The sequence below is a fragment of the Parabacteroides sp. 20_3 genome (assembly GCF_964238835.1).
Classification (GTDB): Bacteria; Bacteroidota; Bacteroidia; order Bacteroidales; family Tannerellaceae; genus Parabacteroides; species Parabacteroides distasonis.
The window spans coordinates 1-57671 of record NZ_CAXSNO010000011.1 but is presented as its reverse complement, the minus strand read 5'-3'; the positions used below and the strand labels follow the sequence as shown (position 1 = coordinate 57671).

General features: G+C 44.4%; 38 protein-coding genes and 1 tRNA gene (1 of these 39 running past the window's edge). 21 read left to right on the top strand and 18 right to left on the bottom strand.

Annotated elements, in window-relative coordinates; all coding sequences use genetic code 11:
• Window positions 1-825, top strand: partial view of a YfhO family protein gene (locus ACESPU_RS19700; RefSeq protein ID WP_057326728.1) — the 3' end only. Its footprint begins 1680 nt before the window's first position; the window shows 825 of its 2505 coding nt (coding positions 1681-2505); its start codon lies off the left edge, out of view; its stop codon occupies window positions 823-825.
• Window positions 826-868: 43 nt separating this feature from the next.
• On the opposite strand, the gene ACESPU_RS19695 is transcribed toward ACESPU_RS19700, so the two are convergent.
• The 7 genes from ACESPU_RS19695 to rpsO form a co-directional block, all read right to left on the bottom strand.
• The gene (locus tag ACESPU_RS19695) at window positions 869-1996 is read right to left on the bottom strand and encodes a glycosyltransferase (protein ID WP_005864127.1); all 1128 of its coding nucleotides are present in this window, start codon (window positions 1994-1996) and stop codon (window positions 869-871) included.
• 102 nt (window positions 1997-2098) lie between these two features.
• Window positions 2099-3517, bottom strand: coding sequence for an adenosylhomocysteinase (gene ahcY, locus ACESPU_RS19690; RefSeq protein WP_011966979.1), 1419 nt, complete (start codon window positions 3515-3517; stop codon window positions 2099-2101).
• 162 nt (window positions 3518-3679) lie between these two features.
• The gene (locus ACESPU_RS19685) at window positions 3680-4435 is read right to left on the bottom strand and encodes a glucose 1-dehydrogenase (RefSeq protein ID WP_009018690.1); all 756 of its coding nucleotides are present in this window, start codon (window positions 4433-4435) and stop codon (window positions 3680-3682) included.
• Window positions 4436-4547: 112 nt separating this feature from the next.
• Window positions 4548-5366 carry an AraC family transcriptional regulator gene (locus ACESPU_RS19680; RefSeq protein ID WP_009018689.1) on the bottom strand — a complete coding sequence of 273 codons (819 nt, stop codon included), beginning with the start codon at window positions 5364-5366 and terminating at the stop codon, window positions 4548-4550.
• A 93-nt stretch (window positions 5367-5459) separates the two neighbouring features.
• Window positions 5460-7109, bottom strand: a complete 1650-nt coding sequence (locus ACESPU_RS19675; RefSeq protein WP_158532919.1) for an AMP-binding protein — start codon at window positions 7107-7109, stop codon at window positions 5460-5462.
• 12 nt (window positions 7110-7121) lie between these two features.
• On the bottom strand, window positions 7122-7703 hold the full coding sequence (locus ACESPU_RS19670) for a helix-turn-helix domain-containing protein (RefSeq protein WP_036613898.1): 582 nt from the start codon (window positions 7701-7703) through the stop codon (window positions 7122-7124).
• 159 nt (window positions 7704-7862) lie between these two features.
• Window positions 7863-8132 carry a 30S ribosomal protein S15 gene (gene rpsO / locus ACESPU_RS19665; RefSeq protein ID WP_005864132.1) on the bottom strand — a complete coding sequence of 90 codons (270 nt, stop codon included), beginning with the start codon at window positions 8130-8132 and terminating at the stop codon, window positions 7863-7865.
• 170 nt (window positions 8133-8302) lie between these two features.
• Between rpsO and typA the strand changes: the two genes are divergently transcribed.
• Window positions 8303-10099, top strand: a complete 1797-nt coding sequence (gene typA / locus ACESPU_RS19660; protein ID WP_122369621.1) for a translational GTPase TypA — start codon at window positions 8303-8305, stop codon at window positions 10097-10099.
• A 101-nt stretch (window positions 10100-10200) separates the two neighbouring features.
• Here the strand turns inward: typA and ACESPU_RS19655 are convergent, their stop codons facing one another.
• The 3 genes from ACESPU_RS19655 to ACESPU_RS19645 form a co-directional block, all read right to left on the bottom strand.
• Complete coding sequence (locus ACESPU_RS19655; protein ID WP_195205655.1) at window positions 10201-11949, bottom strand: LruC domain-containing protein; 1749 nt, start codon at window positions 11947-11949, stop codon at window positions 10201-10203.
• Between the two features lie 209 nt (window positions 11950-12158).
• Window positions 12159-13850, bottom strand: a complete 1692-nt coding sequence (locus ACESPU_RS19650; RefSeq protein WP_005864135.1) for a hypothetical protein — start codon at window positions 13848-13850, stop codon at window positions 12159-12161.
• 265 nt (window positions 13851-14115) lie between these two features.
• On the bottom strand, window positions 14116-16365 hold the full coding sequence (locus tag ACESPU_RS19645; protein WP_158532917.1) for a trypsin-like peptidase domain-containing protein: 2250 nt from the start codon (window positions 16363-16365) through the stop codon (window positions 14116-14118).
• A 125-nt stretch (window positions 16366-16490) separates the two neighbouring features.
• Between ACESPU_RS19645 and ACESPU_RS19640 the strand changes: the two genes are divergently transcribed.
• A complete protein-coding gene (locus ACESPU_RS19640) occupies window positions 16491-18119 on the top strand; it encodes a fumarate hydratase (protein ID WP_005860810.1) in 1629 nt (542 codons plus the stop codon).
• A 90-nt stretch (window positions 18120-18209) separates the two neighbouring features.
• Here ACESPU_RS19640 and ACESPU_RS19635 read toward each other — a convergent pair whose 3' ends face one another.
• Entirely contained in the window at window positions 18210-18368 is a 159-nt protein-coding gene (locus ACESPU_RS19635; RefSeq protein ID WP_008778786.1) for a hypothetical protein, read from the bottom strand.
• Between the two features lie 260 nt (window positions 18369-18628).
• Between ACESPU_RS19635 and ACESPU_RS19630 the strand changes: the two genes are divergently transcribed.
• The 3 genes from ACESPU_RS19630 (at window position 18629) to ACESPU_RS19620 (ending at window position 21455) form a co-directional block, all read left to right on the top strand.
• Window positions 18629-20320 (top strand): tetratricopeptide repeat protein, encoded by a 1692-nt coding sequence (locus ACESPU_RS19630; RefSeq protein WP_373133606.1) that lies wholly within the window; start codon window positions 18629-18631, stop codon window positions 20318-20320.
• 112 nt (window positions 20321-20432) lie between these two features.
• On the top strand, window positions 20433-20783 hold the full coding sequence (locus ACESPU_RS19625) for a DUF3244 domain-containing protein (RefSeq protein WP_005864139.1): 351 nt from the start codon (window positions 20433-20435) through the stop codon (window positions 20781-20783).
• 75 nt (window positions 20784-20858) lie between these two features.
• Complete coding sequence (locus ACESPU_RS19620; RefSeq protein ID WP_005864140.1) at window positions 20859-21455, top strand: hypothetical protein; 597 nt, start codon at window positions 20859-20861, stop codon at window positions 21453-21455.
• Between the two features lie 896 nt (window positions 21456-22351).
• Here ACESPU_RS19620 and pnp read toward each other — a convergent pair.
• Window positions 22352-24592 (bottom strand): polyribonucleotide nucleotidyltransferase, encoded by a 2241-nt coding sequence (gene pnp, locus ACESPU_RS19615; protein ID WP_005864142.1) that lies wholly within the window; start codon window positions 24590-24592, stop codon window positions 22352-22354.
• A 203-nt stretch (window positions 24593-24795) separates the two neighbouring features.
• Between pnp and ACESPU_RS19610 the strand changes: the two genes are divergently transcribed.
• The 3 genes from ACESPU_RS19610 to ACESPU_RS19600 all read left to right on the top strand — a co-directional run bounded on the left by ACESPU_RS19610 (window position 24796) and on the right by ACESPU_RS19600 (window position 27031).
• Entirely contained in the window at window positions 24796-25953 is a 1158-nt protein-coding gene (locus tag ACESPU_RS19610) for a TlpA disulfide reductase family protein (protein WP_005864144.1), read from the top strand.
• A 197-nt stretch (window positions 25954-26150) separates the two neighbouring features.
• A complete protein-coding gene (greA, locus tag ACESPU_RS19605; RefSeq protein ID WP_005860822.1) occupies window positions 26151-26621 on the top strand; it encodes a transcription elongation factor GreA in 471 nt (156 codons plus the stop codon).
• 14 nt (window positions 26622-26635) lie between these two features.
• Window positions 26636-27031 (top strand): HIT family protein, encoded by a 396-nt coding sequence (locus ACESPU_RS19600; RefSeq protein ID WP_005860824.1) that lies wholly within the window; start codon window positions 26636-26638, stop codon window positions 27029-27031.
• A 241-nt stretch (window positions 27032-27272) separates the two neighbouring features.
• Here the strand turns inward: ACESPU_RS19600 and ACESPU_RS19595 are convergent, their stop codons facing one another.
• Both ACESPU_RS19595 and ACESPU_RS19590 read right to left on the bottom strand, forming a co-directional pair.
• Window positions 27273-28385, bottom strand: coding sequence for a PspC domain-containing protein (locus ACESPU_RS19595; RefSeq protein WP_270215156.1), 1113 nt, complete (start codon window positions 28383-28385; stop codon window positions 27273-27275).
• Between the two features lie 12 nt (window positions 28386-28397).
• Complete coding sequence (locus ACESPU_RS19590; RefSeq protein ID WP_005860828.1) at window positions 28398-28724, bottom strand: PadR family transcriptional regulator; 327 nt, start codon at window positions 28722-28724, stop codon at window positions 28398-28400.
• A gap of 187 nt (window positions 28725-28911) precedes the next feature.
• Here ACESPU_RS19590 and ACESPU_RS19585 point away from each other — a divergent pair, with 187 nt between their 5' ends.
• The 3 genes from ACESPU_RS19585 (at window position 28912) to ACESPU_RS19575 (ending at window position 32056) form a co-directional block, all read left to right on the top strand.
• Complete coding sequence (locus ACESPU_RS19585) at window positions 28912-30717, top strand: long-chain fatty acid--CoA ligase (protein WP_005864149.1); 1806 nt, start codon at window positions 28912-28914, stop codon at window positions 30715-30717.
• 62 nt (window positions 30718-30779) lie between these two features.
• A protein-coding gene (gene prfB, locus ACESPU_RS19580; protein WP_158533060.1) for a peptide chain release factor 2 occupies window positions 30780-31905 on the top strand; the annotation gives its coding sequence in 2 pieces (ribosomal slippage) (window positions 30780-30842 and window positions 30844-31905; 1125 coding nt in all).
• Between the two features lie 77 nt (window positions 31906-31982).
• Window positions 31983-32056: transfer RNA gene (locus ACESPU_RS19575), tRNA-Ile, on the top strand.
• Between the two features lie 109 nt (window positions 32057-32165).
• Here ACESPU_RS19575 and ACESPU_RS19570 read toward each other — a convergent pair.
• The gene (locus ACESPU_RS19570) at window positions 32166-33311 is read right to left on the bottom strand and encodes a DUF6051 family protein (RefSeq protein WP_022192278.1); all 1146 of its coding nucleotides are present in this window, start codon (window positions 33309-33311) and stop codon (window positions 32166-32168) included.
• 179 nt (window positions 33312-33490) lie between these two features.
• Here ACESPU_RS19570 and ACESPU_RS19565 point away from each other — a divergent pair, with 179 nt between their 5' ends.
• A complete protein-coding gene (locus ACESPU_RS19565; protein ID WP_005860837.1) occupies window positions 33491-34333 on the top strand; it encodes a LytTR family DNA-binding domain-containing protein in 843 nt (280 codons plus the stop codon).
• Window positions 34334-34337: 4 nt separating this feature from the next.
• Here ACESPU_RS19565 and ACESPU_RS19560 read toward each other — a convergent pair whose 3' ends face one another.
• The gene (locus tag ACESPU_RS19560; protein ID WP_158533061.1) at window positions 34338-38285 is read right to left on the bottom strand and encodes a hybrid sensor histidine kinase/response regulator transcription factor; all 3948 of its coding nucleotides are present in this window, start codon (window positions 38283-38285) and stop codon (window positions 34338-34340) included.
• A gap of 257 nt (window positions 38286-38542) precedes the next feature.
• Here ACESPU_RS19560 and ACESPU_RS19555 point away from each other — a divergent pair, with 257 nt between their 5' ends.
• From ACESPU_RS19555 to ACESPU_RS19520, 8 genes are all read left to right on the top strand, one after another.
• The gene (locus ACESPU_RS19555) at window positions 38543-39631 is read left to right on the top strand and encodes a Gfo/Idh/MocA family protein (RefSeq protein WP_008774382.1); all 1089 of its coding nucleotides are present in this window, start codon (window positions 38543-38545) and stop codon (window positions 39629-39631) included.
• Window positions 39632-39796: 165 nt separating this feature from the next.
• Window positions 39797-40564, top strand: a complete 768-nt coding sequence (locus ACESPU_RS19550) for a DUF1080 domain-containing protein (RefSeq protein ID WP_005860843.1) — start codon at window positions 39797-39799, stop codon at window positions 40562-40564.
• Window positions 40565-40590: 26 nt separating this feature from the next.
• Window positions 40591-41931 carry a Gfo/Idh/MocA family oxidoreductase gene (locus tag ACESPU_RS19545; protein ID WP_057326718.1) on the top strand — a complete coding sequence of 447 codons (1341 nt, stop codon included), beginning with the start codon at window positions 40591-40593 and terminating at the stop codon, window positions 41929-41931.
• 142 nt (window positions 41932-42073) lie between these two features.
• Window positions 42074-45037: a TonB-dependent receptor gene (locus tag ACESPU_RS19540; RefSeq protein ID WP_121773572.1), complete on the top strand. Its 2964-nt coding sequence runs from the start codon at window positions 42074-42076 to the stop codon at window positions 45035-45037.
• A 24-nt stretch (window positions 45038-45061) separates the two neighbouring features.
• Window positions 45062-46633 (top strand): RagB/SusD family nutrient uptake outer membrane protein, encoded by a 1572-nt coding sequence (locus ACESPU_RS19535; RefSeq protein WP_158533059.1) that lies wholly within the window; start codon window positions 45062-45064, stop codon window positions 46631-46633.
• A 13-nt stretch (window positions 46634-46646) separates the two neighbouring features.
• Window positions 46647-48329, top strand: coding sequence for a carboxylesterase/lipase family protein (locus ACESPU_RS19530; RefSeq protein ID WP_022192271.1), 1683 nt, complete (start codon window positions 46647-46649; stop codon window positions 48327-48329).
• 17 nt (window positions 48330-48346) lie between these two features.
• Window positions 48347-49321 (top strand): sugar phosphate isomerase/epimerase, encoded by a 975-nt coding sequence (locus tag ACESPU_RS19525; protein ID WP_036614602.1) that lies wholly within the window; start codon window positions 48347-48349, stop codon window positions 49319-49321.
• Window positions 49322-49592: 271 nt separating this feature from the next.
• Window positions 49593-52424 carry an ATP-binding protein gene (locus ACESPU_RS19520; RefSeq protein WP_373133604.1) on the top strand — a complete coding sequence of 944 codons (2832 nt, stop codon included), beginning with the start codon at window positions 49593-49595 and terminating at the stop codon, window positions 52422-52424.
• Between the two features lie 85 nt (window positions 52425-52509).
• Here ACESPU_RS19520 and ACESPU_RS19515 read toward each other — a convergent pair whose 3' ends face one another.
• Window positions 52510-54570, bottom strand: a complete 2061-nt coding sequence (locus tag ACESPU_RS19515; RefSeq protein WP_005864201.1) for an alpha-L-fucosidase — start codon at window positions 54568-54570, stop codon at window positions 52510-52512.
• Between the two features lie 54 nt (window positions 54571-54624).
• A complete protein-coding gene (locus ACESPU_RS19510; RefSeq protein ID WP_258989704.1) occupies window positions 54625-56973 on the bottom strand; it encodes an ABC transporter permease in 2349 nt (782 codons plus the stop codon).
• Between the last annotated feature and the right edge of the window lie 698 nt (window positions 56974-57671).

Below are 57671 nucleotides of genomic sequence, written 5' to 3'. Positions count from 1 at the left end.
GAGGTATATAAAGAGACGGTAGCCGATCAAGAAATCATGAAGGATAAGGACCTTTCTTATCGTGTCTTGAATTTGAATAATCCTTTCTTGGAGACAACGACCTCGTACTATCACCATTCCGTCGGTGGTTATTACGCCGCGAAGCTGAGACGGTACCAAGAACTGATCGACCACCGTCTGCAAGGAGAGCTTAACTCGGTTATCGGGGCTTTCCAGAAAGCGCAGACCGCGGAGGATTTGATGGAGGCGTTCGCTGCTTGCCCGTCCTTGAATATGCTAAATACACGTTATATTATCTATAATCCGGAGCAACCGCCTTTGAGGAATCCGTTTGCTTTCGGCAACGCTTGGTTTGTGGATAAAGTGGAGGTCGTGGAGAATGCGGATGCGGAAATAGCGGCGTTGAATACGATTAATCCGTTAACGACGGCGGTTGTCGATAAACGTTTCGCTGACGAGGTGAAAGGTTTCACGCCTCAATTGGACTCTACCGCTACGATAACATTGGATAGTTATCGCCCTAATAAGTTAGTTTATACGACGAAGACGAATTCTGAGCAATTAGCGGTATTCTCTGAGATCTATTATCAACCGGGATGGGAGGCTACGATTGATGGGAAGCCCGCTTCTCATTTCCGGGCGGATTGGATATTAAGGGCTATGTTAGTTCCTGCGGGAGAGCATCAGATCGTATTTGAGTTTAGACCGCAAGGTTATATTACGGCGGCTTATATTACTTCTTTTAGTTCGTTGATTATCCTGTTGTTATTGATTGGTGCGGTAGGATATTCGATTTGGAAAGCTAGAAAGCAAAAAGAGATATAAATTCCGGTTGGTTGTAGATACGGGGCACGCCCCGTATCTACAACTAGATGAAACCGCTATTGATAAAATCGAGCAGTTTTCTCGTTAGGGTTTCCCACGAGAGGGCTGCTTTTTCTTTGGATATGTTCGCAGGGATGGTGGCTTGCTGTGAGGGGGTGAAAAGTTCCTCGATACCTTGGGCGAGGGCCGTTGCGGATATCTCAGGCACTACGATGCCTGTACCCGGCTTTTCGATGCTGTTCTTGAAATCGCCTACGGGAGTACTTAACATAGGTAAATCGTAATTGTAGGCTACGGATACGACACCGCTTTGAGTGGCGGAGCGATAGGGGAGTACCAAGGCATCCGCCGCTGAGAAATAAATGGGGATTTCCTCGTCGCTGATATATTCACAGTGGACGAATATACGTTCTTTTGCCGGAGATGCATCGATCAGAGCCTGATACTTCTCGAAACTACCGTAACATTCGCCGGCTATAATGAGATGGTAATCCTCGTTAAGCTGTCCCATCGCTTCTATCAGCAGATCTAATCCTTTATAATCCCGTATCAGTCCAAAGAATAGAAGATTCTTTTTGGACGGATGGATTCCTAATTTCCGGCACGCCTCGTTCTTGTTGATCTTACTCCCGAAATGATTGTAAAGCGGGTGTGGGTTCTGGATATATTTAGCGCCCGGGTAAAGTTTCCGCAAATCATACCGCACGTTATCGCTCATCACGATAAAGCCATGGCATTGCTTGAAAAGTAACGAAGCTAAAGGCTTGTCGAAGAAACGCGGCTCATGGGGAATCGCATTGTGGATAAGGGTGATTACCTTACAATGCTTTTTCATCCGATTCGCTACGTGGGCGTATCCGGGAACGAAAAAGGACATCCAGTAAGAGATAATCAGTACGTCCGGCGCATAGGAACGAATGGCGTTTACGGTACTGAAATAACTAACCGGGTTGACGCTATCTAATACTCGCACGCTCTCGATTTCGATCGCACGGTCTCCCGCTTCTACGTATTGAGTCTTGCCGGGAAATAAGATATCCGGATAAAGACGTTTGAAGTTGAAAGCCTTTACTTCATGACCTTCCTTTACTAATTCCGTATAAAGCATCCCGCTGAATTGGGCGATACCGCCACGATAGGGATAAATAGGGGAGAGAATAGCGAAACGCATGGTAATTGAAAATTAAGAATTGAAAATTGAAAATTAAGAATCGAGAACTACAGGAGCTGCCCTCCCTTCATTATCAATTCTCAACTTTCAATCTTCAATTAATTAGTATCTGTAATGATCAGCCTTGTACGGTCCTTCTACCGGTACGCCGATATAATCAGCTTGCTTTTGTGATAATGTAGATAATTTCACGCCGATACGTTCCAAGTGTAGGCGGGCAACTTCCTCATCCAAACGTTTCGGCAAACGATATACGCCTACCTCATAGGCCATTTGCCATAAATCCATCTGGGCAAGAACTTGGTTCGTAAATGAGTTGCTCATTACGAATGACGGGTGTCCCGTAGCGCAACCTAAGTTTACCAAGCGTCCCTCTGCCAATAAGAAGATGGAGTTTCCGTTCGGGAACGTATATTTGTCCACTTGAGGCTTGATATTCGTGTGCTTGATATTCGGATAGTTGACAAGCTTATCCACCTGTATCTCGTTGTCGAAGTGACCGATGTTACATACGATCGATTGGTCTTTCATCTGTGTCATATGCTCGATCGTGATGATATCGCAGTTTCCGGTGGTCGTAACGAAGATGTTACCCTCTTTCACGGCCTCTTCCATGGTCGTAACCTCGAAACCTTCCATAGCGGCTTGCAGGGCGCAGATCGGATCGATCTCGGTCACGAGTACACGGGCCCCGTAAGAGCGCATGGAGTGAGAGCAGCCTTTACCTACGTCACCATATCCGGCAACGACTACCACCTTGCCGGCGATCATAACGTCCGTAGCCCGCTTGATGCCGTCCGCCAAAGACTCACGGCAACCGTATAGGTTATCGAACTTGGATTTCGTCACGGAGTCATTAACATTGATAGCCGGAACCAGCAACTCACCTTTCTCCATCATCTGATACAGACGGTGAACGCCGGTGGTCGTCTCTTCCGACACACCTTTCATCTCGGCTACCGTACGGTGCCAACGGCTGTTATCTTCTTGAAGGATACGATTTAATGTATCTAGAATTACCTGTTCCTCATGATTACCGCCTTTGCGGTTGATGGTCTCCGCATCGTTCTCTGCACGATATCCCATGTGAATCAGCAAGGAAGCGTCTCCGCCATCGTCAACAATCATGTGAGGGCCTTTACCTTCCGGGAAACGAAGCGCCATGTCCGTACACCACCAATACTCCTCCAGCGTCTCGCCTTTCCAAGCGAATACCGGTACGCCATCAGCCGCGATAGCAGCTGCCGCATGGTCCTGTGTGGAGAAGATGTTACAGCTAGCCCAGCGAACGTCCGCTCCCAACGCAACTAATGTTTCGATTAACACCGCCGTCTGAATAGTCATATGCAGTGAGCCGGTGATACGTGCGCCTTTCAAGGGTTTCTGATCGGCGTATTTCTGGCGTAGCGCCATTAATCCCGGCATTTCGTGTTCGGCGATCTCGATCTCTTTGCGACCGAATTCAGCCAAACTCATATCTGCCACTTTATAAGGCAGATTAGTTGGAAATAATTGTGACATAAATTAATACTATAAATGGTTGAGACGCGAAGGTACGAAAAAGCGTTGATAGTAGGTGTTCTTTATCTATGAATTTCCATCTAGGGCAGAGGCTTGCCGAGGGGTAGGTGGGTTCGTTACTGCAACGGCGTTGCAGTATTGGACTCTCTGTAGTTTTGCGATTTAATGAATACTGAAGGCTCCATCTACCAATAGCGCGTGGCCATCGACGAAGCTCGCTTGCGGGCTGCATAGCCAAAGTACGGCGTTGGCGATCTCTTCCGGTTTACCGAGCCGCCCTGCGGGAATGTCGCGCACCAGCTCCTTCTCCAAGGAAGGGTCACGCCGCATTAAGTCTTCCGCCATCGGCGTACGGATAACGCCCGGACATACGGCATTGATGCGGATGTTCTTTGCCGCATAGTCGATAGCGGCGGTACGTGTCAGTCCGATAACGGCATGCTTACAGGCTATGTAGGCCGCTTGCCCCGGAAATCCCGTGACTCCGCCTTGCGATGAGGTGTTGACGATGGCGCCGCCGCCTTGTTTCAGCATTTGCAGGATCTCATAACGCATGCAGTTCCAGACACCTTTCAAATCCACAGCCACGGTACGGTCGAATTCATCGTCGGTGATTTCCGCCATTGGGCGTTGCGGTGTTTGTATGCCTGCGTTGTTAAGAGCCGCGTCCAGTCTTCCGTAGGTAGCTACGATCCAGTCGATCATCTCTTTTACGGCTTGCGTGTTTGATACGTCGCACCGATACGCTACGGCCTTATGTCCCTCGGCTACTAATTTCTCTACCTGTTCTCTCGGCTCACGGATGTCTGCCAATACGGTTATGTATCCAGCCTTGGCGAAGGCTTCAGCGCAAGCGAGTCCGATACCCATCGCTGAACCGGTTACTAAAGCTACTTTCTCTTCCATTGTCTTTGTCATGATCATTTGATTTACATTTTGTTATTATTTATGTCGCGAAGATAAGGAGGGAGTGGTATGGAGGCTTTGTTATGTGGTTCAAATAGCTTTGTTGTGTGGCCCATTATAAATATTATATATCCTCGGTTGGCGGTACGCCATACGCTATCTTATAGATTTTCGAGAAATGGGAAAGGTTCTTGAAGCCTACCTCGAAACAAATCTCCGAGACCTTACGCCCCCCTTTACGTATCAGCCCGTGTGCGGCTTCAAGGCGGCGTTGGATGAGCCATTCCCGGGGCGAGAGAGCGCTACATTTCTTGAAATCACGTTTAAATGTGGAGAGACTGCGTCCCGTATAGTTGGCGATTTCTTCCATGGAAATATCGTTCATATAATTCCGCTCCATGAATTCCAGTATGTCTATCTTCCATGGATCGGTAAAATCGAAGATAGAGGCATATAGATTCTTGTCGGTATTGAGCAACACATAAACGCCCTCGACCATTTTTAGTTGCAGCAATTCGTCTGTCGGTTGGATCTTGGAATTGAAATAAGGGGTCATCGACTCAAACAAGCTTACGATATCGGGACGGTTGGACGGTAGCTTGTAAAGGCTTACCTGATCTCGCTTGGCATCTTTAGGGAGAGTATTTCGATCTAATTTGCTGTAAAAGTCGCGTAGGAACTTCATGGTGAACATCAAGAAGATCGCCTTGAACTGCTCGCCATTCCATGCTTGTTTCGTCATCTGCACGCTGAAGTCCTTGCGGATGAAAGCGCATTCTCCTTTATGTAACCGGGTGATTTGGCCTTTCTCGTCGATTACCATCTCTCCGGAATATACATACACCAACACATGCGAATGATTCCGGTGCAGGCAGCTCTTTCCGCCATCGAAATACATCGCTAAAAATAAATCCGAGTAACGCAGTGTGTTGATTCCGTCCATCGTTCTTTAGGAAAATGGGCGACACGGGAAGATCGTGCCGCCCATTATGAAGATTTTAAAGTAACTGTCAACTGTTAGCTGTCCACTAAATCGTCAGGCCGGCGTGATACCTTGCTCTTGCAATAGTTTCAGCCCGAGGTCTTTCAACTTGAACTTCTGTATCTTTCCGCTTCCGGTCATCGGGAAGGTATCGACGAAGAAGATGTATTTCGGGATCTTATGCCGGGCGATCTTTCCGCGGCAGAAGTCTTTCACCTCTTCCTCCGTAGCCGTCACACCATCGTGAAGGATGATAAAGGCACCCACTTCCTCTCCATATTTCTTGGAAGGAACAGCGGCTACTTGCACGTCTTTCACGCCGGGGAAATGATAGAGGAACTCCTCCAGCTCACGTGGATAGATATTCTCGCCTCCACGGATAATCATATCCTTGATACGGCCGGTGATACGGAAGTTTCCATTCTCATCACGAACGCCCAAGTCGCCGGAATGCAGGAAGCCATCCTTGTCGATCGCTTCATTGGTAGCGGCTTCGTTTTTATAGTAACCTTTCATGTTATTATAACCGCGGTTACACATCTCGCCTTGTACGCCAACAGGACATTCCTCGCCGGTCTCCGGATCGATAACCCGTACCTCGGTAAATTCGAACTCATGGCCTACGGTATTATAACGCACCTCGGCCGGATCTTCGATACGGGAGTGGGTCATACCCGGTGAGGTCTCTGTCAATCCATACACGCTGGTTACACGCATATGCATCTTCTCGTCCACGGTTTTCATGAGTTCAACCGGGCAAAGAGAACCTGCCATAATACCGGTACGTAACGACGTGAGGTCGAACATCTCGAACATCGGGTGGTTCAGCTCGGCAATGAACATGGTAGGCACGCCGTACACGGCCGTGCAACGCTCTTTATGTATAGAAGCTAATACCAATAGCGGATCGAATTTCTCGACCATCACTTGCGTACATCCATGCGTCAATACGTTCATGGAAGCTAATACCACGCCAAAGCAATGAAAGAGAGGTACACAGCAACAAAGCTTATCGTCGGCGGTGAATTTCATATGCTCACCCGTCAAGAAACCGTTGTTGGCGATGTTGTAGTGAGTCAACATGACCCCTTTCGGGAAGCCGGTCGTACCGGAAGTATATTGCATATTGACAACGTCGTGGCAATTTACTCTCGCTTTGGCAGCCTCTAAGGTCTCATCCTTTATATTTTGTCCGAGGAGCAACATCTCGGGCGTATTGTACATACCCCTGTATTTCTCCTGTCCGATATATACTACATTTCTCAAGCGTGGGAAACGCTCGCTTTTCAAATACCCCCGTTGAGAGGTCTTCAATTCCGGCAACATGGCATAGACCATGTCCACGTAACTTCCATCAAACACGCCGTCAGTGATACACATCGTATGGATATCGGCGTTCTCTACTAGGTATTCCAGCTCGCTTTGTTTATAGTTCGTATTGATCGTGACCAATACGGCACCGATCTTCGCGCCTGCATATAGGAATGTCAACCAATCCGGTACGTTCGTCGCCCATACGCCGACATGTGTGCCATGGGTGATACCGATCGCCAACATACCTTTCGCCATGTCGTCCACACGCTTGTTGAATTCGCTCCAAGTGAAACGTAAGTCACGGTCTGAATAAACGATATACTCCTTATCCGGTGTATTCTCGGCCCAATGTTCCAGCCATTGGCCAAGGGTTCTGTTATGTAATTCCATAAAACGCCGGATTTAATAAGGTGTATAGACAACTCCTAAGATTCGAGCCCTGTTGTCGGCTGCCGCATGTACATGATGCGCCACGATAGAATCATAATAGATGCTATCGCCTTCCTCTAGGATATAGGTGTTCTTTCCGTAATTGATCTCTACGACGCCACTCAATACGTAGATAAACTCTTCTCCCTCATGCGTGGACAGGATGAAATCCTCGCCTTCCTCGGAGGGAGCGATCTCGATCAAGAAGGGTTCCATATGGCGGCCGGACTTATCTTGCGAGAGCGAGTGGTAATCCATATGCTTGTGCCCTTGTGTCGCATTGTTCGTGAACCCGATACCATCGGCCTCGCTATCCTTTTTGCGGCATACGACCGGGCCTAGCTCCGCTTGGTCATCCAAGAATGTACCCAAACGTACCCCTAATACCCGTGCTATTTTGATAAGAGGGGCCAAAGATGGAAAATCCAAGTTACCCTCGATACGTTCTATCTGTTCGATACCTAACCCGGAGCGTTCGGCTACTTCCTCGATAGAGAGCTGTTTCGATTCCCGGATATTTTTAATTTTCGCGCCTATAATTTTGTTGTTTCCCATGTGTATGATTTGTTATTTATAGTCCTATAATGTTTGATAAATTGATACTAAACGGCGCAAATTTACATTAATATTTTATTATATCTAGGATTAAGGCAAATAAAAAGGGCAATTCCCGATTGGGATTGCCCTTTTTAATATTCTCGCATAAGCTTTTTCTTACTTTCTGATACCAAGTTCTTTGATGATAGCGCGGTATCTCTCGATGTCAGTCTTGATCAGATAGTCCAATAAACGACGACGTTTACCTACCAACATCTTCAATGATCTTTCCGTAGCGTAATCTTTGTGATTCACTTTCAAGTGCTCTGTCAAGTGAGAGATACGGAATGTGAACAATGCGATTTGGCTCTCAGCAGAACCTGTGTTAGTTGCTGATTTGCCATACTTTTCAAATAATTCTTTTTTCTTCGCTGAATCTAAATACATGATTCTTTTTACTTTAATAAATTAATACTATGTTATCTAAGCGGTCGCAAAGGTAGGCATTCCTTTTTGATTTGCAATAGATTCTACTATCTTTTTTGTGTTTTGAAGCATGAATGTCATATATATATCGTAAAAATATCGTATTTTTGCAGCCAATAAATTAGTCTTCAATGCAAAAGATCAGAAACATTGCGATTATCGCGCACGTAGACCACGGCAAAACGACGCTCGTGGATAAGATGTTATTAGCCGGTAAGCTTTTCCGTGAAGGACAGGCAGAACCGGATCAGTTCATGGATAACAATGATCTGGAACGGGAACGAGGTATCACGATTCTTGCCAAGAACGTGTCTATCAATTATAAGGGATATAAGATCAATATTATTGACACTCCGGGCCACGCCGACTTTGGTGGCGAGGTGGAGCGTGTCTTGAATATGGCGGATGGTTGTTTGCTATTGGTAGACGCCTTTGAGGGGCCTATGCCGCAGACTCGTTTTGTTTTGCAAAAAGCGATTCAATTGGGTTTGAAGCCGATCGTGGTAATTAATAAGGTGGATAAGCCGAATTGCCGCCCGTCGGAAGTGCAGGAAATGGTATTCGACTTGATGTTTAGTCTGGATGCTACCGAGGAGCAGCTTGACTTCCCTACTATTTATGGTTCCGCCAAGCAGGGCTGGATGTCCGAGGATTGGAAGGAGCCGAAAGAGGATATCACGGCTGTGCTTGATGCGATCATCAAGTATATCCCCGAACCAAAGATGTTGGAGGGTACTCCGCAGATGTTGATTACTTCTTTGGATTATTCTAAGTATGTAGGTCGTATCGCCGTAGGACGTGTACACCGTGGCGAGTTGAAAGAGGGCCAAGATGTCATGCTTTGTAAGCGTGATGGTAGTATGGTGAAATCGAGGATCAAGGAAGTGGATGTATTTGAGGGCTTGGGACGTACGAAAGTTGATTCCGTGCAGTCCGGGGATATTTGCGCTATTATCGGTATCGATGGTTTCGAGATCGGTGAGACAATCGCCGACGTGAACGAGCCGGAGCCATTGCCAACGATCGCTATCGACGAGCCTACGATGTCTATGCTTTTCACGATCAACAATTCTCCGTTCTTTGGTAAGGATGGTAAGTTTGTTACTTCCCGTCATATTTTTGACCGTTTGCAGAAAGAATTGGATAAGAACTTGGCTTTACGCGTAGTTCCTACTGATTCCGCTGATTCTTGGTTGGTATATGGTCGTGGTGTGCTTCACTTGTCTGTATTGATCGAGACGATGCGTCGTGAGGGATACGAGTTGCAGGTAGGTCAGCCTCAAGTTATCATCAAGGAGATCGATGGTGAGAAATGTGAGCCGGTAGAGCAATTGACGGTGAATCTTCCGGAGGAATGCTCTAGCCGTATTATCGATATGGTAACGAAGCGTAAGGGCGAGATGACCATGATGGAAAGCAAGAATGGTCGTATGCACTTAGAGTTCACGATTCCTTCCCGTGGTATTATCGGTTTGAACAACGCCGTATTGACCGCCTCTGCCGGTGAGGCTATCATGGCACACCGTTTCTTGGAATATCAACCGTGGAAGGGTGATATTGAACGACGTATGAATGGTTCGATTATCGCTATGGAGACAGGTCAGGCTTTCGCTTATGCCCTGAATAACTTGCAATCCCGCGGGCGTTTCTTCATCGCCCCGGGCGAGGAGGTTTACGCTGGACAGGTGGTCGGAGAGCATACCAAAGACAATGACTTGGTGGTAAATGTCACCAAATCCAAGAAGTTGACGAATATGCGTGCCTCTGGTTCGGACGACAAAGTTTCCTTGGCTCCTCCTGTCGTATTCAGCCTAGAGGATGCGCTTGAGTACATCAAGGGCGATGAGTACGTAGAGATCACCCCGAATAATATGCGTATGCGTAAGATCATTTTGGATGAGACAGAGCGTAAGCGCCAAGGTAGATAAATTCTTCTATTGAATAAATATAAAAACGGCGACCTTTTAAAAAGGCCGCCGTTTTTACTTGTTATAGGATTTTAGAGATCCTTCAATGGGTTTGCGCAACTTCATTCTTTATTTTCCGGATCTTTCTTCTCTTCATCCGAAGTCGTGAATTTTATTACAAGCGATTCATCTTTAGGAGTCTCATACCAATCTCCGTGCGCTTTGCGGTAATCCTGATCAAAATTATAGGCATCGTCAATACTCTTATTCTCTATACACCAATGGAAAGGTTTATTTTCCGAATAAGGGATATCCAACACATATGGGTATAGATCCGTATTCTTTACGTTTTTACTTACCGGTCCCTTCCCGTTATCAATGTAAGGCATGATCAGTTGAGTTGAGCTATATGTTAATGTCTTTGTAATCCCACTTTCCGGTTCCTTGTCGAATTTTCTCACATTGACATATCCATTGACATCGGAGAAAAAGGGAGTTAGTCCATTGGCGTCCTTAAATCCAAATTGGTTGTGGAATGTACAGCCTTTAGCCAGTAACTGGGCATAAACATCTGCGGTACTCTTATCGGTATATGCTGTGATGCTATAATATATGACAGCGTCATTGAAATCGAAATCGCCTTGGTTTGGATAATTATCTTCGAACAAGAGGAATCCTTTCTTGTTCGTTTGCGATTCTATGACGGGAGGGGTTACCGGCTCTGCCGGCTCGATGGCAACGGGATTACTTTCGATTAGACAAAGCATATCGTTGTAGTCTCCATCATAGGCCCTATAGTTTGGGCAGCGATTTTCCATTCCCAGTACATTTCCTTCAAAATCACCTTCTTGAATGTGGTGAATGAAGCCGTTTGCTACGTTTTTCTCTATTTTGAAAGAGGAATTACCATATTTTAAGGTATGGCCTACGTAATTATGGGAGAATGTCCCATTATCTGGTACTTTATTGTTATCCGGCCCATTTAATGCCGGAGTGGAGAACTGTGGACGGTCTGTGCCTCGATATACGAAGCCGACGTTGAGCCCCTTGTCGAATCTTCCTAGGGGGATTCGGGTATATTCTCCTGTCTTAGCCTTTGGCTGTTCCTCTTTGGAGTAAAAGATATAATTCTCGCCTTGGTTGATCATATTGAAGTCAATGACTTGGATGGTGCCATTAGTCTTTCCATAGAAGGTGCAGTCGTCTAAAGTGAGATTCTCCATCTTCTCGAAGGGATATGTATAGAACCAAATTTTACCATACATATTGTCTTTGGACATTCCTCCATCGCTTATATAGGTCAGCCAAATATCCGCTTTCTCAAAGCTACTGGTAAAAACGGTTTCCGTGATTTTTAGATCAGAGCATCTATATAAATCCTCGCTTTTTACATTGTATGCCTTTTCTGGAAAGTATTTGTTATTGATCAAATGAAGGACTTCATCACTGATCGCACTTGTAGCCCGTAAACTACTTTTGGTATCGCTGCCGATCGTGATGTCCTTTACATCACTCTCGATAAGTTCCCCATCTCCTCTTAGGATATAGAGTTTCTTTACGTGTGTAGGTACTTCCAGGGCCATATGGATCGGAGTTTTACCACTTAAATAAGACTCCTTGACTAAAGCGCCCTCTTCATAAGGATATTCGTAATAAATAGAATATACGGTCCCTTCATGCTGAGAAGATATGTTAACCTGTATGTTCTCGAAATTCTCGAACTGGGCTATGTAATCTTCTTCTTCTTTGGTAGGTTCTTTCGGATCTACCGTGGGGTCTTCTCCTTGAAAAATGTCATGTTTAACGCATGATCCCATTAGAAAGAGCAGACAAAATACCCACACCATTTGTTTCCAGATTTGTGATCTCATAATTTCTTTACCCTATTTGATTAATATTTACAACAACTTTATTAGATTTTGCAAATCTACGAATTTATTTCATGAAAAATCATTGATAATCAATATTTATTTCAAGCTGTTACGCTTTTATCAAATGTAGGATTGGATGGTGGGATATAAAAAAAGACCCCATCCAAAAGGATGAGGTCTTTTTCTTATTTAGAAAGAATATTTTCTAATTATTTTACTAAAGCTGCGAAGTCAGAGTTAGTCGCGTATTTAGCGAACTCTAAGTCGATAGCAGCTTCCTTAGCCATGTTCTTATCAGCGGCGATAGCAGCCTTCAAGTTGTTGATAACACCGTTAGCGTCGTTCGTACGAGCGGCAACAACAGCCTTCAAATAAGAAGTTACAGCGTCAGGATTAGCGACACCGTTCAAAGTCTGAGAAGCCTTGCTGTAATCCTTAACCAAGATCTGAGCCAAAGCAGCGTTGTTAGTCTTAACAGAACCGAAAGAGTTAACAGCCTTAGCATATTCGCCTTGCTCTAAGTAAAGAACGCCAAGAGCCTCGCTCAATTCGTTTACGCCGGCAGCGTTACCGAACAATTGTTGAGCCTTAGCTTGGTCACCCTTAGTTAACGCGATCAAACCTAAGTTCATGTTAGCGGAAGCGTTATTCTTAATAGAGTTAGACTTGTTGAACATTTGCTCAGCCTTAGCCAAATCACCAGCCTTGAATGCCATCATACCGATGTTGTTCCAAGTACGGTAGCAGTTAGGATACAATTCAGAAGCTTTTGTATAGATAGCCATCTTCTCACCGTCGTTGTTAGTCAATGTAGCGGCGTAAAGGATTTCCTCGATATTCAACTCAGAAGGATTGCTCTTAGCCAAAGCGCTGATCTCGTCGTCAGACTTACCGATGATCTCGATGTTAGCAGTCAAACGAGAACGACGTAATTGCGGAAGGATAGTCTCAGCCAAGTCAGAGTAAACAGCGGAGATATTCTTGATTTCTTTCTCTCTTGTCTCAGGATCTTGGTACATAGAGATCACACGCAATACTAAGTCTTTATCTTGCAAGTTAGAAGCAGAAACTAATTCCTTGAAACCTTCCCAGTCTTGAGCTGTGTAACGAGCGTCAACCGGAGCGTCAACCTTCATCTTCTTCAATTCCTTGTTCAAATATTTCGTAGTGTTTCCTTCACGATTCTCAGCCAACGTGTTGTTCAATTTGAAACCACCATCAGGAGAAGCGTAAGCGCTGATCTCGATAGCTACATTCTGGTTCGGAGCCTCGTCAGCGTTCTTAACAAGATCTTTCCATTCTTTGATAGCGTCAGAATTCAATTCTTTAGCGCGAAGGTTAGCTTGTTGGATCAAGAACATGATGTTAGCGTCATGAGCCTCTTTGATAATACGTTGGAATTTATCAGCTGCGATAGCTGCTGTAGCGGTAGCTGCGTCTGCCAATTCGGAAGTAGCGATAACGCCTTCACCGATCTTTACGTCCGGCAATTTAACAGTCTTGTTTTTGATCTTTGCGTCGAAAGTCAAATACAATTCTGATTTTTTCATCTCGGGTTTGTAAGTGAAAGAAGACTTCATAGTTACGTTAGCGCCTTCTTTTTGAGGGATTACTTGGTTGTTACCTTTTACTTTCTCACCTTGGTAAGTGTAAGAAGTGCCCCAAGCTTCGCCACCCTGGTAACGCAATACCGGAGTTACAGTTACAACAGCTTTCTTGTTGAACCATTTAGCGGGGAAAGTCGCGTTGATCGTTACAGGAACTTTGCCTCCGATAGCCTCTAGCGGCTGCGGCTCTGCTTTAATGTACTGTTCTGCCAACGGTTTCAACTTGTTTGAACAAGAAGAAAGAGTTAAAATGGCTGCCAATACGAAGAATGGCAATAAAAACTTTTTGTTCATAATCTTGATGTAAGTTTAAAATGTTACTATGTTAATATATTCACTTCCAAATTATCCCTTAGCCATTATCGTGCAAAACTAAAGTATTTTTTTGTTATGGATAGCAAAGAAGCGATAAAATCTTTTTAATTAATACTTATTAATGAATCCTAGGCTTGTTTTATACATAAAATATGGGTAGAATTATTGAAAAAATATGGCTGTGTACCTCTTGCCATTCTTTTCAATGGATGGTTTCCCAGAAGTCTTATTGTATATTTTTTGATTAAAATATAATCTTTTGTGTATAATGCTCCTCGCCATAGTGCACGGTTAGAAAGTAGACTCCAGATGTTAATTTTAGGAAATGGAGTGTAGCTTGCCTGTCCGTGATCTCTCCGTTTTCCGACACTTTTCCTTGTGCCGAGTGCAATGTATAAGTCGCTTTCTCTATTCCATCCGGCAAAACAAGGTGTACCATGCCTTTCTCCGGACCGAGATGAATGAGTACCTGCTCGTTCGCCTCGAGCTTTTCGTTGCTGACGGGGTTACCGTATTGAATGACGGGATCGATAAACAAGGAGGTGCTAAAACCTGCTTGCGTATATTCGGTAGCTTGTCTCCAGCCGTTTTTATCATGAACCCAAGCCGTATTCCGGGTCGTTTTGCCTTTGGGCAAATTGTAAGCGGAGAAATACGTGTTCTCCGGGACGCTCTTGAGCTTATAGCCGATGTAGAACTTTCCGCTAACGTTTACGGGCTTGGAGAAATGGATATAACTTTCCTGTGACCGATTTAGGGATTTAGCGGTCTCAATAAACGTATCGTCCAATATCGATTTATTGCTGTAGGTGGGTTGGAATGTTTCCGTATATAATAATGTAGAGGGCTTAGAGTCACCGCTGTAAACGGTAACTTCCACTTCCATTTGTTTGTAATTCGCTCCGGCAGGCGGTGTTACGAAATAAGCTCCGTATAAGGTACCCGCTTTGGCTACTTGGTAAGCTTCCGCGTATTCAGTGATATTGGCGGGGTTGTTCCCGAACAAATACGCTTTTTCAGACCCGGGATAGAGCGTACATTCGGCGTTTTCTTGATTACCGGAGTCATAGATGTTGCTCAACCGGAAACAAGGGGTTGATTTATACGGATCAAGTCCCTCGCAAACCTTGGTCTCGTCATCGGACGGGTTTAGCCAATATTTGAGCTGTCTCTCGGGGGTATCGATCGCGTCCCAGGGTTTCTTCAAAGAGAAGAAGTAATCATTCTTCGGACTATTCTCACTGGACTGCCCGCCGGATAACGCTCCGATAATCTCTCCGTCGGCATTGAATAAAGGAGATCCGGAGGAACCGCTGGCCGTATAACCTACTTCCCAAGTCTTGACATGTAAATGAGCGTTCTCGTAAAAAATCATGTTTGGATCTGTCAAGGTAAAGGGAGCCAGATCCTCATCGGATATACTGATTCGCTTTACCGAGTATTGGGGATGTTGGATGCACGTATAGGGGGCAGGTCCTACCTCTTGTGCGTTCCAGCCCGCGTAATAAGGCCTGTAATAAACCGGAGGTGTGGCGGTAAGTTCCAACAAGGCCATGTCTGCCATTTCATTAACCGCCTTGAAGTAAGTGGATGCGGTAGACATCTCTTCCGTTCCCCTTAGGATCGGGTCGCAGAAAGGGCTGTTGAAGTTGAAAAAGCAGACGATACTTCCGGCTATTTTCTCATAATCGGGGTTTTTCATCGTGAATTGCTTGTTTAGGCAATGGGAGGCGGTGAGTAGATAAGGCTTTCCGTCATTGTCCGTATTATTTATCAGTGTGCCCGTGCACCCTACACTTCCGTCTATGATCAGGAGAACGACGCTTTGCCCCCATTGGGCGTAATCGTTTGTCCCATCTTGATAGCAAGCTAACGGTGGAATTTTACCGATCAGTGAGGTGTTGTCTCCCGGTTCTAACCCCCGCAAGCTCCGGTAGCCATGGTTGACTTCCCCGACGGTCAGTCTTCCTTGAAAAGAGGCGTTGGCCGGTTCTTGATATTCTATGATCAGGCGATCCCCTTGGATAGGAGAGACCGGCAATAGGTTTAACTCCGAGTTGTTTAGGTGATTGAACGAGCCTAATATCTGTGTCTGGTCCTCATTATATAGGAAGAGCTGGGCGCCTTCGGGCAGTTCATATTCCGTGAAGAGCACGTTGATGGAAAGGGCCCCGGGCGAGTAGATCCCGAGTCTCCATACACGTGTCCCATCCGGCCCGGTGAAAGTTACGCCCGAGTTGTACCGATTGTAATCCGTTATGAATTTATAGGCAAAACGGAAACCGCTTCTTAGGTCGCTCTCATTCAGCGAGTTGATACGCAATTCCTCTTGGACGTCGAACGGAGGCATTTCTTTAAACATCTGTCCGTTTGTACTTCGCATGAGCGATAGCGGAAGCGGGCGGCCTCCGTGGCTAACCTGCGCTTTCAGATTTCCTTGAAAACCTAGCATCGTTAGCAGGAATACAATGTATAAAGAGGTCAACTTTTTCATATCGGGCAAATATAGCTATATTTCTTTACCCCATGATCTATATATCAAGTTTTTTCGCTAAGTTTGCCAATCGAAAAGTACGGACAAACTTAAATAAAACCAATATATAATTAAATTCTAAAGATATGGCAACACCTCCGTTTCACTACGAGCCGATGTTCCAAAAGGGACCGGACACAACAGAGTATTATTTGCTTACAAAAGATTATGTTTCCGTTTCTGAGTTTGAAGGAAAACCGATCTTGAAAGTCGCTAAAGAAGGTTTGACCGCTATGGCTAACGCCGCTTTCCGCGACGTATCATTCATGCTTCGCCGTTCTCACAACGAGCAGGTCGCTAAGATCCTAAGCGATCCGGAAGCTACGGACAACGATAAGTACGTGGCCTTGACATTCCTTCGCAACGCCGAGGTAGCGGCTAAAGGCGTACTTCCTTTCTGCCAAGATACCGGTACGGCTATTATCCACGGCGAGAAGGGCCAGCAGGTCTGGACCGGTTACTGCGATGAGGAAGCGCTTTCTTTAGGTGTTTACAAGACCTACACGGAAGAGAACCTTCGTTACTCCCAGAACGCTCCGCTGAATATGTACGACGAGGTAAATACGAAATGTAACTTGCCGGCCCAGATCGATATCGAGGCTACGGAAGGCATGGAGTATGAGTTCCTTTGCGTGACAAAGGGAGGTGGTTCCGCCAATAAGACTTATTTATACCAAGAGACAAAAGCGATCTTGAATCCGGGTACATTGGTTCCCTTCCTCGTAGAGAAGATCAAGACGTTGGGTACGGCCGCTTGTCCTCCGTATCATATCGCGATCGTGATTGGCGGTACTTCCGCTGAGAAGAATTTATTGACGGTGAAGTTGGCTTCTACTCGTTTCTACGATAGCTTGCCTACGACCGGTAGCGAGGGTGGCCGTGCTTTCCGCGACGTGGAGTTGGAGAAAGAGGTATTGGCCGCCGCTCAGAATATTGGCTTGGGCGCTCAATTCGGCGGTAAATATTTGGCTCACGATGTCCGTATCATCCGTTTGCCTCGCCACGGCGCTTCTTGCCCGGTAGGTTTGGGTGTAAGCTGCTCCGCGGACCGTAATATTAAATGTAAGATCAATAAGGAAGGTATCTGGATCGAGAAGTTGGATAGCCATCCCGGCGAATTGATTCCGGAGGAACTTCGTCAAGCGGGTGAGGGCGACGCTGTCAAGATCAACTTGAACCAACCGATGGCAGATATCTTGAAGGAATTGGATAAATATCCGGTATCTACTCGTTTGTCATTGAACGGAACGATCATCGTGGGCCGTGATATCGCTCACGCTAAGTTGAAGGAGCGTCTGGATCGTGGCGAGGATCTTCCCCAATACATCAAGGATCATCCTATTTATTACGCGGGCCCGGCTAAGACTCCGGCAGGTATGGCTTGTGGCTCGATGGGCCCGACGACGGCGGGTCGTATGGACTCATACGTTGACTTGTTCCAGAGCCATGGCGGTAGCATGATCATGTTGGCGAAGGGTAACCGTAGCCAGCAAGTTACGGACGCTTGTAAGAATCACGGCGGTTTCTACCTAGGATCTATCGGTGGCCCTGCGGCTATCTTGGCTCAGAACAATATCAAGAGCATCGAGTGCGTGGAATATCCGGAATTGGGTATGGAAGCGATCTGGAAGATCGAGGTAGAGAACTTCCCCGCGTTTATCTTGGTAGATAACAAGGGTAATGACTTCTTCAAGCAGATCAAGCCTCGTTGCTGATTCTTTGATCGGTAAAGATAAATGAAAAGCGGTATCCGGCGGCAAGCTGGATACCGCTTTTTTTTTAAAAAAAAAGTCGTACGTGTTTTTTTAATAGGTTAATCCCACGATCCACAACGGTAGTTTCTTGCCAGAGGCGAACTCCATATTGTCAGCCAAGATGAAGGAATCGGGGAGATCCGCTATTCTTATGATACGGGTGCTCGTTTGTGCCAGTAATCGTTCTTGTTTAATAAATAGGCTATCCATACGCTGATTGATTGAATGAGAAATATACGATTTGTTTAAGATAGATAGCAAAAAGTACCCAGATCTGTTAAGAGTAGAAAGCAAAACCTGTAAGTATCCGGTCGTAGCGTACTTTGCGTATTGGTTTTCAAAAGTTTGTATAAATATCAATGAAACTATTACACTTTAATTTTTTACCTTTGTTGCGTTTAAGTGATAAAACAGATTTCCAATGCCTCGTATATACATCCTCTTGATGTCGGTCTTGATCTCGGCTTTTTATGCTTGCGATCATCGGGGGAAGCCTTATCCCGCTACCCTGTTGCAGATCGAATCCCTTGCGGATACAAATCCGGAGGAAGCCCCCCCCTTTGTTGGATCGATTGCGGGATAGCCTTTCGTCCTTTGATGAGGAACAGCGTATGTATTATGACTTGCTCGACTTGAAGGTCAATGATAAGATGTATGTCCGGCATACTTCCGATTCCCTGATCAAGCGAATCACCGCTTTTTATGAGGTATATGGCGATCGGGATAAATTACTGGAGTCTTATTACTATATGGGACGTGTCTACCGGGATCTGAACGATGCTCCGGAAGCGTTGAAGTATTTCCAAAAGGCATTGGATGTGGCGGGAGATACGAGAAAGTACCGATTATTGTCCAATGTCTATTCGCAGATGGGGATGCTTTATGATTATCAGAATGTATATGAAGAGGCGATCCGTATGTATGAGAAAGCGGCTGAGTATAAATTACTGAAAGGAGATAGTACTAGTTTGTCTCTTGTGCTGAGAGATATTGCCCGGGTATATGATATGGTCGATAAGAATGACAGTGCGCTTCTCTATTTTCAAAAAGCGGCAATTATAGCGAATGAAACAGGAAATAGACATCGATATTCCGGTATATTGACTGAGCAGGGTGATCTTTACCGGGAATTGGGAATGTATGATAAGGCATTGGAATGTTTGTTTGAATCATTAAAAGATTCCGTAGGCCGGAATATGTACCCCACTTATTCTACATTGGGACATATTTATTTAGAGGTGGGAAGATTGGACTCTGCCGACTACTATTTAAGGAGATGCTTGGATAGTCCTGATTTATATGTTAGAGACGCTATTTATGAGTACTTGTCGTTTTTGTATGAGCGTCGGTTGAATTATCGGGAGGCTATTCGCTATGTCCGTCTTGGCCAGCAAGTGCAAGATTCCATCCGCAAGATAACCGATTCGGAGGAAATCCGTAAAATGACCTCTTTATATAATTATCAAAAGCGGGAAACTGAGAATTTACGGCTAAAGGGCGAGAATGACCGGATGCAGATTCGTATTTACCGGATATTATCCTTGTTCGGATTGGGGCTTTCGATAACCTTATTGTTTATATATAGACTGAAACGGCAGAAAGAGCGGTTGGCTAGGCAGTTTGAGGCGCTTCAGCGGGAAAAGCAAGAACAATATGAGAGAAGTTTTCAATATGTAGAAGCGAATAACGTGAAATTGAATGAATTGGGAACCTTACTATCTAAAGACCATGAAGATACAAATTCATTGCTTCATGTGCGAAAAGAACTTTTGCAAGTGACCAATGAACAAATACAGTTGCGGCGTACCGAGCGTGATTTGTTAGAGTCGGATTTAAGGCATTCGGATATCTATATGAAATTCCATTCCACGAATGAGGCAGATCAGATAATCAGGGAAGAAGATTGGAATGCTTTACGGAAGGAGTTAGATAAGACATACAATAATTTTACGAATCGTCTATATCAGTTATATTCGGGAATGTCATTGATAGAACTCCGGATTTGTTACTTGATAAAGATATCAGTCAAGGTAACTGATATGGCAAAAATCTTGGGTCGCTCCAAACCCTCCGTATCCTCATCCCGTAAACGGCTTTATAAAAAAATAAAGGGAGAGGATGGAACCCCGAATGAACTGGATGAATTAATCGCTGGTCTTTAGCCTTATACAACTCTGCGAACAAAAAGCGAACAAAAAGCGAACAAAAAGCGAACAGTGTTTTAGCCCCGAATCCAACCTTATCGGATACTTTTGCAGTCAAAAAATGAATGGGATGAAAAGATTTTTATTTTTGACTTTATTGAGTTGTGTATGCTTATGGACACATACGGTGGCTGGAAGAGAGCATAAGAATGAGCGTGATGAGGAAGAGGAGCGCTCTATTTCTCCTAATCCGGTAGAAGTGAAGATTGTAAATGATGGAATCATGTTCTATTTTATGAAGCCATTAGACAATGTGTTTATACAAATTGTTGATGATAGTGGGATGCTCGTATATGAAGAGTCTGTACCTCTTTCTACTTCTCAGAGCTATTGTATTTCCATGCAAGGTCTTTTATTTAAACCTTATTTAATAAGAGTAGAAGGAGACAACATCTATGAAGAGTTTTTTATTCTTTTCTAAAATTGAATGTGAGGATGATTTGTAATATTTAATTTCTTTGATTATTCAATGTTTAATTTATAAATAGTTTTTTGTATGAAAAAGATTCTAATTTTATCATGTTTGTTTTTGTTTTTTGTGTCTTCTTGTTCTAACCAAGAAGAGGTTATCGTAGGAGATGGTCTTGACTATGATAACATGAGTGAAGAAGATTTGAGGAAATGTGCGGAAGCTAATGGTGCAATTACGTGGAATCAGTTTATTGAACTTATGGGTGAATTTATGGAATCAGAACAATCCCCATTAATTGAGACTAAGGCTACGAGTGAGACTTTTAGTGTGACAGGATATGATAACACATTCTTAGTGGAAGAAAATAAAAAAGTTCTTATCAACAAATCACCTACAAATATTCCTACTGGTTATTACTTTTGTGATATCTATATTGTTAGAAAAATGGTGACCCTTCCGGACGGAACCCTGGGAGTAACTAAAGAGTCTCCAAAATGTGGATTTGATCCGAACTCAATTGGTGGGGGACTGCGAGGTTGTGCGGTAGATGGTCAAACAGGTAATAGATTCTATATGAAAACGGCTGCATATCAAGTTAAATATGATATGCTGGGGCGTCAGTGGAATCGATGGGATCCCAGTTTGAATGCTTTGGTTTGGAATTACGCTTATATTTATTAAACGTTACTGTTTGTGCAGGCTAAACGATGATCATGGCCTGGATATAAGGTTTATGGTCGTTTGTTTAGTCTGTACTAGGTTTGCTATCCGGTAATTTTAGTAATAACATAAAAATTAGTGATGAGGATGTTGAGAATTTCTTTGTTTTGTATTGTTATATACTGATTGATATGTCTCTCACTCATGGATTGATTTACAATGTCTGTATATTTGCCTCCTTTTTCAAGGTAACCAATGGAACTTGATAAATAGAAATGTTTTGTTTGTAAATACTCGATATCTAATGATATTTGATAAGTCGTTAACTTATGGGGGTATAAATCTATATTTGCACCTTTGACTCCTTTTGTTTGTAATTTCGAAAAAGCTAAGCCGTTTTCTAATTTAAATACTTGTGCGTTCAGATTAGAGATACATGATAATAGATTAACATACAAGAGCAAACAGTTTCTCCTAGGGAAAACTAAAGTTTCGTAAGCACAAAACTAAGGTTTCCTCATGAGGAAACAAATGTTTCCATAGCGGAAAACTTTTGTTTTATACTAAGAAAAACTATAAATATCAATTAATCAGTTTTTTAGATGATATATGAAGCATGATCAAATAGATAGCTTGCCGGCTAAGCAATGTCTCCGTCTTCTGCCGCTTCTTGAAAAAGATAGGACTAATAATGCGGTTGGCGAGTAGGGGACGATGGTGTTTTGTGATTGAAAAGTAGTAAATGGTGGTAGATACGAGCCAATAGTGGTAGATGCTATTTATCTACCACCACTCGATAAATAACTTATGACCAATTGCTTATAGCTATAGTTGTAGGTGTGGTAGATGATTTGATAAAAAAATCCCGGATAGCGTTTAATCTACCCGGGATTATATATAATGTATAAGACCTTATCTTAGTCTCTGTACTCCCTGCGAGGTCCGCGATCACCACGATCTTGACGAGGACCACGGTCTCCACGGTCTGGACGAGGTCCACGCTCACCTCTTTCTGGTCTTGGTGGACGTTCCTCGTAACCTTCCGGTTTCGGAAGCAATACCTTGCGGGAAAGTTTGAACTTGCCTGTCTTCGGATCGATATCAACCAACTTGACAGAAACCGTATCGCCTTCCTTCAAGCCGGCTTGCTCAACGGTCTCCAGACGTTTCCAGTCGATCTCGGAAATGTGAAGCAAACCATCCTTGCCCGGCATGAACTCAACGAACGCACCATAAGGCATGATAGAGGAAATCTTTCCTTCATAAACCTCTCCGATCTCAGGAACAGCCACGATACCTTTGATCGCCTTGACAGCCGCGTCGATCGTAGCCTTATTCGTGCCGGAGATCTCGATCTTTCCTACGCCGTCTACCTCATCGATAGATACCGTAGCTCCCGTCTTCTCTTGGATACCTTGGATGATCTTACCGCCCGGGCCGATTACCGCACCGATGAATTCTTTACCGATAATCATCGTCTCGATACGAGGTGCATGAGGTTTCAAATCCTCGCGAGCTTCCGGTTGAGCCTCCAATATCTTGCCCAAGATATGCATACGACCCTCTTTCGCTTGAGCCAAAGCATTCTCAAGGATCTCGTAAGACAAACCGTCTACCTTGATATCCATCTGGGTAGCCGTGATACCGTCTTTCGTACCCGTTACCTTGAAGTCCATATCACCCAAGTGATCCTCGTCGCCTAAGATATCAGACAAGATGGCGTAGTTCGTACCCTTGTTCTCGGAGATCAATCCCATAGCGATACCGGATACCGGTTTCTTCATCGGAACACCTGCGTCTCTCAACGCCAAGGTACCGGCGCAAACCGTAGCCATAGAAGAAGAACCGTTAGACTCCAAGATATCGGAGATTACACGTACTACATACGGATAGTTGTCCGGGATCATACGTTTCAGCGCACGGTGAGCCAAGTTACCGTGTCCGATCTCACGACGGCCTACACCACGTGTTGCTTTGGCCTCGCCTGTGGAGAACGGGGGGAAGTTATAATGTAAAAGGAAACGCTCGTATCCATGGTTCAATACGTCGTCTATCATTTTCTCATCAGACTTCGTACCTAAAGTTACCGTAGATAAAGACTGAGTCTCTCCACGTGTAAAGATAGCGGAACCGTGAGGACCCGGCAGGCAATCTGTCTCGATCCAGATCGGACGGATCTCGGTAGTCTTACGACCGTCCAAACGCTTGCCCTCATCAAGGATGGCACGGCGCATAGCCTCTTTCTCTACATCGTGATAGTAGCGACCGATCATTTCCAGTTTCTCGTCCGTCAACTCCTCCTCGGAGAATTGAGCCTTGTATTCCTCTACGATTTTCTCGAATGCCTCGCTGCGTTCGTGCTTGCCGCTACCGGATGTGGCTACGGCGTAAGCCTTGGCGTAACATTTGTCGTGTACGTCCTTGCGCAACTCGTCATCGTTTACCTCGTGGCAATATTCGCGTTTTACCAATTTGCCGCAAGCCTCGGATAATTCCAATTGAGCCTTGCATTGTACCTTGATAGCCTCGTGAGCGACCTTGATAGCCTCAAGCATCTCAGATTCCTGAACCTCGTTCATCTCACCCTCAACCATCATGATGTTGTCTATGGTAGCGGCAACCATGATGTCGATATCAGCTTTCTCCAATTCCGCGGAAGTTGGGTTGACGATGTATTTTCCATCCGTACGAGCTACGCGAACCTCAGAGATCGGTCCGTTAAAAGGAATATCAGAAACTGCCAAAGCGGCGGAAGCGGCCAAACCTGCTAATGCGTCCGGCAAATCTTCGCCATCCGCGGAGAACAATATAATATTTACATATACCTCAGCGTGGTAGTTGTCCGGGAAAAGAGGACGCAACGCACGGTCTACTAAACGAGATGTGAGGATTTCATAATCAGAAGCTTTTCCTTCTCTTTTTGTAAAACCTCCGGGGAAACGTCCAAAAGCGGAGTATTTCTCTTTGTATTCTACTTGCAACGGCATGAAGTCAACACCCGGGTTCGCATCTTTAGCGGCACAAACAGTGGCGAGCAACACGGTGTTGTTCATACGAACGGTAACCGCTCCGTCCGCCTGTTTGGCCAATTTCCCGGTTTCGATGGTAATGGTTCTTCCATCACCTAACTCGATCGTCTTGTTAATTGGATTAAGCATAATCTTTTTTCTTATTTTTCTATCTGTCAAAAATTGGTGCAAATGTAATGAAAGTTTACCTGTAATTGCATGAAAATGAAAAGAAATAACAGTCTTGAAATACTTTTTTTGAAAAAAGCCTTGAAGAAATACGGAATAATAGTGCCACAATTGTAAAATAATGTATATTTGCACCGGATTAGTAATATAGACAAACTGGAATAATGAAACAAATATCTACGAATTTACTAGCTGTGCTGTGTGTTATGTTGCTTTTGTTCACGGCTTGTAAGAAGAATTCTGATTTTACGGTGGAAGGTGTAGTGTCCGGCGCTGATGGCCAGATGATGTATCTGGAGAATGTAGGTGTGTCGACGGTAGAGTTGATGGACTCCGTAAAACTGACGGCGGCCGGTAAATTCAGCTTTACGAAGCCTCGTCCGGCATTCCCGGATTTTTATCGCTTGCGTCTGAATAACCAATTGATCAACTTCTCGGTAGATTCTACGGAGACGATCTCGTTCGTGGCCGATGCCGGGACTTTCGCTACTTCTTATAGCGTGGAGGGCTCAGAGAATTGCAAGGCGATCAAGAATATTACCTTGGCTCAATTAGACGCGAACCAAGCGATCCATCGTTTACGGAAAGAGTCTGAGTCCGGTCTGTTGGCGGATTCCGTATATTCCCGTCAGGTGCTCGAGGCCGCCGAGGCTTATAAGGACGTGGCTCGTAAGTATATTTATTCCGCCCCGATGTCCGCTGCCGCTTACTTTGCCTTGTTCCAGCAAATCGACGGCTTGCTGTTCTTCGATTTGTATGACAAGAACGACTCGAAGGCTTATGGTGCCGTAGCCACCAGCTTCGATCACTATTATCCGGAAAGCCCTCGTGCTAAGCATCTGTATAACTTGGCTCTTCAATCGATAAAGGTGATTCGTAGCCAGCGCCCGATGGACTTGGATAAGGTGGAGAAGAAAGAGGTTAGTTTCTTGGATATCGAGTTGCCGGATGTACATGGGGAAAACACGAAATTGTCTTCTGTCGCTACAGGTAAGGTGGTGTTGATCAACTTCACGGCCTATATGTCCGAATGGTCTCCTGCCTTGAATATGGAATTTGGCGATTTATATACGAGGTACCACGATAAGGGCTTGGAGATTTACCAGATCTCTTTGGATAATGATGTCCACTTCTGGAAGAACGCCGCTTCTAATTTACCTTGGACTTGCGTGCGTGATCCACAGTCTGTTTACTCTCAGACCGCGGCGTTGTATAACGTGAAACAGCTTCCGGCGATCTTTATCTTGGATCGCAAGGGAAACTTGGTTAAACGGGTGGACGACGTGAAGAAACTTGAGGCTGACATCAAGTCCGTATTGTAAAATGTTCATGATTTAATCATCAGATTTATATGTTATAAAGCACTTTCGTAAACTTGTTCATCTTAGAAAGATAACCTAACTTTGCGGAGTCTTGAAATGATAAAAAAGGGGAGTTCCGGCCATATGACTTGGTCGGGATTCTTTTTTATTATGCGATAATCAATCAATATTAATATAAAGAATAAGGAGGATTTAATATGGCTGTTAGTTATATGACAAAGGACGGCTACGATAAGATTTTAGCTGAAATCAACTATTTGGAGACCGTGAAGCGCCCTGAAATATCAGCCCAGATCGCTGAGGCGAGGGATAAGGGTGACTTATCTGAGAACGCTGAGTACGATGCCGCCAAAGAGGCTCAAGGTATCATGGAGGCTAAGCTTGCGCAGTTAAAAGGTTTGATCTCAAACGCCCGTCTGATCGATGAGAGTCGTGTGAAAACAGATGAGGTTCAGATTTTGAACAAGGTGAAAATTAAGAATACGAAGAATAACGCTGTCATGACCTACACGTTGGTATCGGATTCGGAGGCTAACCTAAAAGAAGGAAAGATCTCCGTAAGCACGCCGATCGCCCAAGGTTTGATGGGAAAGAAGGTAGGGGATGTCGTTGAGATCCGTGTACCTTCCGGCTTGATGACGTTTGAGATTATGGATATTTCAATTTAAAAACAGAAAGACGTATGGCAACTATTTTCAGTAGAATCGTGGCGGGTGAGATCCCTAGCCACAAGGTTGCGGAAGACGATGAGTTTTTTGCTTTCCTCGATATCAATCCGGTAGCCTTGGGGCATACCTTGGTAATTCCCAAGAAGGAGGTCGATTATATCTTTGATATCGATGATCCGATGCTGGGACGGATGGTAGCTTTCGCTAAACGGGTAGCTCGTGCCCAAGAGACCGCTATCGAGTGTAAGCGTGTAGGGTTGGCTGTCATGGGCTTGGAAGTGCCCCATGCGCATATCCATTTGATTCCTATCACGAAGGAGTCCGATATGTATTTCGGCGGGAAGAAATTGGCTGTAAGCCAAGAAGAATTGGCCGAGATCGCCGCTAAGATTAGAAAAGAATTCAAATAATTGAATATAATTTTTTAATTATAAAAAATTGGTTATATTTGTACCCGCTGTTTTATGCGTGACAATATCATGCAAAGGGGACAGCAAATCATTAATATGATTCATTAGTGGTTTTTACTCATAAATTTGTTAACCTTAGAAGAAAGGCCCCTCTGTGACAGAGCGGCCTTCTTTTTTTAAACACACAATAAACATTATAAACTACTAAATCTATATCTTCATTTTACGCCTTCGGATAAGGTTAAGGGAGCCAAACGGCATTCCTGTTCCAATCGTGTACACCGTTCCAATAATTATGCCAGTCATATAGCATACCGGATTGATGGATATATACACCACATAATATAAAGGAGATAAGCCATAAGGCTAATAATATCCATCTTGCTTGCGTCGGTAAGGGGCGTACCTTGAATAATTGGCTGCAAATAGCGTATATCAAGGAGAATATGGGGATACCGATGAATAAGATTGTCCCTATGCATCCCATGATTGCCATTGACAACGGTGCTCCGTTTATCAAGTCCGCTCCGAACGGAGAGAGGTTATAGATGAGTCCGGCCCCACCCATGAGCAACGCGAATGTTACGACTACCAGAATGAATACGACTAGTACTAGCGGTGGCAACAGGAAGATTCCGGCCAATATGATGAAAAACTTCAGGATGAACCCGATGACCAGAACGAAAACATCCGCCAGCTTTTGGAAGAAGTTCCTCGGCTTATCCGAGCTGATAAAGTCGTTCACGTTATTGCTGACTTTCTCGAATCCATCTGTCACGGTCTTTCCGATATTCTCCACCGTCACGCTTTGTCCGCGCATCTCGAGTTTCTCGGTCGCCGTACGTGCCATCGGTACGATGATCCACAACAAAAAGTAAAGCGGAACCGTGATTCCATAGAAGAACATCAGAAGGAAAAGCACGATACGTACGGCAGTCGGGTCCCAATCCATGTAGGCGGCGAAACCTCCGGCGACACCTCCCAGAATACGGTTATCCGGGTCACGCATCAAGCGTTTCTTGGTCGTCTGGGTATGAGTCTCCTGTTGTTGTGTCCGGTAATTATCCTCGTGGTCGGTGCTTTTCTCTTCCTCCTCGAAAATCTCTTCCGGCTTACCCATCCGTTTGATCACTTCCTCTACCTGCTCGATCGTGATGACCTCGTAGCCTAAGCGGACACGCTCGTTAAGAAGTTCCGAGATACGCATCTCGAAATCATCCATGATCTCATCCGAACCCTCTTCTTTGCGGAAGTGGATGCGCAGGTTAGACAGATATTTGTCTAATAATTGGTATGCGTCTTCGTCAATGTGGAAAACTGTGCCTCCCAGATTAACAGTAAGTGTCTTCTTCATCACTCTTTCGTTTTAATTGTTTCTGATGTGGTTTATTGTATCATTTAGTTCCTGCCATGAAGCCTCCAGCTCGCCGAGGAATAGTTCTCCTTTCTCGGTCAGTTGGTAATACTTGCGTGGCGGTCCTTGCGTAGATTCTATCCACTGATAACTTAATAGCTCGCTATTTTTTAGTCGGGTTAAAAGAGGATATAAAGTGCCTTCCACAACGATCAACTTCGCTTCTTGTAACTTCTGAATGATATCAGAGGTGTAAGCGGGTTCCTTTTTGAGAAGCAGGAGGATGCAATATTCCAGCGTCCCTTTCCTCATTTGTGATTTTACGTTCTCTGCATTCATCTCTTTTAATTTTATGCTACAAATGTATGTATTACATATGTACTATGCAATACATGCTACTATGAATTATTATTATTTAACCGAATACTTGCACAAAAAGAGCAATTATGTGTAAAAAAAGGACTGATGTCGTGTCTTTTAGAAGAGAAAAGCGTACTTTTGCGGTATCAATTCAAAATAAGGAATTATGATTTATTATCATTTCGCCGAGTTAATACACCGTCAGGCAGAGAAATATGGGAACCGTACAGCGTTGAAACATAGAGATAACGCTACGGGGAAATGGTTGAAGATTTCTTGGAGGGAGTTTTCCGATAAAGTTATGCTTACGGCCAAGGCGATGGCTGAGTTCGGGATAAAGGTACAAGAGAATATCGGGGTTTATTCCCAGAATATGCCTCAGTGTTTATATACGGACTTCGGTGCGTATGGTAACCGGGTGGTTTCCATCCCGATGTATGCGACGAATTCTCCGGGACAAATCGAGTACATCATCAATGACGCTAAGATCCGCACGTTGTTCGTGGGTGAGCAATTGCAGTATAATAACGCTTTCAAGGTACAGAAGGACTCTAAGTATCTGGAGCGTCTGGTTGTCTTTGATCCGGCGGTCAAGATGAATCCGGAAGATAAGACGTCCATTTATTTTGATGATTTCTTGCGCTTGGGGGATAACGCGCATGCGGAGAGCACGGTGAAAATACGTATGACGGAAGCCGTTCCGGAGGATCTGGCTACCATTATATATACGTCCGGTACGACAGGTGAGTCGAAAGGCGTAATGCTTCCTCATTCTTGCTATCTGGAGGCGATGCGGATACATGATGTACGTCTGCCTCTGGTAACCGACAAGGATCTATCCATGAGTTTCTTGCCAATGACTCATATCTTCGAGAAGGCTTGGTGTTATTATTGTCTCCATAAAGGGGTTACGATCGCTATCAACCAAGACCCGAAAATGATCCAGAAGACATTGCCGGAGGTTCATCCTACCTTGATGTGCAATGTGCCTCGTTTCTGGGAGAAGGTGTATGCGGGCGTGCATGAGAAGATCAACTCCGCCTCTCCGGCCATGAAGAAGATTTTCTTGGATGCGATCGAGACTGGGCGAAGGTATAATCTGGAGTATAAGAATAAAGGTATTCCGGCCCCGTGTAGTCTGAAGTTGAAGTTCCAATTTTACAATAAAACGGTTTTTACCTTATTGAAGAAGGTATTGGGTATTGAGCGTGGACGGTTTTTCCCGGTGGCGGGCGCTCCGTTATCGGATACGATTAATGAGTTCTTGCAGTCCGTGAATATCCCGATCGCTTATGGTTATGGACTTAGCGAGACGACGGCTACGGTTTGTTTCTACCCGGAGATCGGATTCCAGTTTGGTTCTATTGGTGAGGTAATGCCGGGAGTTCAAGTGAAAATAGATCCGGGGAATAACGAGATCTTGGTGAAAGGCAAGACCGTGATGTCCGGGTATTATAATAAACCGGAGGAAACGAGGAAGGCTTTCACCGAGGATGGTTTCTTCCGTACCGGCGACGCTGGTCGTTTGGAGGGTAATACGTTATTCTTTACGGAACGAATCAAGGATTTGTATAAGACTTCAAACGGAAAATATATCGCCCCGCAAGCGATCGAGATGGTGATGAGCGGTGATAATTATATCGAGCAAATCGCTGTTATCGGCGATCAACGTAAGTTCGTGAGCGCCTTGATCGTGCCGGCTTATCCATTGTTGGAGAAGTATGCCGGGGAAAAAGGCATCTCGTTCGAGAGCCGGGAGGAGTTGGTGAAGAACAAGGATATCATTCGTTTCATCGAGGCTAGGGTAGAGGAGCACCAGAAGAACTTGGCTTCTTACGAGAAGATCAAGCGCTTTACCTTGTTGCCGGAACCCTTCATGATGGGATGCGAGCTGACGGATACGCTAAAGTTGCGACGTCCGGTCGTATTGCAGAAGTACGCTACCGAGATAGAGGCGATGTACGAGGAATAACGAGTTTGTCGGCTATCAACTATTTCTTATCTTCGCGGTAAATTTAAAAAAGAAAAGAACATATGATCACATCAGACCAACTACATGACGTGTTGGAGCGCGATAAGGCGCTGAGGGGGTATCTTTGACATCGATAGCAAGACCATTCAGTTAGAAGAGGAGGAGCTACGTACGCAAGACCCCGGTTTCTGGGAAGACGCCAAACGCGCGGAAGTCCAGATGAAGAAAGTAAAGGAGCTAAAGAAATGGATCGAGCTTTACGGTGAGGTACATGCGGCGGCTGAGGAGCTAGAGTTGGCTTACGAATATGTAAAGGAAGAGATTATCACCGAGGAAGAGGTGGACGCGGCTTATAAGAAGGCCCTTCATTTACTGGAAGACTTGGAGTTCCGCAATATGCTTCGCGACGAGGCTGATCAAATGAGCTGCGTGCTCAAGATCAACTCGGGTGCCGGTGGTACCGAGAGCCAAGATTGGGCTTCCATGTTGATGCGTATGTATCAGCGTTGGGCTGAGAATAACGGTTATAAGATCTCTGTCGCCAACTATCAGGAAGGGGATGAGGCCGGTATCAAGACCGTGACCTTCAATATTGAGGGAGATTATGCCTATGGCTATCTAAAGAGCGAGAATGGCGTGCATCGTTTGGTACGTGTATCTCCTTACAACGCCCAAGGTAAACGAATGACCTCTTTCGCCTCCGTATTCGTCACCCCGTTGGTGGATGATACGATCGAGGTAAAGGTAGAGACGGCGGCTATCTCTTGGGATACGTTCCGCTCGGGCGGCGCCGGAGGACAGAACGTGAACAAGGTGGAATCCGGAGTTCGCTTGCGTTATCAGTTCAAGGACCCGTATACAGGCGAGGAAGAAGAGATCTTGATCGAGAATACCGAGACTCGCGACCAACCCAAGAACCGTGAGAACGCTATGCGTCAATTGCGTTCCATTCTTTACGATAAGGAGTTGCAGCATCGTATGGCCGAGCAGGCCAAGGTGGAGGCCGGAAAGAAAAAGATCGAGTGGGGTTCGCAGATCCGTAGTTACGTATTCGATGACCGTCGCGTAAAAGACCATCGTACGAACTACCAGACTTCCGACGTGAACGGTGTGATGGATGGAAAGATCGACGATTTCATCAAAGCATACTTGATGGAGTTCGCCGGAGAAGAAAGCTCGGAAAAATAAGTTTTTCCCTTTAACATTTGCATATCTCGATAATAAATCGTAATATTGCACCCGATTTCAGAGCCTAGCTCTGAACAGGTCCTATAGCTCAGTTGGTTAGAGCACCTGACTCATAATCAGGGAGTCCTTGGTTCAAGCCCAAGTGGGACCACGATGGATGATCGCTAAATAACGTAATATTAGTTATTTAGCGATTTTTTATTGTACCTGCATGAACTAAAAAAGAATATGAGTGTTTGAGGTCACAATTTGTGATCTCTTTAGAGAAACGCCGCCGCCCTCGTGAATATGGAATGAAAGGCTTGGTTGATCAGGCCCGGATCGATACGGGAGTGTGTCGGGAAGGGGATTTGATGGGAGTAAGCGAACGGGAAATCCAGCTCTTCCAATATCTTGCCGGACGCTTTTCCTAAAGCCTTGATCACCCCGCCAGTAGGCATAACGATATCTTTTTTCAATGAGATCGCCCGAATACGATCGCAAGCCCGTTGGAAGAACGACTCCCGGTAATCTCGTAACACATCCTCACGTACCATGGCCTTAAAGGCTTGCTCCAGAAAATCATTCTTGAACGAGGTGGGAAGCGTACGGTTCTCCAAGAAATCATGCCGGAAGTAATGGCGTACCTTGGCGAACGCCTCCTTGTCCATGATATCACGGGCGTTGCCATCCATCTCACTGAAGATGGAGCCACCGCAAAACATGAATAAACGGGTGTCCGTAAACATCTTGTCCGGATTCGCTAATAACAAGACCTGCGAGAGTAACGCCCCGATGGAATAAGCGAATAAGTTGATGGACGTATCTTCCTTGAACAAAGGATGCTCGCCGTTCTTGATTTCATGAACCAATTGCCACATATTATAAACGGATTCTCTGCCCGAGGCGTAAAAGCGTAACGGGTTTTGGGATAGCCGGCTGCTGAGGGCTACGTTGGCGAAGGTGGAGTTCGTCACGTTCGCTATCTCCTCCTTGCGTTTGCTTACCCAAGGGAGGATCGCGCGGGGATTGGCCCATAATCCCGGGGTACGGTTCATATGGAAAGCGATCGGGAACAGGATGACCGGCTTACCGGTCGTATGGGTGAGGTATTCCGCCCATGTGAGGTATTTTTCCCAAGTCCGCTCGTTCAGGCCATGCAACAGGATAATCGCCTCATTATTCTTTTTACGTCCAGAGGGCGTGAATATGGCATATGAGAAAGATTTGTTCTCTTGGATACGATCGTCGGTCATCGGACAGAATCCGGTGGGGGTAAGTCCCTTCTGGAACTCGTCGATCTCGCTGGCGCCACGGGTCTGGGTGAAGCGAAACGGGATGATCTCCAGATGGCTCTCTTCCAATTCAGTCTTTTTGTCATAAGAGAAAAGACTGTTCAGTTGCTTAGTACGAAGTGAAATATCCATAATCCTCTGATTTTTTACTGCAAACAAACAATAGAAAAACATCTCTTCAAAATAAATGGTTTAAACGGGCTTTGTTGGGGGCATAAAGTGTTATTTAGGGGTGAAATCTTTTATAGAGGGGTGAATTTCGTCTGGGAAAATGATTACATTTGTTCCAAAATGGAGGCAAAAAGATGGGAATGTGGGATCAAAAAATACCAAGTTACATATACGGTAAGCAGAATATCGTGAGGCTGATTTTGTGGACGGCCTTGTTTGCGTTGGTGTTTATCAACATCTACAAGCCGTTTAGCTCCACCTCTTGGTACAAGGTCTCGGAGTTTAAGTTCTTTGTATTCTCCAGCTTGATTATCTTGACGGGAGTATTGGTGGTTGTCTTGAGCCGTATTATTCTGTTCCATTGGGGGAAGCGGCATGCTATCACGGTCCGGACCTATGCGATCTGGATCGTGCTGGAGATATTCTTCATGTCGCTTTTCTATACGATTTATACGTTGGTACTGAATCCGGAACGAGAATATATGGAAGTTTTTAACGATTCGGCGGTGAATACCAGTCTGGTTTTATTGCTCCCTTATTCCGTGCTGCACCTGTATTTCTCTTATAAAGAGAAAGAGCGGCAATTGCGATTGTTGGAGGAGAACCAGACGGAAGCGGCGGTTCGGCAAAGCGTTTTCTCTTTCTATGACGAGAAGAACGAGTTGCGCCTTTCCGTGAAGCGAAGTAACCTGCTGTACCTTGAATCGGCGGATAATTACGTTTGTATCTGGTATCTGAATAAGGGGCAGCTCACGAAGTTTATGCTTCGCAACTCCTTGAAGGCGATCGAGGAAAGCCTCGCTGATACGAATGTGCTCCGTTGCCATCGTTCTTTCATGGTAAATTTCGACCAAGTGAAGGTGATCCGCAGGGAGAAGGAGGGCGTTTATTTGGAGCTGGGGATCGAGAAAGTACCCGATATCCCGATCTCCAAGACGTATAGCGAGAAGGTAACCCGCTGGTTCCAGACCTATTCTTCCTAGCGGGCTATTTCAATTCGATATTATTTTCTTTCGCGTATTGCGAGGGGCTCATGTTGAATTGCTTGGAGAAGGCCCGGCTGAAATAGGATTGCGAGTTGAAACCAACCGCCTCGGCGATCTCGTAAATTCTCATATCGCCTTGAAGGATCAACTCGGCGGCTTTCTTTAGCCGGCTGATCTTGATCAACTCGTTGGGCGTTACGTTCGATAGGCCGTTGATTTTACGGTAAAGGGTCGGACGGCTTAGATTCATCAAGTCCGCTATCATGTCCACGTCTAGGTTCACGTCGTTTATATGGCTGTCGATGATATCGTTCAGTTTCTTCAAGAACTTCTCGTCAGCCTTCGTGTAAGCCATGGATTTGATATTAGCAATCGGCGAGTTGAAATAATAGGCACGCATATTGCTCCGGTTGTTCAGCAGGTTCGTCACTTGGGTAAGCAATAGATCCATGGAGAAAGGTTTGTCGATGTAAGCGTCCGCCCCCAGCTCAAGCCCTTCCATGCGAGATTGCAAGGTGTTCTTAGCCGTCAGGAGGATGATCGGGATATGGCTGAACTCCAGATTAGTCTTTATCTTTTTCAATAAGGTGAAACCATCCATGACAGGCATCATGATATCGCTGATGATTAATTGGATGCCATATTCCTGAAGACGGGCAATCGCCTCCTCGCCATTACCGGCGGTGACAACATTGTAATGGACATTGATCTCTTGACCGATGAAATGGAGCATTTCGGTGTTATCTTCCACCACGAGAACCGTCGGGCGGGATTCTTGGGTGACATATTTCCGCTCGCTGGCAGGGTTGGTCAGGACCTCTGCTTTCTCTTCCTCTAGTTTTAATGAGTTCGGTTGGTTCACCGGCAAACGTAATCTAAAGATGATAAGCCCGGCCGGAGATTCCTCCAACGTCAACGATCCCTCGTGCATCTCCGCTAAAGAACGGGCCAAGGGTAGTCCGAGCCCGGTCCCGGATTTATGGATAGAGGAGTCATCCCGGTAGAAAGGCTCGAAGATCTTTTCTTTTATCTCCTCCGAGATGGGCTTTCCATCGTTCATGATATCGATCGTGAATTGCTCGCCATCTTGCGTCTCGAACCGGACGATGATCTTGCTTCTTGCGTATTTAATAGCGTTCGATAGGAGGTTGCTGAGTATCTTCGTGCAAGCCTCCTTATCGATAAAGGCGTAGAAAGATTTCACGTTACACTCGATAATCATCTGCAATGCCTCCTGCTCTGCCGTGTCGTGGAAACGCTCAAAGGTCTCTTGCATCAATGCGATGATGTCCGTATGTATGAAGTTTAGTTTATATCCCTCGATTTCCGTCTTCCTGAAATCCAGTAGTTGATTCACCAGATCCAGTAGCCGGTTTGCGTTTTTATCCACAATTGTCAGATAATTCTTTGCGCTGGGAGATAGCTTGATGTCCCGTGTTACTTTCTCCAGAGGACTTTTAATTAAAGTTAGGGGCGTACGTATCTCATGAGCGATATTGATGAAGAAATCAATCTTAGCTTGATAAAGCTCCTTCTCCTTTTCATTCTCGAACTCCTGTATTTTCTGCTGTATATTGGCCTTATTATGCCGGGAAATGATAAAGATCAGCAACACTACGCATCCGATAGCGATAATCCCATATAGGATTAACGCCTTGGTAGAGAGCCACCATGGGGGAAGGATCGTAATCTGGAACATCGCCGGCTCATCATTCCAAATACCGGACAGGTTCGCCGCCTTCACCTTAAACGTATAATTACCGGGCGGTAGTTTCGTGAAATAAACCCGGTTCTCGCCCACCACATGATACCATTTGGAACTTAACCCTTCCATGCAATAGGCGTATTGGGTGAGGTTGGGGGCTTGGTAGCTTAATGATGTGTAGTCGATGTAGAATGTGGACTGATTATGTTCTAAGGTGATCCCTTTTTTAAAAGTGATGTCTTTTTGCCTCAATAGATTATGGTCGGGGTCCGAATAATTGATTTGTGTCATATAAATCTTCGGTTGGATAGAGAACTGTTGGATATTATCGGGGTGGAACCGAACCAAGCCTTTCAAGGTCCCGAAATATAGTTTGCCGTCTTTAGCTTTTAAAGAAGAGTTATAGTTGAATTGATTGGACAGGAGCCCATGTTCTTTTTTGAACACCTTGATCTCTTGATTGACTGGGTTAAGTACGGCTAGGCCATTTGTGGTACTGATCCACATGTGGCCTTTAGGGTCTTCCTCAATCCGGTAAATGACGTTACTGGGTAGGCCGTCTTGAGTCGTGTATCTTGTCGTACTCTTTAAATTCCGGTCATACATTTTCACTCCGTTTCCGGTAGCGAACCATAGATTGTTTTTAGTATCCTCATGGATGTGATTGATCGTCCGGTTGGCGTTCGTGTTTATGGAATCCAATTTAAATTCGCCGTGTTTTTGCCGGATTGGGTCGAAATAATATAATCCGATATTGAATGTTCCGGCCCATATAACCCCTTCGTGATCCTCGAAGATCGTTTGTATCCTGCAATTACCGGGGAATTGATCGAGAGGCTCGAAAATATCTTTCTCCGGATTATATTGATACATGCCGGATGCCGTAGCTATGAGCAAGTTATTTTTCCGGGTTTTATAGAGATATACGATGATATCGTTTTGGGAGGCGTAAGGATTCGGGGCGATCGTATAATGCTTGATGATTTTCTCCGTACGGATATCCATCACGTCTACCCCGTTAGCGTGTGTCCCGATCCATAGATAGTCTCCAATCACGGTAAGCCCGTGGATACAGCTTTGGGAAAGACCGTCTTTATCTTGGAAGTTCTTATAGGTTTGCGTACGGATGTCGAGTTTATTGAGACCAGCGTCTTCGGTTCCTATCCATATATTATGGTTAGCGTCTTGGCAAATATCATGGATAATATCACCGTTAATTGTTTTTTTCCCGGGTATATTGTAGTCTTTCTTGAATTTGAGATAAGGAGGAAGGTAATTAATGCCCCCATTATCCGTACAGATCCATAAGCCACCTTCCCGGTCCTTGCAAAACTGTTTGGTAGCGTTGTTGGATAGTGAATATGGATCGCATTTGTCTTGCTCAATGTGAAAGGTCTTGTTTGAGGGGATTTGGTAGATATAGATACCGTTGTAGGTGGCGATCCATACCTCGTCGTTTGTCACTTGGAAAATATCCCGGGTATAGAGGGGGCTGTTCTTTTGCCGGGTAAGAACATTTCGGCAAACACCTGTTTGTATATTGACTTGTTTGACTCCGTTATCGCTTGTACCTATCAGTAATGTATTATCGGACGGGGATGCCCATAGAGTCGTCATATTATCTATATGTAGGGTGTCGCTACCGTTATGGATATTTAGAGGGATGAATTTGTTATCGGTCGGGTCTAAGAGAACGACATTACCGTTTAGCGTGGTGGCCCATATCTGATCTTGGGGGGTGATATAGAAAGAGGTGATCGGATCACTATCCTTATACAGGTAGTTTTGGTGTAGCTCGGATTGCTCATTATATTTAATAAGGGAAAAGCCGGATAACAGCATCCACAGATTCCCTTGGTGATCAAATTCCAGATAGGTACAGCCGATTCCTTTCGTGAACTTTATCAAGGAAAAAGTATCGGTTTGGTAATCGTATTTTTGTACTCCCATATTAGTACCCACCCAGAGTTCACCGGAAGGGCTTATCGCCAAGTCGGTAATCCAGCTACTTATTAAAGTTCCTCTCTGTTTGGTTTGATTTTTTATGATATGGAATTTGTTCCCGTCAAATCGATTGAGCCCGTCCCGTGTTCCAAACCACATAAAGCCATAATGATCTTGGACACAACATGTCACGTTATTATTGCTTAATCCATCTTCTACCTCATAGGATTTAAAGTAGTATGACCGGGCGTTGAGCTCTATTGCGGTTACTACAAATAATAGGACGTATAAATAATTCATCAAGTTTTTTTTCATAGATCTCCCTTGTATTTCATGCGCAATATAAAGCCTTTTCCTAGACTTTCCATAGCAGTATCGTATCATTGTTTTTCATTTTGTTTCAATGTCCAGACTTCGGTTTTTGGCTTTAAAAGCCGTTCCTTGTAAGACTGTTTGTTGAGACGATAGGTAATAATTTTGAGAGAAAAGTGCAATACTGTTTGACTTAAGGGGCTTTAATTTTGGCAAAAACAGTGTGAATCTTTAAAAGATAGAATATGAATCAAAAAGTAAAAGTAGGTATAATAGGCTTTGGTCGCATGGGTGGATTTTATTTGGAGGAGATGCGGAAGAGCGATCAATGGGAGGTACTTTACATCTGCGATACGGACCCAGAGGCACGAGATTTGGCAAGGAGGAAGTCGCCGACATCCCGAATCGTAGCGGATGAGCAAGTTGTATTCGAGGACCCGGAAGTACAAGTGGTCGGTTTATTTACATTGGCGGATTCCCGGTTGAGGCAAATTAAGAAGGCAATGGCATTTGGCAAACATGTCATCTCAGAGAAACCGGTCGCAGATACGATCGAGCATGAATGGGAGGTCGTGAAATGCGTGGAAAACTCAAGTTTGTTCTCGACCGTTAATTTGTATTTGCGTAATTCTTGGTACCATAATACGATTAAAGAATTTATCCGGAGAGGAGAGATCGGAGATTTGGCGATCATTCGCATTTGCCATATGACTCCGGGGTTGGCTCCGGGTGAAGGTCATGAATATGAAGGTCCGTCTTTTCATGATTGCGGAATGCATTATGTGGACATTTCCCGGTGGTATGCCGGATGCGAGTATAAGACATGGCATGCGCAGGCGATCCGGATGTGGGATTATCCCGAACCTTGGTGGTTGCAATGTCACGGGACATTTGAGAACGGGGTGGTATTTGATATAACACAAGGGCATGTGTATGGACAATTATCGAAAGACCAAACGCATAACTCTTACATAGATGTAATAGGAACGAAAGGAATCGCCCGGATGAGTCATGATTTTAAGACTGCGGTCGTGGAGTTGAGAGGTGTTAATGAAACACACCGGATCGAGAAGCCCTATGGAGGGAAAAATATAAGTACGCTATGTGATTTGTTCGCAGATTCCGTACGGACCGGAGTTTTTCATTCCCGCCTACCACTGATGCGTGATTCCGCTATCGCTTCCGAGTATGCGTGGAAATTCTTGGATAACGCTAGACGAAATGAGATGCCTTCTATCGGGAATTTACAAACCTTGGAAGAAATCCGGGAGAGAAGACGGAATATGACGGAAGGGTATGGCTTACTTCGCCATGTAAAATTGTCTCATTCTTGATACGATTTTCTCAATGACCGGGGGGGACAGGCTGGAACTTGTATTATGCGACGATCGGAAACGATTTTGATAAAATAGAAAAAGAGGATTCTTCATATCCGTGATACATTTGCTACTGCTTGTTCATAGAGCGAAAACAGAAACATTAATTTAATACTATGTAGCATGAAAAAAATGATTGTTCTTATCAGTCTTTTATGTGGAGCGTTTTTTATGAGTGCCCAACAAAGTAATCAACAACAAAGACCACCGGAAAGATGGAAACCTGAGAGTACTGAATGGTATTATCCGGTTCCTCCTAAGGTAAAGCCGGGTGTCGGAACTGGTGCTCCTTCCGATGCGATCATCCTGTTTGATGGAAAAGATCTTTCTATGTGGGAATCTGCGGGAAAAGATGGAGGTCCCGCTAAATGGACCGTAAAGGATGGGGCGATGATTGTGGCTTCCGGGACCGGATCGATCCGGACAAAAGATTATTTTGGAGATTGCCAGTTACATATCGAGTTCAAGACCCCTACACCGGGAAAGGATAATACATTACAGATGAAAGGAAATAGTGGCATTATGTTACAAAGCCGTTATGAGGTGCAGGTTTTGGATTGTGAGGATAATCCTACGTATGTGAATGGCTGGGTCGGCAGTATTTATAAGCAAAGCGCACCGTTGGTAAATGCTTTCACGAAGACAAATGAGTGGCAGGTTTATGATATTTATTGGAAAGCTCCCCGTTTCGGGACAAACGATGAATTGGAATCTCCCGCTATGATTACTGTGGTATTGAACGGTATCGTAGTACAGAATAATTATGTACTGAAAGGAACGACCCCATATACCGGTTTACCTAAATATGTAGCGCATGGCCGTCTGCCATTAAGCTTACAGGATCATGGAGTGGAAGTGGCTTTCCGTAATATATGGATTCGTAATTTATAAATTGTATAACCTTAAAATAATGATTTATGACTACACGTAGGAATTTTTTAAAGAACTCGACGATGTTGGCCGCTGGCTTAGGTATCTCACCTCTTTTGGCATCGGCAGCTCCTACCGTCTCTCATAAGGAAGAGACTATAAATGGGCGGGTGAATATCGCTGTAATAGGTGTCGGTATGGGATGCCGTGATTTGCAAGGGGCTTTGACTGATAATCCGTGGGTACATTGTGTGGGCATGTGCGACGTGAACAAAGTGAGACTTGATGAGCAGATCGCACGTTTCAAAAAAGACTTTCCGAACCAAACGACTTCGATCAAGGCATATAGTGACTTCCGGGAAGTCTTGGCAAATAAGGATATCGACGGGGTCATTATCGCAACACCGGATCATTGGCATCCTTACATCTTCGCTGAGGCTTTAAAAGCGGGCAAGGCGATTTATGTGGAAAAGCCGGTTGGTAATTCGATTCCGGAGTGCCATTCGATGATGGATTTCCAAAAGAAATATAAAGGGGTGGTAACAACAGGCTTATGGCAGACTAGTCAACGATATTTCTTGGCGGCTAATGAGATATTGAAATCCGGTGTGTTGGGGGATGTTTATAAAGTTCAGCTATGGCTTTGCCAATCGACGGACCCACGTCCGGCCGTAGCGGATTCTCCGGTTCCTTCTACATTAGATTACAATATGTGGTTGGGCCCGGCTCCCGAGCGTCCATTTAATAATTACCGTTTTCGTGGATGGCGTGGCTTTTGGGATTATGGAGGCGGCCAGCAAACCGACTGGGGAGTGCATTGGATAGACTCTGCGTTCGATGGATTGAAAGCGTTAGGATTGTGTGACCGTGAATATCCGGAGGCGGTATTCTCTACGGCTTATAAAGATCCTACCTCTTTTAATGAGACTCCCAGTTGCCAGACAACGATCTTCCAATATAAGAATTTCCATATAGAATGGGCACAACAAGTCGCTCACCTGTATAATCGGAATCAAGGGGTAGCTTGGGTAGGAAGTAAAGCTACCTTAGTATGTAATCGTGAAGGTTATGAATTGATTCCAGAGAAGAACCGGGAGGGTGAGTTATTAACCGACCGTTCCCAGCTTGTCGGGAAGTTCGAGGATGGCGGTATTGAGGCCCATGCGACGAATTGGTGTAAGTGTATATTAAATAAATCTATTGAGACGAACAGCCCGATCGAGAAAGGGGCTTTCGCGACGATCCTAGCCCATATGGCTAATATCTCATATTTGACGGGAACTCGTGTTGTGTATGATCCGCAAGCTCGTAAGTTTGTGGATAATCCGAAAGCGGATGCGTATTTGAAGCGGAGCTATAGAAGCCCGTGGCAATTCCCGAAAGTTTAATGCGATTGAATGCTTAAAAACAACGACCGGTGGATTTTAATACTCTATTATATATAACCATTACCATACGAATTGAATTACAGCACATTGAGATCTCCGGTCGTTTTTTGTAAAAACAATGTCAACTTTAAATGAATGAGTTATGGAAAATCAAAAAAAGAAAGTATGGCTTCGAAAGGCCCTGTTTTTGATCGTTAGTTTGGCGTTATTCTTTCCCATGATGGCGCAAACGATTACAGTAAAAGGAGTTGTAAAGGAATCTATGACAGGCGAACCGATCATTGGTGCCAATGTAGCGGTGAAAGGAACGACTAACGGTACGATTTCTGATATAAGCGGTATGTATCAGATCTCGAATGTATCATCAAATGCCGTATTGATTGTTTCTTATATTGGATATAAGACCGCAGAGATTCCGGTAAATGGAAAGAACACGATAAATGTGAGCTTGGAGGAAGAAAGTATTGGACTTCAAGAAGTGGTAGCCGTGGGATATGGCTCTCAGAAAAAGAAAGAATTGACCGGCTCTGTAGCAGGCTTGAAAGAGGGAGACTTGATCAAGGGCGTACAGTCTGACCCAATGGGTATGTTACAAGGTAAAGTGGCAGGTTTGAATATATCCAAACCAAATGCCGGCGACCCGAATGGAGAGTATAAGTTCCAATTACGCGGAACTTCATCCTTGACCGGTAATACCTCTCCGTTGATCGTTATTGACGGTATTCCCCAAGGGGATTTATCCGCTATTCCACAAGATGATATTGAAAGTATCGATGTGTTGAAGGATGGTTCAGCGGCGGCGATATATGGAACCCGTGGAACGAATGGCGTTATCTTGGTTACGACAAAACGAGGTTCTGCCGGGAAGATGAGCGTTACCTACAATGGATATATGTCTATCTCTTCCATAGCCAATCAATTGGAAGTCATGGATCGTGACCAGTTTTTGGCAAATGGGGGAAACGACCGGGGATATGATACGAATTGGATGGATGAGATTACCCGAACTCCGTTCTCTCATTCGCATAACTTGGCATTGACAGGAGGTACGACCGATTTTAATTACCGGGCTTCTGTATCTTATCGAAATAATCAAGGTATCGCTCTTAAGTCAGGGTTCAATGAGATGATCGCTCGTTTTTCCGCTAATCAGAATTTATTCGATAAAAAGATTCAAATAGCATACGACGCTACTTATCGTCGTTTTGACCGGGAAGGTGAGAATTCCAGCTATGATGATTATTCCGCTTTTAAGCATGCGTATTATTATAATCCTACGGCACCCGTATACGACGAGACGGGAACGATAGATGCCGGAGGGTATTATGCGCTGGATATTCAGGGATATTCAAATCCGGTGGCTTATATTATGCAGCGTGACCGTCGTACAAAAGGCGGACTTTTCCAAGGGTCTGCTCGTGTAACTTGGAACATTTTGGAAGGACTTCGTGCGCAAGCTTTTGGCTCATTGAAATACTCTGATATAAATAAGGGTACTTATACCTCACGAGAGGTATTTAACACTTCTAGTTTCGGGTCAGCGTCTCGGAGTTTTAATACTCGTTTTAATAAAACACTGGAGACGACGATCGACTATGTAAAATCTTTTGGAGAACACCATTTGGTGGTATTAGGTGGGTATACCTATGAGCATAACTATCGGGAATCATTTGGTATGAATAACTCGAATTTTGATTCGGATGTATATTCTTACTATAATTTGGGTGCGGGTAGTAACTTGATTAATAACCCTAGCCAAAGCATGATGGATGGTTCGGTTTCTCAAGATAATTTGGTTTCGTTCTTCGGCCGTGTAAATTATAACTGGGGAAATCGTTACTTGTTATCAGCGTCTGTACGACGTGAGGGTTCTACTCGTTTAGGTGCGGATTATAAATGGGGAACTTTCCCTGCGGTAAGTGTCGGTTGGTCTATCGGTAATGAGGCTTTTATGGAAAGCGCTAGCTGGATTAACGATTTGAAATTGCGCTTGGGATATGGCGTGACAGGAAATATGCCTTCAGATAATTATTTGTCTTTGTCAATGATGGGAGTGGTAGGCCGTTTTTATGATCATACTTCTAAACAATGGATCAATGCTTATGGGCCGACACAGAACCAGAATCCGGATTTGAAATGGGAGCGGAAAGGCGAATGGAATCTAGGTGTTGATTTTGCAGCGTTGAATAACCGCTTGAACGTGACCGTTGATTTGTATACCCGTAAGGTTTCAGATTTGTTGTATAAATATAAGGTTCCGACTCCTCCTTATCAATATTCTTCTATGTTGGCGAATGTTGGCGACGCTACAAGTAAAGGTCTGGAATTCTCTGTTTCTGGAACCCCGGTGCAGAATAAGAACTTCTCATGGACTAGTTCTATTAACTTCTCATTTAACACGAATAAATTGGACAAATTAAGTAATGAGACTTTCCAGACTGACTGGATTGAGACCGGTTATTTGTCGGATGGTGATTTAGGAGGTATGAACTCGACTCCATTGATTCGTTTGGTCCCGGGTGGCAAGGTCGGTGATTTTTATTTGCCGGTATTCGAGGGATTTACGGAAGATGGTAAATGGAAATTCAAGGATGTCGATGGTAGTGGTGACTTTACATATAATGAGGATCGTGAGATCGTAGGTAATGCGCAACCTGATTTTATAGCAGGATGGACTAACGAGTTTAAATATCGTGACTTCGATTTATCGTTTACATTCCGTGCTGTCGTAGGCAATGATGTATATAATGTAAGCCGTATGGCATTGGAGAATCGGAATGTGGCTGGAAAGGAGAAGAATATGTTGGCTTCGGTAATGGATATCCCGTTGCAAGATGCGGCTCAAGCTTCTAGTTATTATTTGGAGGATGGTTCTTTTGTGAAGTTGGACAATATCACATTGGGTTATAATGTGCCGGTGAAGAAATTAGGTTTCATGCAAAACTTACGTTTGTACTTGACTGGTCAGAACTTGTTTACGATCACAGGCTATAAGGGTATCGACCCGGAGGTTGATATGGTAGGATTAGATAATATGGGTATTGAGAGGACTCGTTATTATCCGGCTAGCCGTTCTTTTATTCTTGGTTTGAATGTTACGTTTTAATGGATACTCTAAATATCGAAGGTTATGAAAAAATATAGTTTAATATATATAGTATCAATGATTTGTTTCTTGGTTATCGCTCCTTCTTGTACGGATATGGATGAAGATACGACGGGACAAATGGTATCAAATGACTTTTATGCGGATCCTTCTTTGATTCCGCAAGCGGTAGGTGCTGCCTATGCGGAATTGCAGGCTTATCAGAATCACTGGGGAGTATGGGGGTTGCAGACTGTTTCCTCGGATGAATGTGTTGTTCCGACTCGTGCGCCGGGTAATGACTGGTATGACGGAGGGGTATGGCAGGATTTCCATCGTCATCAATGGCAATACAATCTGGATGCATTGAATAATGTGTGGATTTCCGTATTTTCTGGAATAACGACATGTAACCGTGTGGTTTACGACTTGGATACATATAAAGAGGAGATGGATGTCGATATCTATAATAAATATCGTGCGGAGACTGTTATCTTGAGATGTTTCTATTATTCTATCTTACTGGATTTATTCGGGAACGTTCCTTATATCGACACGTATGAGAGTGAAATCACGGCTTCTCCTCAGACAAGCCGTCCTGAGCTTTATCAGAAAGTCGTAGATTGTATCTTAGATAATATGGAATATTTGGATGACGCTCCGTCTGCCGAGAATTATGGAAGATGTACGAAATCGATGGCTTATACGATGTTGGCAAAACTATATTTGAACGCTAAGGTGTTCAAAGGGGCCTCTTCTTATGATAAGGACGATATGAATAAAGTGATAGAGTATTGCGATAAAGTGATTAACTCTGGATATTATGAGGTCGTATCTGATTTCTCCGCTCCATTTAAAGTGGCGAATGAGTCTTGTAAAGAAAATATTTTCGTGGTACCGATGCAAAATGGTATCAATTCAAATGGAGACTACGAGTTTCATTTCCATAAATTCTCCGGACATCCCAAGTCTCGCCAGATGTGGGGCATCAATGTCGGTGGTTGGAATGGAGGTTGCGCTACTCCGGACTTCCTTGCTTTATATAAAGATGACGATACTCGGAAAAAGGCGACTTTTATTTACGGTTTGATTTATGATAAGGTCACGGGAGAGCCTGTTGAGGATGGTGATAATCCGGGAAAACAATTGGAATTGACTATTGAGGTATCTTCTATTAATGCCGCTTATCGTTGGGAAGGCGCTCGTATTCAGAAGTATGAATATGAGTTGGGTATGACTGGTAATATGAACAATGATTTTGTTTTATATCGTTTAGCCGATATCTATTATATGAAGGCTGAAGCTATTTTGAGAGGTGGTAATGCCGCTACTTTATCAGCTTTGTGTGCGGAACCTGCATTCCAGTTAATACGTGAAAGGGCAAATCAACCCGTGTATACTCCGGAAACATTAACGTTGGATGAGTTGATCAATGAACGTGGCCGTGAATTTGCGTGGGAAGGTTGGCGTCGTCAAGACTTGGTTCGTTGGGATAAGTTCGCTAAAGGTTGCTGGACATTTAAGGAAGCCTTGAATAATAATTCGCGTGATTTATTCCCGATACCATACGATCAGATTACGAAAAACCAATCTTGGAAACAGAATCCGGGATATTAATAGTTGTGTTTTTATGCATATGGATAGACGACAATTCGTGAAAAACCTAGGACTGGGCACAGCCTCTTTAAGCATGGGAAGCTTGGTAACGGCTTCCTCATGTGCCCCGTCCGGGGATTCCTCCCTTAAACAAAACGTCAAGGAAGGAGAGGATGGACAGTTTTTATTTATCGGTGACGATATCGCCATCGCCCAGACAGAGTATGGGAAGGTGCAGGGATATCTGCTGAATCATGTATATACGTTCTTGGGAGTTCCTTATGGGGCTGATACGTCGGGAAAAAATCGCTTTATGCCTCCCCAAAAGCCAGAGCCGTGGACAGATGTGAGACCGGCGGTTTTTTATGGGAATACGGCGCCGCAACGTATGGAGAACCGGTGGCCCAATAATTACGGAACTTTTGCCGATCATTGGAACTACTGGGATGTGAGTGAGGATTGCTTATATTTAAATGTATGGACACCGGGTATCGCGGATGGTAAGAAACGTCCCGTATTGGTGTGGCTGCATGGCGGCGGTTTTACAAATGGTAGTGGGATCGAGCAGGATGGATATCATGGAGAGAATATAAGCCGGGAAGGAGATATCGTATTCTGTTCCATTAATCATCGGTTGGGGCCGATTGGCTTCTCTGACTTATCTGGTGTTGGTGGAGAAGCGTATAAGGATTCCGGAAACGTGGGGATGTTAGATATTATTGCCGCCTTGCGATGGGTACATGATAATATCGCCAATTTCGGTGGAGATCCCGGGAACGTAACGGTTATGGGACAATCCGGAGGAGGTTCTAAGGTCTGTACGGTAGCCGCTATGCCGGCGGCAAAAGGTTTGATCCATAGAGCCGTGGCTTTAAGTGGATCTACGGTAGGAGCTTCCGATCAGGTGATGACCCGGAAGGTGGGAGAATATATTTTGAGAGAAGCGGGGCTGACCGCTTCCCAACTGGATAAATTGCAAAGAATACCTTGGCGGGAATATTTGGATATAGCGGATAGGGCTTGTAAAAAGTGCTGGGAAGATCAAGGGATTAGCATGAGACGGACTTTTGGCCCTGTTGCTGATGACCGGAATATTCCGGCCGGTGTATTCTACTCCGGTGAGAGCCATTTGGAGTCTCCTGTCGTCCCGATGATATTCTGTACGACTTTCCATGAATGGAACCCGAACAGGGCGGATGCGGCTTTGGAAAAAATCACTCAAGACGGTGTGATCGAGAAACTGAGAAGTCAATATGGTGATAAAGCGGAATCGATCGTGAAGGCTTTCGCCAAGAATTTCCCGGATAAGACTCCGATGGAGCTTTGGGCGATGATTTTGTCTTCCCGTCAACGAGTGGTTGAGGCGGCTAACGCAAAATTAAAGCAAGGCCAGCCTGTGTATGTAGCTTGGTTTGGCTGGTGTCCGCCCTTGTTTAATAACCGTATGCGTGCGTTCCATTGCTCGGATATCTGTTTCTGGTTTAAAAATACGGATCGGATGTTTACTCATACGGGTGGAGGTAAGGTACCTCGTGCGTTGTCAGATAAGATGTCTGGCGCTTTGTTGAATTTCATGCGGACAGGAGATCCGAACGGAGGAGAGTTACCCGTTTGGCCGAAATACACGGAAGAAAATGGAGAGGTGATGATCTTGAATAATACGTGTGAGGCTCGGAATGATCCGGACCGGGAGGCCCGTAAATCTTTGGAGGTTTAATTTAAAACGAGAGTGTTATGCTTGAGAAAAAGATTTCAAGACGTAATATGCTTCGGGCCACCGGTCTGGCGGTTTTGGGCAGTACGTTCGCAGGCTTGGCTTCTTGCGCTCCGAAGAAAAAAGAGGAGCCATCACCCGAAGCATCCTCTTCGAAACGTCCTTTCCGTGTCTGTCTCAATGTCTCTACGATAGCGGGTTATAAACTTCCTGTTCAAAAACAGATTGATTTATGTGCCGAGGCTGGTTTTGAGGGAATTGAGTTATGGACCCGTGATGTGGATGCGTTCGTAAAGCAAGGGGGAACTTATGAGACACTCAGGCGTCAGCTGGAAGGTTCCGGACTTTTATTGGAGAATATGATCGGTTTTGCCTCGTGGTTTGCCGATGATCCTTCGAAACGGAAGGAAGGGCTAAACCAAATGCGGCATGATATGGAGATGGTAGCGGGATTGGGCGGTAAATTTATCGCCGCTCCTGCTCAAGGAGTTACTCAACTGGATCGTACACGGTTGCCGGAGTATTCCGAACGCTATCGGGCGATACTGGATTTAGGGGATGAGATGGGTGTCACTCCGATATTGGAACTATGGGGAGCCGGGGTTCTGAATCAATTATCGGATACCATGGCGATAGCGATCGCCTCCGGGCATTCGCGGGCTTCTGTCTTATTGGATTTCTACCATTTGTACAGAGGAGGAAATAGTTTTGATAGTTTACGCTTGATAAATGGGAAGATCCTTCCGGTTTTTCATATCAACGATTATCCGGAGTTGCCTCCTCGTACGGAGTTGAGAGATTCGGATCGGGTGTTTCCGGGAGATGGTATTTGCCCGTTTAATAAGGTACTTCCTTTGCTATACGACTCCGGTTTCCGGGGTGGGTTATCCGTAGAGCTTTTTAATAAGGGATATTGGGAAACCATGGATGTAAAGGAGGTCTTAAAGAAGAGTTTTGAGAAAACCACACAGGTAATCAATAGTTCGATGGGATAAAAGTTTGTTGGGATTTAGGAAAGGGACTGCTTCGAGGTGTTTTACCTTCGAGGCGGTCCCTTCTGTTTTTATAGTATCTTCTCTTAAAAATCAATTATTTTATAATCCGCTGTGATATAAAATGTAGTATATTTGCGTACTCTGTTTTGGGGTACGCAAAAGCTTTGTTCACAAGAATGAATAGGCATTATCCTAAATAAACCGTTGTTTTGCGGAGAGGTCTAGGGGTTGTTATCATCGGGAAAGCCGATAATAAAAGATATACATTATAATGAACTTACTTCTGAGATATGTGGGTCATGGTATAACTATAAGTTTGTTAGTATTTATAATGCTGGTGTTTCATTTGTCTGCGTTAGCACGGACAAGTGAAAAACGTGTGCTCCGGGTTGCCTTTCCGCAGGTGGTAGGCATGAGTTGGACGGCGGAGGACGGTAGTCATCATGGTATGCTCGTGGACTATCTCAATGAGATTGCCAAATATACCGGTTGGGAATACGAGTACATTGATACGAATGGGCAAACCGTGTTGAATGAATTTATCGCAGGTCAGTATGAATTGATGGGTGGAAACTATTATATACCCGGTTTAGAGAAATATTATGCTTATCCGGATTACAATATGGGATATAGCCGTTCTTTGTTGCTTGCTCGTTCTGACGATCGTACTATCCATAGCTATAATTTGGAGAGTATGAACGGGAAAACCATCGGTGTATATGAGAATGCGAAAGAAAATATTCGCCGCCTCAAGGAGTTTTTGGCTATCAACGGATTAGACTGTAAGTTCCAATATTACAGCTTGAAAGATATGCAGAAGAACGACGAGGGATTATATTTTTATTTAATGAATGGAGAGATAGACTTGCTGTTGAGTGGCATTATTTACAATCACGATTCTGTACGGGTGATCGCTACATATAATTCTCAACCCTATTATATCGTAACCAATCCGAGTAATAAGGAAGTATTGGATGGTTTGAATATGGCTTTGGAACGGATATTGGATGCTAATCCAAATTTTGCGGCAGAGCGTTATGCCGCTAACTTTCCTGCCCGACTTGTAAATGTCCAATTTAGTGACCGGGACTTGGAATATGTCAAAAAAAGGAAAACGATCACGGTAGCCGTTCCGGAGAATTGGTATCCCTTTTATTGTAAAGAAACCTCCCAGAAGAACCATGTCGGTATCATGGTGGATGTATTGGATAAGATCAAGGACTTTACCGGTTTGGATTTTTCGTATGTGTATGCGAAGAATTATAGTGATGCGGTCCATCTGGTACAGCGAGGGAAAGCTGATATCTTAGGCTTTTTCTTGGGAGATGAGAACGATGCGGCCCAGCTAGGGCTTGCGCTTTCAGCCTCTTATGTGAGTGCGAACAATATCATAGTACGCAATAAAGCCTGTAGTTATCCCACTCCGGGTTTGGTTGGTGCTTTGGTGGAAAGTCAGCGATTTCCAAGTGGCATATCTGCGGAGAAGATTCGGTCCTATCCGGGCATTAAGGAGGCATTAGCCGCTGTCAATAGCGGAGAGGCTGATTTTATCTATGGATTGTCCTCTAAAATGGAACAGGATATTTCGCGTTATCATTTCACCAATCTTGCTCCTGTGACATTGGTCAATGATCAGAGTGCGATAAGTTTTGCGTTACCTACCCCGGTTGACCCGGATTTATTAACCGTACTCAACAAGGCGATCAATAATCTTTCTGAGTCCGAGAGGACTGTTATACGCAATCGGAATCAGGAATCTATCGGCGTGAATGAATTCTCTCTTACGGACTTTATATATGCGAATCCCTTACAATTTATGTTTATCGTGATGTTTGTCCTGTCGGTGCTATTTACGGCATTACTGCTGGCTATAGGGGCCCGGATGAAAGCGACCGTGATACAGGGCAACCTGAAACGGGCTGAGGCGGCTAACTTGGCGAAGAGCGAGTTTCTTTCCCGGATGAGTCATGAGATCCGTACGCCGATGAACGGAATTGTAGGTATGAGTACTATCGCCATGCAAAACATAGATAATACCGATAAGATAAAGGACTGTCTTGAGAAAGTAATCATGTCTTCCAAGCATCTTCTCGCTCTTATTAACGACGTGCTGGATATGTCGAAGATAGAAAGCGGAAAAGTGGAACTTCGACATGAGAGCTTTAATTTCCGGGCATTCTTGCAGGACTTTGAAAATCTGTATGGCGAGCAGGCCAAGAGTAAAGGGATCAGCTATGAGACGATATTGGCTAGTGATCTGGAAGTACAGATTATAGGAGACTCCTTGCGCTTGAATCAAGTTCTCTCCAACCTGTTATCGAATGCGCTGAAATTTACGCCGGCCAAGGGAATGATTAAACTTCGGGTATCTAAAACAGGTGAGGATCAAGAGAATGTTTACCTTCGTTTCGAGGTAATCGATACGGGATGTGGTATAGCCGAGGAGAACTATGATAAAATCTTCGAATCGTTCGAACAGGAAAATGTGGATGTTACTTATAAATATGGAGGTACAGGATTAGGGCTTTCTATCGTTAAGCGTTTCACAGGGTTGATGGGTGGTGGCATACATGTGACGAGTGTGCAGGGGAGTGGCAGTACATTCACCGTTGATCTGCCTTTCGGCAAAATAAAGGAATCGGGTAAGCCCACTCGTTTTTCCGATATTAATGGGAGGAATGACCTTGCGAAGGATTGTTATGCTGTTGATTATGACTTCAAAGGTAAACGGATCTTATTGGTTGAGGACAATGAGCTTAACCGGGAGATAGCGGAGGAATTGATCGGAGTTACCGGTGCGTCGGTGGAGAGCGCTGAGGACGGGGTACAGGCCGTAGAGATGTTTAAGGAATCTGCCGAAGGATATTATGATTTGATATTGATGGATGTGCAGATGCCTCATATGGATGGCTATGAGGCTACCCGATGTATCAGGGCATTAGGGCGTTCTGATGCTCAAAAGGTTCCTATCTTCGCTATGACAGCCAACGCCTTCGCTGAGGATGTGCAGAAAAGTAGGGAGGCCGGTATGAACGCTCATATATCTAAACCATTAAATATACGTGCCGTGTATAAGCAAATGAACCGGTACCTTCAAGGATAAATAAAAGATTGATAAATAATTAAAAGGGGCCGCCTCTGGAAATTAAACTTTCGAGGCGGTCCCTTCTGCTTTTATTAGATATTCTTTATTTTTCCGTAATTACCGAGAATTCACCGATACCCGCTTGCTTTTTATTATCTACGATACGGGTTGCGACCAAACGGATTTGGTTACCTTTCGTTATCGGGAAATGTACGACTTGCTCGATCGGGTTAGCCTTGATATTGGAGAATTCGCCTTCGGCCACCTTCTTTCCATTAATATATAATTGATAGTTGGAGATATGACCGCTTGCGTCACGTCCTTGGTTCGGGGTGTAGCGGAATCCGGATATAGGCATTTCTTTCGCTAATTGTACGACTAACTCTTGTTTCCCTTGTGGCAAATAGTAGGTTGTGTAGCCGTTTCCGTCTAGGATCAGGCTGGTTTTCTCATCTTTCGGTGATACGATCGTGTAATCACAAGCAGGAATATCGAACGTTTGCGCGGAAACCGGACTGACTGTATCGAAAGTCGGATCATAGGCAATCGCCTTGACAGTTCCTTTTTGAGCGAAAGCGAATGGCGCCTGATAAAGCGGTGAGTCCTTGGTTGGATCTGAACCGTCGGTGGTATAATGAACCTCGGAGCCTTTATCCCCGGCCTGTATGGTTACCTCGTCATTGATATTACGGGCAATCGTTGGCTCGGTCACCAAGGCGGGGGCAAGGTATGCCTCCACGTTATTGATACAAAGCGGCCCGCGGGCGTCCGTGAAGTTGATGCGTATCTTCTCCGCTTTCTCAGTCTGGAAACGGACAATTCGTTTATAGCCGACAGTTGTCGTAGAATCCACAGTCTGTGCCGGAATCCATTTACCCCCTTGCTCGAGTTCGATATTGAACGAGCGTACTCGTTGTCCTAATGGGATATATTCTTGTATTACCAAGCGGTTTACATCGGTAGGATGGGTTAACGTGAAAGTCAATGAACCACTGGTTACTCCATCGTCCGTAGCCCAATAGGTATCCCAATCCCCATCTACTGCCTTATTGGGACTAAAATTACGTCCTCTTTTATTGCTCGCTTGTACGTAACATCCTTTCAACAGATTCTCCTTAAAGTCATTTTGGATGGTTTGATACCATTGTACGGCACGGGCGGAGTCTACCGGACTTATTTTTCCGTTCAACGCTACGGGGAAGTTCAATAGGAAATTGGCGTTATGCCCGACGCTTCGGTAATAAAGATCGACTAATTTTGCCAGAGATTTGACTTGGTGATCTTCCCGGGAGTGATAGAACCATCCCGGACGGATAGATACATCGCATTCTCCACCTAGCCACATCGGTCCGTTCTCATCTCCCCATACACTCTGTTGGAAAGTAGGCATGGAGGGTTCCGGGGCGAAGATGCTCCATTGGGTATCACCGGCCCAACCTTCCTCGTTACCGATCCAGCGGATATCGGGTACTGTCCCTCCGAAAACCATGATGTCCGGGTGGTGCGCCTTGATCGTGTCTCGTGCCCGCTCATATTGATAATAGGTCTTGGCGTCTATAGCACGGGTTTCATTCGTGCCGCCATACCAGCCATTGCCACCGTTTGCCCCATCAAACCAGTATTCGAACAACGGGCCATAGTTGGAGACTAATTCATGTAATTGGGCATGGAATTTCTCTACATATCCCGGTTGTCCGTAGTTCTCACTGTTTCTGTCCCAAGGGGAGAGATAGACACCGAATTTCAGCCCGTGTTTCTTACAAGCGTCGGATAGTTCTTTTACCATATCCCCTTTGCCATCTTTCCAAGGAGAATTCTTTACGCTATATTCGGTTGTGGCGGTAGGCCATAGACAGAAACCGTCGTGATGCTTGGTGGTTAAGATTACGCCTTTCAATCCGGCGGCTTTGATTGTTTGCGCCCATTGATCGCAATCCAGATCCGTTGGATTGAATGTGGAGGCGGGAGTGTTTCCGTAACCCCATTCCAGATCATTGAACGTATTTAATCCGAAATGGACAAAGGCGTATGTTTCCATCTTATGCCATTCAACTTGTGCCGGCGTGGGAACGGGCAGGATAGGGGCGGGCGCTGTCGCTTCTTTACAGGAGAAGAAGGAAAACAACCCAAGCCCCAATAAAATAGAGGAACTCAAGTGCTTCATTATTTGTTTATATTTAGATGAGACCTCAAATATATGAAAAAAAACGGCAGATTTTTATTCTGTCTTTACATTTTCAATCGGATTTTGATTCGCTGCCCGGTAACTTTGCCAGAATACGGTCAAGAAAGAGATAATCAAGCAAAATAATCCGGCTGATATGAAAATGAACGGACTTAATGATATTCTATAGGAATAGTTCGAGAGCCATTGTCGCATGGTATATACCATAACTGGGGTCGTGATTATAAACGCTATAACTACGTAGCGGATGAATGTACATATCAATTTATAAAGTATTAGCGTCCCGTTCGATCCGAATATTTTCCGGATAGCGATTTCCCTGGCTTTTTGTTGGATGAAATAAGTAGAAATCGCCAATAGCCCTAAAAGTGAGATGACAATAGCCACAAAGGCGAAAAGGCTTATGATTTTCAATATTCTTTGCTGTGTGGCAAATGATTCCTCTATCTGACGGTCGATGAATTTACCGGGGAATTCTAGTTGAGTGATATTTTCGTAAACCTGTTTGACTTTATTATATGCCTCGAAAGTATTTCCTTGTATCTCTACCAAGAGGTTCTCGGTGGGGATATTCTCGGTTTTATCTAGTTGGACGAAGATCGGAGGATTGGCCATCGTGATATTGTTGAGTTGGAAATCTTGTATTTTGCCGGCGATCATCCGGGGATTTCCGAAGAATGGGAACGATTTCGCATCCTCGCCGATTCCCATCGTCTTGAAGGCCGCATCGGTAAGGAAACAACCTTCTCCTGTGGCTAAATGATTATCTTTTAATATTTTCAGACCTAGGATATGAAGACTGGTCGTGTCCATGACGAAGCCTTGCAGGCTCACGAGATTTCCGTTGATCTCCATCGTATAGTTATTTCCAACTTTGAAAGGGGTGCTTCGGGCGCATCCGACCTTGTTTACACAAGCCAATTGCTTGAGCTCCCCAAGGAGGGTGTTGTTTAGCTCTTTAAGCTTTAATTCTTCCATCCCGATAGGGATATCGATAATATTTTGAGTGTTATATCCCAAAGGGGCTTTTATCAAGTAATTAATTTGCAGTACCATCGTTAGGGAGGTCGCGATTAACGCGATTGTTATGGCATTTTGAAAGGTGATGAAAAATTTGCTGAACGTCATTTTAGTCTGCAAACGGAAACTACCTTTCATTACATCCACTGCTTTTGCCCGTGTGATATGGATAGCGGGTAAGATACCAGAGACGCATCCCAGCAATAAAATGAGTAATATACCTAATAAGATATTTATCGGCGTGACCGCTCCGGGCAAATTAATATGAGCCTCTAACAATTGATTTGCGTATGGAATGGCTAAAGTGGCCAAGAATAAACCGATTAAGAAGGATACTTGGCTTAAAAGGATAGATTCTAGGATTAATCGGGTAAAAAGTTCTTTTTTCGTAGAACCCAACAGGCTGCGGATAGCGGCTTCCTTGGCTCTGGATCCGATTTGGGCGACAGTCAGGTTCACGTAGTTGATGATGGCGAAAAATAATATGACAATTCCTACAGAAATAAGTATAATAACAAAGTCCCAATCACCATTCTCCAGCATTGAATATTGTGCCTTTTCTATAAAATAGGCTTTTCGCAAAGGAACTACTACGACATCTTTGACTTGATCTCGTTCATAAGGCCAATAGAATCCTTTGAAGAAAGATGCCATATCGTTAGTCTTTGATAGTAGGTCTGAGCCTTTTTGGGTTCGAAGGAATACGAGGGAATTGTAGCAGTTGCTATAGTTCTCTTTATCCATTTCTGGGTACATTTCCGTTAATTTCTCTACTCTCGCTAATATATCGCAGTAAGGAATTACGGAATTATGCATATCTTTCATGATACCGTTTACGATTATTGAGATAGATGGACTGATTTGAAGTGTTTGTCCGATAGGATTTGCGTCTCCGAAAAATTTTTTAGCGAAGGAATCGGAGATAACCGCATAGTTTTTATCGGACAGAACTTGACTTTTAGATCCCGTAACTAAATCGAACGAGAAAAAGTCAAAGAAATCTTCATAGGTGTATTGTATTTTTGCGTTTATTTTTTTGTCTTGCCACGTAATGGGTAAAGCTTCTATGCCACCCCACGGCAAGTTGGAAGAGACTGTCATTACTTTCTCCACTTCTGGGAATTGTGTCATCAAACGTTCTCCTATACCATAAGCCGAGATCATGAAAGATTCGTTACCAAGTACATAGATCCGGTCTGCGTCTTTTTGGAAACTATCCACGGATAGCTCTTGCTTTGTGTAGATACCAATAAGTATCACGAACATAAGGGAGATAGATAATCCAAGTATCTCGATGATTGTGTACAATTTATTTCTGCTCAAAAATTTTGTGAAAGATTTGATGTTTAGTAGATAATTCATAACGTTTGATATAAGATTCTTAATATTGTTGTTGATTTTCATACAAAAAGTATGCCGTTTGTTGTAAGTTGGTGCATTGCAGTATGTTATGGCTAGTTGTGTGTCTGGAAGCTGTCCAATAAATGGACACCTCTGTCTATTTATTGGACACTCTTCTTTAAGTTTATCGGATTTTAGTTATTGATACTCAATGACTATATTGTATGACTTGATGTTTAGTCTAATGAAAAATAGATGAGTTTCCGATATCTAGGTAAAGTATTAAGCTTCCTGTCTTTTATAAGTATCCTCAGAGAAGACGTTTGTAGTGATATGTAATTGTTTATCAATTGTTTGTTGTGCCAATATTTTTCTTTCCTTTGGCACAGCTGTGCCATTGTGGTGGCAACGCTGTGCCATCCGTGTGGCAAGGCCGTGCCATCTATATGGCAAAGTATTGCCACTAGCATGGCAAGGATATCAACTATATCGTTTCCCTGAGCAGTCGTTATTTTTGTGTGTTCTCCTTCTTGTAAGATTAATTTTGGTGTGTGTTATATTATTTGGTGTGTGTTATACTATAATGTACCCGATCCCCCTCATGCGAAAAAACTTGCAAAATAATGCCCGATAAATTTGGATCGTATGTTTTATAGCATTACTTTTGCACCCGCATTCGAGAGAGAACGGCGCTTCAGAAATGATGGAAACGTGGAGGT

Coding starts and splice junctions, on each gene's coding strand:
- ACESPU_RS19695 (WP_005864127.1), bottom strand. CDS start 1,996: ATGCGTTTCGCTATTCTCTCCCCTATTTATCCCTATCGTGGCGGTATC.
- ahcY (WP_011966979.1), bottom strand. CDS start 3,517: ATGTCACAATTATTTCCAACTAATCTGCCTTATAAAGTGGCAGATATG.
- ACESPU_RS19685 (WP_009018690.1), bottom strand. CDS start 4,435: ATGACAAAGACAATGGAAGAGAAAGTAGCTTTAGTAACCGGTTCAGCG.
- ACESPU_RS19680 (WP_009018689.1), bottom strand. CDS start 5,366: ATGGACGGAATCAACACACTGCGTTACTCGGATTTATTTTTAGCGATG.
- ACESPU_RS19675 (WP_158532919.1), bottom strand. CDS start 7,109: ATGGAATTACATAACAGAACCCTTGGCCAATGGCTGGAACATTGGGCC.
- ACESPU_RS19670 (WP_036613898.1), bottom strand. CDS start 7,703: ATGGGAAACAACAAAATTATAGGCGCGAAAATTAAAAATATCCGGGAA.
- rpsO (WP_005864132.1), bottom strand. CDS start 8,132: ATGTATTTAGATTCAGCGAAGAAAAAAGAATTATTTGAAAAGTATGGC.
- typA (WP_122369621.1), top strand. CDS start 8,303: ATGCAAAAGATCAGAAACATTGCGATTATCGCGCACGTAGACCACGGC.
- ACESPU_RS19655 (WP_195205655.1), bottom strand. CDS start 11,949: ATGAGATCACAAATCTGGAAACAAATGGTGTGGGTATTTTGTCTGCTC.
- ACESPU_RS19650 (WP_005864135.1), bottom strand. CDS start 13,850: ATGAACAAAAAGTTTTTATTGCCATTCTTCGTATTGGCAGCCATTTTA.
- ACESPU_RS19645 (WP_158532917.1), bottom strand. CDS start 16,365: ATGAAAAAGTTGACCTCTTTATACATTGTATTCCTGCTAACGATGCTA.
- ACESPU_RS19640 (WP_005860810.1), top strand. CDS start 16,491: ATGGCAACACCTCCGTTTCACTACGAGCCGATGTTCCAAAAGGGACCG.
- ACESPU_RS19635 (WP_008778786.1), bottom strand. CDS start 18,368: ATGGATAGCCTATTTATTAAACAAGAACGATTACTGGCACAAACGAGC.
- ACESPU_RS19630 (WP_373133606.1), top strand. CDS start 18,629: ATGCTTGCGATCATCGGGGGAAGCCTTATCCCGCTACCCTGTTGCAGA.
- ACESPU_RS19625 (WP_005864139.1), top strand. CDS start 20,433: ATGAAAAGATTTTTATTTTTGACTTTATTGAGTTGTGTATGCTTATGG.
- ACESPU_RS19620 (WP_005864140.1), top strand. CDS start 20,859: ATGAAAAAGATTCTAATTTTATCATGTTTGTTTTTGTTTTTTGTGTCT.
- pnp (WP_005864142.1), bottom strand. CDS start 24,592: ATGCTTAATCCAATTAACAAGACGATCGAGTTAGGTGATGGAAGAACC.
- ACESPU_RS19610 (WP_005864144.1), top strand. CDS start 24,796: ATGAAACAAATATCTACGAATTTACTAGCTGTGCTGTGTGTTATGTTG.
- greA (WP_005860822.1), top strand. CDS start 26,151: ATGGCTGTTAGTTATATGACAAAGGACGGCTACGATAAGATTTTAGCT.
- ACESPU_RS19600 (WP_005860824.1), top strand. CDS start 26,636: ATGGCAACTATTTTCAGTAGAATCGTGGCGGGTGAGATCCCTAGCCAC.
- ACESPU_RS19595 (WP_270215156.1), bottom strand. CDS start 28,385: ATGAAGAAGACACTTACTGTTAATCTGGGAGGCACAGTTTTCCACATT.
- ACESPU_RS19590 (WP_005860828.1), bottom strand. CDS start 28,724: ATGAATGCAGAGAACGTAAAATCACAAATGAGGAAAGGGACGCTGGAA.
- ACESPU_RS19585 (WP_005864149.1), top strand. CDS start 28,912: ATGATTTATTATCATTTCGCCGAGTTAATACACCGTCAGGCAGAGAAA.
- ACESPU_RS19570 (WP_022192278.1), bottom strand. CDS start 33,311: ATGGATATTTCACTTCGTACTAAGCAACTGAACAGTCTTTTCTCTTAT.
- ACESPU_RS19565 (WP_005860837.1), top strand. CDS start 33,491: ATGTGGGATCAAAAAATACCAAGTTACATATACGGTAAGCAGAATATC.
- ACESPU_RS19560 (WP_158533061.1), bottom strand. CDS start 38,285: ATGAATTATTTATACGTCCTATTATTTGTAGTAACCGCAATAGAGCTC.
- ACESPU_RS19555 (WP_008774382.1), top strand. CDS start 38,543: ATGAATCAAAAAGTAAAAGTAGGTATAATAGGCTTTGGTCGCATGGGT.
- ACESPU_RS19550 (WP_005860843.1), top strand. CDS start 39,797: ATGAAAAAAATGATTGTTCTTATCAGTCTTTTATGTGGAGCGTTTTTT.
- ACESPU_RS19545 (WP_057326718.1), top strand. CDS start 40,591: ATGACTACACGTAGGAATTTTTTAAAGAACTCGACGATGTTGGCCGCT.
- ACESPU_RS19540 (WP_121773572.1), top strand. CDS start 42,074: ATGGAAAATCAAAAAAAGAAAGTATGGCTTCGAAAGGCCCTGTTTTTG.
- ACESPU_RS19535 (WP_158533059.1), top strand. CDS start 45,062: ATGAAAAAATATAGTTTAATATATATAGTATCAATGATTTGTTTCTTG.
- ACESPU_RS19530 (WP_022192271.1), top strand. CDS start 46,647: ATGCATATGGATAGACGACAATTCGTGAAAAACCTAGGACTGGGCACA.
- ACESPU_RS19525 (WP_036614602.1), top strand. CDS start 48,347: ATGCTTGAGAAAAAGATTTCAAGACGTAATATGCTTCGGGCCACCGGT.
- ACESPU_RS19520 (WP_373133604.1), top strand. CDS start 49,593: ATGAACTTACTTCTGAGATATGTGGGTCATGGTATAACTATAAGTTTG.
- ACESPU_RS19515 (WP_005864201.1), bottom strand. CDS start 54,570: ATGAAGCACTTGAGTTCCTCTATTTTATTGGGGCTTGGGTTGTTTTCC.
- ACESPU_RS19510 (WP_258989704.1), bottom strand. CDS start 56,973: ATGAATTATCTACTAAACATCAAATCTTTCACAAAATTTTTGAGCAGA.